The organism is Pseudomonas sp. LG1E9 (genome assembly GCF_003290225.1).
GTDB lineage: Bacteria > Pseudomonadota > Gammaproteobacteria > Pseudomonadales > Pseudomonadaceae > Aquipseudomonas > Aquipseudomonas cyclaminis.
In genome coordinates this window covers 1,768,239-1,825,909 of record NZ_CP029983.1, presented here as the reverse complement: position 1 = coordinate 1,825,909, position 57,671 = coordinate 1,768,239, and the positions used below count along the sequence as shown (strand labels likewise).

At 61.2% G+C, this 57,671-nt stretch carries 48 protein-coding genes and 1 other RNA gene (1 of these 49 only partly in view); 25 read left to right on the top strand and 24 right to left on the bottom strand.

The window, feature by feature from the left end; genetic code table 11:
- The 13 genes from DNK50_RS08560 to DNK50_RS08495 all read left to right on the top strand — a co-directional run.
- Window positions 1-1,231, top strand: partial view of an alginate export family protein gene (locus DNK50_RS08560; RefSeq protein ID WP_099584946.1) — the 3' portion only. 254 nt of this gene lie to the left of the window's left edge; 1,231 of the gene's 1,485 nt are visible here — the last part of the coding sequence; its start codon lies off the left edge, out of view; the stop codon is at window positions 1,229-1,231.
- The gene (gene algG, locus DNK50_RS08555; RefSeq protein WP_099584945.1) at window positions 1,231-2,799 is read left to right on the top strand and encodes a mannuronan 5-epimerase AlgG; all 1,569 of its coding nucleotides are present in this window, start codon (window positions 1,231-1,233) and stop codon (window positions 2,797-2,799) included. The genes DNK50_RS08560 and algG overlap by 1 nt, the downstream gene beginning before the upstream one ends.
- 11 nt (window positions 2,800-2,810) lie before the next feature.
- Window positions 2,811-4,259: an alginate O-acetyltransferase gene (locus DNK50_RS08550; protein ID WP_112196908.1), complete on the top strand. Its 1,449-nt coding sequence runs from the start codon at window positions 2,811-2,813 to the stop codon at window positions 4,257-4,259.
- An 8-nt stretch (window positions 4,260-4,267) separates the two neighbouring features.
- Window positions 4,268-5,377 carry a mannuronate-specific alginate lyase gene (locus DNK50_RS08545; protein WP_112193562.1) on the top strand — a complete coding sequence of 370 codons (1,110 nt, stop codon included), beginning with the start codon at window positions 4,268-4,270 and terminating at the stop codon, window positions 5,375-5,377.
- Between the two features lie 202 nt (window positions 5,378-5,579).
- Window positions 5,580-7,112, top strand: coding sequence for an MBOAT family protein (locus tag DNK50_RS08540; RefSeq protein ID WP_099584943.1), 1,533 nt, complete (start codon window positions 5,580-5,582; stop codon window positions 7,110-7,112).
- An 11-nt stretch (window positions 7,113-7,123) separates the two neighbouring features.
- Complete coding sequence (locus DNK50_RS08535; protein ID WP_112193560.1) at window positions 7,124-8,308, top strand: alginate O-acetyltransferase; 1,185 nt, start codon at window positions 7,124-7,126, stop codon at window positions 8,306-8,308.
- Between the two features lie 16 nt (window positions 8,309-8,324).
- On the top strand, window positions 8,325-8,981 hold the full coding sequence (locus tag DNK50_RS08530; RefSeq protein WP_112193558.1) for an alginate O-acetyltransferase AlgF: 657 nt from the start codon (window positions 8,325-8,327) through the stop codon (window positions 8,979-8,981).
- A 171-nt stretch (window positions 8,982-9,152) separates the two neighbouring features.
- The gene (locus DNK50_RS08525; RefSeq protein WP_099584940.1) at window positions 9,153-10,604 is read left to right on the top strand and encodes a mannose-1-phosphate guanylyltransferase/mannose-6-phosphate isomerase; all 1,452 of its coding nucleotides are present in this window, start codon (window positions 9,153-9,155) and stop codon (window positions 10,602-10,604) included.
- A gap of 699 nt (window positions 10,605-11,303) precedes the next feature.
- On the top strand, window positions 11,304-11,768 hold the full coding sequence (locus DNK50_RS08515; RefSeq protein ID WP_099584938.1) for a multidrug transporter: 465 nt from the start codon (window positions 11,304-11,306) through the stop codon (window positions 11,766-11,768).
- 14 nt (window positions 11,769-11,782) lie between these two features.
- Window positions 11,783-12,595, top strand: coding sequence for an SDR family oxidoreductase (locus tag DNK50_RS08510; RefSeq protein WP_112193556.1), 813 nt, complete (start codon window positions 11,783-11,785; stop codon window positions 12,593-12,595).
- The gene (locus DNK50_RS08505; protein ID WP_112193554.1) at window positions 12,596-12,997 is read left to right on the top strand and encodes a DUF4440 domain-containing protein; all 402 of its coding nucleotides are present in this window, start codon (window positions 12,596-12,598) and stop codon (window positions 12,995-12,997) included.
- Between the two features lie 105 nt (window positions 12,998-13,102).
- Complete coding sequence (locus DNK50_RS08500; protein ID WP_112193552.1) at window positions 13,103-14,029, top strand: NAD synthetase; 927 nt, start codon at window positions 13,103-13,105, stop codon at window positions 14,027-14,029.
- Window positions 14,019-14,462, top strand: a complete 444-nt coding sequence (locus tag DNK50_RS08495) for a hypothetical protein (protein ID WP_256595576.1) — start codon at window positions 14,019-14,021, stop codon at window positions 14,460-14,462. The genes DNK50_RS08500 and DNK50_RS08495 overlap by 11 nt, the downstream gene beginning before the upstream one ends.
- Before the next feature lie 73 nt (window positions 14,463-14,535).
- Here DNK50_RS08495 and DNK50_RS08490 read toward each other — a convergent pair whose 3' ends face one another.
- The 4 genes from DNK50_RS08490 to DNK50_RS08475 are packed head-to-tail and all read right to left on the bottom strand — an operon-like array spanning window position 14,536 to window position 19,296.
- Window positions 14,536-15,396: an HlyD family secretion protein gene (locus tag DNK50_RS08490; protein WP_099584934.1), complete on the bottom strand. Its 861-nt coding sequence runs from the start codon at window positions 15,394-15,396 to the stop codon at window positions 14,536-14,538.
- 10 nt (window positions 15,397-15,406) lie between these two features.
- Complete coding sequence (locus DNK50_RS08485) at window positions 15,407-15,607, bottom strand: DUF1656 domain-containing protein (protein WP_027604741.1); 201 nt, start codon at window positions 15,605-15,607, stop codon at window positions 15,407-15,409.
- A complete protein-coding gene (locus tag DNK50_RS08480; protein WP_112193550.1) occupies window positions 15,597-17,774 on the bottom strand; it encodes an FUSC family protein in 2,178 nt (725 codons plus the stop codon). Before DNK50_RS08480 ends, DNK50_RS08485 begins: the two co-directional genes overlap by 11 nt.
- A 10-nt stretch (window positions 17,775-17,784) precedes the next feature.
- Window positions 17,785-19,296, bottom strand: coding sequence for an efflux transporter outer membrane subunit (locus tag DNK50_RS08475; RefSeq protein WP_112193548.1), 1,512 nt, complete (start codon window positions 19,294-19,296; stop codon window positions 17,785-17,787).
- 228 nt (window positions 19,297-19,524) lie between these two features.
- On the opposite strand from DNK50_RS08475, the gene DNK50_RS08470 reads away from it, so the two are divergent.
- The 6 genes from DNK50_RS08470 to DNK50_RS08445 all read left to right on the top strand — a co-directional run bounded on the left by DNK50_RS08470 (window position 19,525) and on the right by DNK50_RS08445 (window position 26,307).
- The gene (locus DNK50_RS08470; protein ID WP_112193546.1) at window positions 19,525-21,732 is read left to right on the top strand and encodes a hypothetical protein; all 2,208 of its coding nucleotides are present in this window, start codon (window positions 19,525-19,527) and stop codon (window positions 21,730-21,732) included.
- A gap of 97 nt (window positions 21,733-21,829) precedes the next feature.
- Entirely contained in the window at window positions 21,830-22,798 is a 969-nt protein-coding gene (locus DNK50_RS08465; RefSeq protein WP_112193544.1) for a LysR family transcriptional regulator, read from the top strand.
- 111 nt (window positions 22,799-22,909) lie between these two features.
- Window positions 22,910-23,884, top strand: coding sequence for a D-glycerate dehydrogenase (locus DNK50_RS08460; RefSeq protein ID WP_112193542.1), 975 nt, complete (start codon window positions 22,910-22,912; stop codon window positions 23,882-23,884).
- 182 nt (window positions 23,885-24,066) lie between these two features.
- A complete protein-coding gene (locus DNK50_RS08455) occupies window positions 24,067-24,969 on the top strand; it encodes a chemotaxis protein CheV (protein WP_099584928.1) in 903 nt (300 codons plus the stop codon).
- Between the two features lie 3 nt (window positions 24,970-24,972).
- Window positions 24,973-25,455 (top strand): N-acetyltransferase, encoded by a 483-nt coding sequence (locus DNK50_RS08450; RefSeq protein WP_112193540.1) that lies wholly within the window; start codon window positions 24,973-24,975, stop codon window positions 25,453-25,455.
- A gap of 108 nt (window positions 25,456-25,563) precedes the next feature.
- Complete coding sequence (locus DNK50_RS08445; protein ID WP_112193538.1) at window positions 25,564-26,307, top strand: YkgJ family cysteine cluster protein; 744 nt, start codon at window positions 25,564-25,566, stop codon at window positions 26,305-26,307.
- A gap of 13 nt (window positions 26,308-26,320) precedes the next feature.
- Here DNK50_RS08445 and DNK50_RS08440 read toward each other — a convergent pair whose 3' ends face one another.
- Both DNK50_RS08440 and DNK50_RS08435 read right to left on the bottom strand, forming a co-directional pair.
- A complete protein-coding gene (locus tag DNK50_RS08440) occupies window positions 26,321-27,103 on the bottom strand; it encodes a transporter substrate-binding domain-containing protein (protein ID WP_099584925.1) in 783 nt (260 codons plus the stop codon).
- A gap of 165 nt (window positions 27,104-27,268) precedes the next feature.
- Window positions 27,269-27,502 (bottom strand): hypothetical protein, encoded by a 234-nt coding sequence (locus DNK50_RS08435; protein WP_099584924.1) that lies wholly within the window; start codon window positions 27,500-27,502, stop codon window positions 27,269-27,271.
- A gap of 214 nt (window positions 27,503-27,716) precedes the next feature.
- On the opposite strand from DNK50_RS08435, the gene DNK50_RS08430 reads away from it, so the two are divergent.
- The 6 genes from DNK50_RS08430 to DNK50_RS08400 all read left to right on the top strand — a co-directional run bounded on the left by DNK50_RS08430 (window position 27,717) and on the right by DNK50_RS08400 (window position 37,891).
- Window positions 27,717-28,883 carry an efflux RND transporter periplasmic adaptor subunit gene (locus DNK50_RS08430; protein WP_112193536.1) on the top strand — a complete coding sequence of 389 codons (1,167 nt, stop codon included), beginning with the start codon at window positions 27,717-27,719 and terminating at the stop codon, window positions 28,881-28,883.
- Entirely contained in the window at window positions 28,880-31,975 is a 3,096-nt protein-coding gene (locus DNK50_RS08425; RefSeq protein WP_112193534.1) for a multidrug efflux RND transporter permease subunit, read from the top strand. The genes DNK50_RS08430 and DNK50_RS08425 overlap by 4 nt, the downstream gene beginning before the upstream one ends.
- An 8-nt stretch (window positions 31,976-31,983) precedes the next feature.
- Window positions 31,984-32,661 carry a heavy metal response regulator transcription factor gene (locus DNK50_RS08420; RefSeq protein ID WP_099584921.1) on the top strand — a complete coding sequence of 226 codons (678 nt, stop codon included), beginning with the start codon at window positions 31,984-31,986 and terminating at the stop codon, window positions 32,659-32,661.
- On the top strand, window positions 32,651-34,015 hold the full coding sequence (locus DNK50_RS08415; protein WP_112193532.1) for a heavy metal sensor histidine kinase: 1,365 nt from the start codon (window positions 32,651-32,653) through the stop codon (window positions 34,013-34,015). Before DNK50_RS08420 ends, DNK50_RS08415 begins: the two co-directional genes overlap by 11 nt.
- Window positions 34,016-34,982: 967 nt before the next feature.
- The gene (locus DNK50_RS08405; protein ID WP_099584919.1) at window positions 34,983-36,311 is read left to right on the top strand and encodes an OprD family porin; all 1,329 of its coding nucleotides are present in this window, start codon (window positions 34,983-34,985) and stop codon (window positions 36,309-36,311) included.
- Window positions 36,312-36,397: 86 nt separating this feature from the next.
- Window positions 36,398-37,891 carry a sensor domain-containing diguanylate cyclase gene (locus DNK50_RS08400; protein ID WP_112193530.1) on the top strand — a complete coding sequence of 498 codons (1,494 nt, stop codon included), beginning with the start codon at window positions 36,398-36,400 and terminating at the stop codon, window positions 37,889-37,891.
- A 135-nt stretch (window positions 37,892-38,026) separates the two neighbouring features.
- Here the strand turns inward: DNK50_RS08400 and lpxC are convergent, their stop codons facing one another.
- The 18 genes from lpxC to rsmI all read right to left on the bottom strand — a co-directional run bounded on the left by lpxC (window position 38,027) and on the right by rsmI (window position 57,547).
- The gene (lpxC, locus tag DNK50_RS08395; RefSeq protein ID WP_003171886.1) at window positions 38,027-38,938 is read right to left on the bottom strand and encodes a UDP-3-O-acyl-N-acetylglucosamine deacetylase; all 912 of its coding nucleotides are present in this window, start codon (window positions 38,936-38,938) and stop codon (window positions 38,027-38,029) included.
- 112 nt (window positions 38,939-39,050) lie between these two features.
- Window positions 39,051-40,247, bottom strand: coding sequence for a cell division protein FtsZ (gene ftsZ / locus DNK50_RS08390; protein ID WP_099584917.1), 1,197 nt, complete (start codon window positions 40,245-40,247; stop codon window positions 39,051-39,053).
- Window positions 40,248-40,321: 74 nt separating this feature from the next.
- Window positions 40,322-41,584, bottom strand: coding sequence for a cell division protein FtsA (gene ftsA / locus DNK50_RS08385; protein ID WP_017738691.1), 1,263 nt, complete (start codon window positions 41,582-41,584; stop codon window positions 40,322-40,324).
- A 15-nt stretch (window positions 41,585-41,599) separates the two neighbouring features.
- A complete protein-coding gene (locus DNK50_RS08380; RefSeq protein WP_099584916.1) occupies window positions 41,600-42,469 on the bottom strand; it encodes a cell division protein FtsQ/DivIB in 870 nt (289 codons plus the stop codon).
- 4 nt (window positions 42,470-42,473) lie between these two features.
- A complete protein-coding gene (locus tag DNK50_RS08375) occupies window positions 42,474-43,430 on the bottom strand; it encodes a D-alanine--D-alanine ligase (protein WP_112193528.1) in 957 nt (318 codons plus the stop codon).
- Window positions 43,427-44,872, bottom strand: coding sequence for a UDP-N-acetylmuramate--L-alanine ligase (gene murC, locus DNK50_RS08370; protein WP_099584914.1), 1,446 nt, complete (start codon window positions 44,870-44,872; stop codon window positions 43,427-43,429). Before murC ends, DNK50_RS08375 begins: the two co-directional genes overlap by 4 nt.
- The gene (gene murG, locus DNK50_RS08365) at window positions 44,865-45,935 is read right to left on the bottom strand and encodes an undecaprenyldiphospho-muramoylpentapeptide beta-N-acetylglucosaminyltransferase (protein ID WP_112193527.1); all 1,071 of its coding nucleotides are present in this window, start codon (window positions 45,933-45,935) and stop codon (window positions 44,865-44,867) included. The genes murC and murG overlap by 8 nt, the downstream gene beginning before the upstream one ends.
- A complete protein-coding gene (gene ftsW, locus DNK50_RS08360; RefSeq protein WP_065924256.1) occupies window positions 45,925-47,148 on the bottom strand; it encodes a putative lipid II flippase FtsW in 1,224 nt (407 codons plus the stop codon). Before ftsW ends, murG begins: the two co-directional genes overlap by 11 nt.
- Complete coding sequence (gene murD, locus DNK50_RS08355) at window positions 47,145-48,491, bottom strand: UDP-N-acetylmuramoyl-L-alanine--D-glutamate ligase (RefSeq protein ID WP_112193525.1); 1,347 nt, start codon at window positions 48,489-48,491, stop codon at window positions 47,145-47,147. The genes ftsW and murD overlap by 4 nt, the downstream gene beginning before the upstream one ends.
- Before the next feature lie 6 nt (window positions 48,492-48,497).
- The gene (mraY, locus tag DNK50_RS08350) at window positions 48,498-49,580 is read right to left on the bottom strand and encodes a phospho-N-acetylmuramoyl-pentapeptide-transferase (protein WP_078740796.1); all 1,083 of its coding nucleotides are present in this window, start codon (window positions 49,578-49,580) and stop codon (window positions 48,498-48,500) included.
- Entirely contained in the window at window positions 49,580-50,950 is a 1,371-nt protein-coding gene (gene murF, locus DNK50_RS08345) for a UDP-N-acetylmuramoyl-tripeptide--D-alanyl-D-alanine ligase (protein ID WP_112193523.1), read from the bottom strand. Before murF ends, mraY begins: the two co-directional genes overlap by 1 nt.
- A complete protein-coding gene (locus tag DNK50_RS08340; RefSeq protein WP_099584910.1) occupies window positions 50,943-52,406 on the bottom strand; it encodes a UDP-N-acetylmuramoyl-L-alanyl-D-glutamate--2,6-diaminopimelate ligase in 1,464 nt (487 codons plus the stop codon). The genes murF and DNK50_RS08340 overlap by 8 nt, the downstream gene beginning before the upstream one ends.
- The gene (locus DNK50_RS08335) at window positions 52,406-54,148 is read right to left on the bottom strand and encodes a penicillin-binding protein 2 (RefSeq protein WP_164673122.1); all 1,743 of its coding nucleotides are present in this window, start codon (window positions 54,146-54,148) and stop codon (window positions 52,406-52,408) included. Before DNK50_RS08335 ends, DNK50_RS08340 begins: the two co-directional genes overlap by 1 nt.
- Window positions 54,148-54,441 carry a cell division protein FtsL gene (gene ftsL, locus DNK50_RS08330; RefSeq protein ID WP_076951227.1) on the bottom strand — a complete coding sequence of 98 codons (294 nt, stop codon included), beginning with the start codon at window positions 54,439-54,441 and terminating at the stop codon, window positions 54,148-54,150. Before ftsL ends, DNK50_RS08335 begins: the two co-directional genes overlap by 1 nt.
- The gene (rsmH, locus tag DNK50_RS08325; RefSeq protein WP_162633365.1) at window positions 54,438-55,385 is read right to left on the bottom strand and encodes a 16S rRNA (cytosine(1402)-N(4))-methyltransferase RsmH; all 948 of its coding nucleotides are present in this window, start codon (window positions 55,383-55,385) and stop codon (window positions 54,438-54,440) included. Before rsmH ends, ftsL begins: the two co-directional genes overlap by 4 nt.
- Window positions 55,382-55,837 (bottom strand): division/cell wall cluster transcriptional repressor MraZ, encoded by a 456-nt coding sequence (gene mraZ, locus DNK50_RS08320; RefSeq protein WP_003171868.1) that lies wholly within the window; start codon window positions 55,835-55,837, stop codon window positions 55,382-55,384. Before mraZ ends, rsmH begins: the two co-directional genes overlap by 4 nt.
- A 354-nt stretch (window positions 55,838-56,191) precedes the next feature.
- Window positions 56,192-56,545, bottom strand: an RNA gene (gene rnpB / locus DNK50_RS08315) — RNase P RNA component class A.
- Window positions 56,546-56,641: 96 nt separating this feature from the next.
- Complete coding sequence (rsmI, locus tag DNK50_RS08310; protein ID WP_160385005.1) at window positions 56,642-57,547, bottom strand: 16S rRNA (cytidine(1402)-2'-O)-methyltransferase; 906 nt, start codon at window positions 57,545-57,547, stop codon at window positions 56,642-56,644.
- Between the last annotated feature and the right edge of the window lie 124 nt (window positions 57,548-57,671).

The window sequence follows — 57,671 nt, the reverse complement described above, 5'->3', positions numbered from 1 at the left end:
CTCCAGCGACATCATCGAGACCGACACCCTGCAACAGTCGGCCGATGACGAAAACCAGCAAACCACCAACAACGACCGCAAGACCAAGAAAAACTACTTGGCGATGCGCGAGTTCTGGGTCGGCTACAGCGGCTTCACGCCCTACCCCGGCGAGATCCTCAAGCTCGGCCGCCAACGCCTGCGCAATGACGACGGCCAATGGCGCGACACCAACATCGAAGCGCTGAACTGGACCTTCGACACCACCTTGCTCAAAGCCAACGTGGGCGTCGCCGAACGCTTCAGCGAATACCGCACCGACCTCAAGGAACTGGCGCCCGTCGACAAGGACCGCCAGCACCTCTACGCCGACGCCGCCTACCAGTGGACGCCCGGCCAGTGGATCGGCCTGCGCGGTCACCACACCCATGACAACGGCAAGCTCGACTACCCGGAACCCGGCCAGCCGACCGACTCGTTGGACAAACGCGAGAACGGCGACCTGACCTGGCTCGGCATCGAAGCCAACAGCGACGCCTACAACTGGCGCAACACCAACACCGTCAACTACTGGGCAAGCATCACGGGCATGCGCGGTGATCGCGACAAGGTCAACGCGCTCAAGTCTGACGGCACCCGTCCCGACCAGGCCAAGAACAGCGACGACCTGAGTGGTTGGGCCACCGATATCGGCGTGCGTCTGCGCCTCGACCCGCAATGGCAAGTGGGTGCGGCCTACGCCCGCGCCAGCGCCGACTACGAGCAGAACGGCCTGCAAAGCAACCGTTCGAACTGGACTGGCACCCAGTCCCGCGTGCACCGCTTCGGCGAAGCGTTTCGCGGCGAGATGAACAACATGCAGTCCATGAGCCTGTTCGGTTCCTGGCAGCTGCGCGAGGACTACGACGCCAGCCTGGTCTACCACAAGTTCTGGCGCGTGGACGGCAACAAGCCGGTGAGCAGCAACGGCATCGCCGCGCTGGATAACACCACCGACGCCGCCGGTGACATTATCGCCAGCACCTCCCTGCCACTGGCCGACGGCAAGAAAGATCTTGGCCAGGAGATGGACCTGGTCGTCACCAAGTACTTCAAGAAAGGCCTGCTGCCGGCCGCGCTCAGCCAGTCGGTTGACGAACCCTCGGCCCTGGTGCGTTTCCGTGCCGGTGTGTTCAAACCGGGCGACGCCTATGGCAGCAATGTCGACTCCTACATGCACCGCGCCTTTGTCGACGTGGTCTGGAAATTCTGATGGGAGCCTGCGCCATGAATCCTCAAAGCCTGCTCGTCGCGGCCATGCTGCTGGCCAGCGCCTCGGCCCTGGCAGACACGCCGGCCAAGGCGCCGACCATCGCCAAGGAACTGCAACAGGCCAAGACCTACACCATTTCCAGCCCGCCCACCGCGCCGCTGGAAATGGCCAAGCCGGCCCTGCCGGACCTGTCGGGCTACACCGCCGCCGCGATGGAAAAGAAGATCGTGCGCAGCAAGCCCGGCAAAATCAGCATCCGCCGCATGATGCAGGAAGACGCCCTCAAGGACTTTATCGGCGGCGACAACAAGATGGCCGAATGGGTGGTGCGCCAGCACGGCATTCCCCAGGCGATTTTTGTCGACGACGGCTACATGAACCTCAAGGACTTGCTGGGCAAAGTGCCCAAGCAGTACTTCAGCGAAACTTCGCCGGGCGTATTCCTGGCCAAGTTGCCGATCGTGGTCGGGCGCAAGGGCATCCTGGACATCGACAACAAGACCCAGGAGCTGCGCCTGTCCCAGCAGGCCGGTTCGTTCCTGATCAACGACGGCCAGCTGTTTGTGCGTGACACCAAAGTCACCGGCTGGGACGAGAAGGCCAACGGCCCGGCGCTGTTCAAGTCGCCCAAGGAGTTCCGCCCGTTCCTGCTGGCCTGGGGCGGCACCGAGACCTACATCTCCAAGACCAAGATGGCCAGCTTCGGCTACGCCAACAGTAAGTCGTACGGGGTGAGTATTTCCCAGTACACGCCGAACATGGCCAAGGTGCTCAAGCGCGCGGAACCGACCGGCTGGATCATCGATTCCGAGTTCTCGGACATGTGGTACGGCTTCTATTGCTACGAGACCACGGGCTTTGTGATCAAGGGCAATACCTACAAAGACAACATCGTCTACGGCATTGACCCCCACGACCGTTCCCACGGCCTGATCATCGCGGACAACACCGTCTACGGCACCAAGAAGAAGCACGGCATCATCATTTCCCGGGAAGTGAACGACAGCTTCATCTTCAATAACCGCAGCTACGACAACAAGCTCTCGGGCCTGGTACTGGACCGTAACAGCGTCAACAACGTGGTGGCCGACAACGAGTTCTACCGCAACCACACCGACGGCATCACGCTCTATGAGAGCGGCGATAACCTGCTGTGGGGCAACAAGGTGATCAGCAACCGTCGCCACGGCATTCGGGTGCGCAACAGCGTGAACATCAAGCTGTACGAAAACACCTCGATGGCCAACGGCCTGACCGGCGTCTACGGCCACATCAAGGATTTGACCGACACCGACCGCGACATCGCCCTCGACCCGTTCGACGCCAAGGTCTCGCTGATCGTGGTCGGCGGTGAGCTGGCCGGTAACGGCAGCGGGCCGCTGTCCATCGACTCGCCGCTGAGCATCGAGCTGTACCGCGTGTCGATGCTGGCGCCGACCAAATCCAGCGGCATCAGCTTCTCCGGCGTTCTTGGCGAGCGCCAGGAAGAAATTCTCGACCTGCTGGTGCGCCAGCAGAAAGCCGTGCTGATCGACCCTGTCGAACGCCAGACCGAAATGCAGGACTGAGGATGACCCTTATGCACCCACACATGATCAAACTGCTGAGCCTCTCGGGTCTGACGCTCGGCCTGCTCGCGGCCAGCCAGGGCGTACGCGCCGACGAGCTGAAGGCTCCGACCTTCACCGCCGAGCCGTGCTGCAGCCTGTGCCCGGCCGCCCATGACGCAAAGAACTACACCACGCGCTACCAGCAGAACTTCACCACCCTGGTGCAAGCCCAGGGCGACTGGCTGTTCCGCACCCAGGAAGACCTGCGCACCGAATTCGACACCAGCCCCGCCGGCTACAAGCGCATGCAACAGCTGCACGATGCGTTCAAGGCCAAGGGCGTGGAACTGGTGGTGGTCTACCAGCCGACCCGTGGCCTGGTTAACCGCAACAAGCTCAACCCGGAAGAGAAAGCCAAGTTCGACTTCGACAAGGCTCTGGGCAACTACAAAACCATGCTCGGTCGTTTCGCCAAGATGGGCTACGTGGTGCCGGACCTGTCGCCGTTGACCAATGAGCAACTGCCGGATGAACTGCCGGCCCACGATTTCTACTTCCGTGGCGACCAGCACTGGACCCCCTACGGCGCCCAGCGCACCGCGAAGATCGTCGGCGCCAAAGTGCGTGCCATGCCCGAGTTCGCCGATATTCCCAAGCGTGAATTCGAGACCAAGCGCTCCGGGCGCATGGGCAAGACCGGCACCCTGCACAACATGGCCGGGCAACTGTGCGGCACCAGCTACGCGATCCAGTACATGGACCAGTTCACCACCGAGCCCAAGGGCGAAGCCGGTGACGGCGACCTGTTCGGCGATTCCGGCAACCCGCAGATCACCCTGGTGGGCACCAGCCACAGCGGCAAGAACTACAACTTCGCCGGCTTCCTGGAACAGGAAATCGGTGCCGACATCCTCAACGTCGCCTTCCCCGGCGGTGGCCTGGAAGGCTCGATGATCCAGTACCTGGGCAGCGACGAATTCCAGAAAACCCCGCCGAAAATCCTCATCTGGGAGTTCTCGCCGCTGTACCGCCTGGACCAGGAGACCATCTACCGCCAGATGATGTCGCTGCTGGACAACGGCTGCGAAGGCAAGACCGCGCAGATGAGCGCCAGCACGACGTTGAAACCCGGCAAGAACGAATTGATGGTTAACAGTTCGAACAAAGACCTGCGCAACGCCAACCATCAGGTTGATATCCGCTTCGCCGATCCGTCGGTGAAAACCTTGCAAGCCACCCTCTGGTACATGAACGGGCGCCACGAGGACATCAAGATCGAGAAACCCGAAACATCCGATACAGACGGGCGTTTCGCCTTTGAACTGCGCACCGATGAAGACTGGGCCTCGCAGAACTTGCTGGCCGTGGAAGTGCAGGGCCCCGAAGCGGGCGCTGCGGCGCAGAAGGTCGAAGCGAAAATTTGCACACGCAACGTATTCGCCGCCGGTGGTCAACAGACTGCATCAACGGGGCAATGAGGTTACTTATGCAGAAGTTATTGATTCCATCGTTGCTCGGCCTGGCGATCTTTGCCGGCGCAGCCAACGCCGCCGCGCCACTGCGTCCGCCCCAGGGCTATTTCGCACCGATCGAAGCGTTCAAGACCGGCGACTTCAAAAATGATTGCGACAGCATGCCGACGCCGTACACCGGCCCGCTGCAATTTCGCAGCAAGTACGAAGGCTCTGACAAGGCCCGTTCGACGCTGAACGTGCAGTCGGAAAAGGCCTTTCGTGACAGCACCGCCGACATCACCAAGCTGGAAAAAGACACCAGCAAGCGCGTGATGCAGTTCATGCGCGACGGCCGCCCGGAGCAGCTTGAATGCACGCTGAACTGGCTGGTGTCGTGGGCCAAGGCTGACGCGTTGATGTCCAAGGACTTCAACCACACCGGCAAGTCCATGCGCAAATGGGCGCTGGGCAGCATGGCCTCGGCCTATGTGCGCCTGAAGTTCTCCGACTCGCACCCGCTGGCCAACCACCCGCAGGAAGCCCAACTGATCGAAGCCTGGTTCAACAAACTGGCCGATCAGGTGGTGAGCGATTGGGACAACCTGCCCCTGGAAAAAACCAACAACCACTCCTACTGGGCCGCCTGGTCGGTGATGGCGACGTCCATCGCCACCAACCGTCGCGACCTGTTTGATTGGGCGGTGAAGGAATACAAAGTCGGCGTGAACCAGGTCGACGACCAGGGCTTCCTGCCCAACGAATTGAAGCGTCAGCAGCGGGCCTTGTCGTACCACAACTACGCCTTGCCGCCACTGTCGATGATCGCCAGTTTTGCCCTGGTCAACGGTGTCGACCTGCGCCAGGAAAACAACAGCGCGCTCAAGCGCCTGGGCGACAAAGTGCTGGCCGGGGTCAAGGATCCGGAGATCTTCGAGCAGAAGAACGGCAAAGAGCAGGACATGAAGGATTTGAAGCAGGACATGAAATTCGCCTGGCTCGAACCCTTCTGCAACCTCTACACCTGCGCCCCGGATGTGGTGGAGCGCAAGCATGGGATGCAGCCGTTCAAGACGTTCCGCCTGGGGGGTGACCTGACCAAGGTCTACGACCCAGCGCACGAAAAAGGCAACAAAGGTTCCTGACGAAACGCGGTGAATAAAAAATGCGGGAGGGGGCTTGCCCCCGATAGCAATGGCGACTGTTACACCGCCATCGGGGGCAAGCCCCCTCCCACATTTGAAGCCGGTTTCGACAGTGAGATTGCAATACAACCCTCCCCGAAATTCGTGGGGGGTTTGGGGGGGCTGCGGCCCTTGACTGTTGGTTAAACATGGAGAGATCGGGATGGTTTTCTCGTCCAATGTGTTCCTGTTTCTGTTCTTGCCGATCTTTCTCGGCTTGTACTACTTGAGCGGGCAACGCTATCGCAACCTGCTGCTGCTGATTGCCAGCTATGTGTTCTACGCCTGGTGGCGAGTGGACTTCCTGGCGCTGTTCGCCGCCGTCACGCTGTGGAACTACTGGATCGGCCTCAAGGTCGGTGCAGCCGGCGTGCGCACCAAGCCGGCCCAACGCTGGCTGCTGCTCGGCGTGGCCGTCGACCTGTGCATCCTCGGCTACTTCAAGTACGCCAACTTCGGCGTCGACAGCATCAACGTCATGATGAAGTCGGCGGGCCTTGAGCCGTTCATCCTCACCCACGTGCTGTTGCCGATCGGGATCTCGTTCTACATTTTCGAGTCCATCAGCTACATCATCGACGTGTACCGTGGCGACACCCCGGCGACCCGCAACCTGATCGACTTTGCGGCGTTCGTGGCGATTTTCCCGCACTTGATTGCCGGCCCTGTTCTGCGTTTTCGCGACCTGGCCGACCAGTTCAACAACCGCACCCACACCCTGGATAAATTCTCCGAGGGCTGCACGCGGTTCATGCAGGGTTTCATCAAGAAAGTTTTTATCGCCGACACCCTGGCGGTGGTGGCCGACCATTGCTTCGCCCTGCAAAACCCGACCACCGGCGACGCCTGGCTCGGCGCGCTGGCCTACACCGCGCAGCTGTACTTCGACTTTTCCGGCTACAGCGACATGGCCATCGGCCTGGGCTTGATGATGGGTTTCCGCTTCATGGAAAACTTCAAGCAGCCGTACATCAGCCAGTCGATCACCGAGTTCTGGCGCCGCTGGCACATCAGCCTGTCCACCTGGCTGCGTGACTACCTGTACATCACCCTGGGCGGTAACCGTAAAGGCACGCTGACCACCTACCGCAACCTGTTCCTGACCATGCTGCTGGGCGGCCTGTGGCACGGCGCCAACATCACCTACATCGTGTGGGGCGCCTGGCACGGCATGTGGCTGGCGATTGAAAAAGCCATTGGCCTGAACACCGCGCCGCGCAGTTTCAACGTGTTGCGCTGGGCCTTCACCTTCCTGCTGGTGGTGATGGGCTGGGTGATCTTCCGCGCCGAAAACCTGCACGTCGCCGGCCGTATGTACGGTGCGATGTTCAGCTTTGGCGAGTGGTCGCTGTCGGAACTCAACCGCGCCAACCTCACCGGCCTGCAAGTGGCAACCCTGGTGGTGGCGTACGCAACCCTGGCGTTCTTCGGCCTGCGCGATTTCTACACCAACCGCCCTGCGGAAAAAACCAAGCCTGTCGACCCAAGCCTGATCAAGGCCGTACCGGGCGACAACCCCGGCAGCATCCACCAGCCAGGTTTCACCGTTGGCCAGGACGCCGCCGTGCAACCGGCCTACTGGACCGCTGACTGGCCACGCTACGCCATGCGCGCTGCGGTGCTGCTGCTGTTCGTGGCGTCGATTCTCAAACTGTCGGCGCAGAGTTTCTCGCCGTTCCTTTACTTCCAATTCTGAGGGAGCCGACCATGACCCGTTCATTACGCGTCCTCTATATCAGCCTGTTCATGGTGCTGCTGCTGGCACTCGGCGCCTGGTCGCTGCGCAGCTTTCTGGGCTTCAGCACCAACGCCGAGGCCACCGTGCTCAATGGTCGCTGGACCAAGGCCGTCGAGACGCACTACGACGACGAGTTCCCGATCAAGCGCATCGGCACCAACCTCTGGGCGGCGCTGGACTACAAGCTGTTCAATGAAGGCCGCCCCGGCGTGGTGCTGGGCCGCGATCATTGGTTGTACAGCGACGAGGAGTTCAACCCCGCCGTCAACGAGGACCAGAACCTGCAAGGCAACTACGCGCTGGTCGAAGGCGTACGCCAGAAGCTCAAGGCCCAAGGCATCCAACTGGTGATGGCGATCGTGCCGGCCAAGGTGCGTCTCTACCCGGAACACCTGGGTGAAGTGAAACCGGCGAGCATCCACGCCAACCTGTACCGGGACTTCCATGCCCGTGTCGCCGCCGACAACATCCCGGCGCCCGACCTGCTCGGCCCGTTGCAACAGGCCAAGCTGGGCGGCAAGCAAGTGTTCCTGCGCACCGACACCCACTGGACGCCGGATGGTGCCGAAGTCGCGGCCAAGCAGTTGGCCAAGGCGATTGCCGACAAGACCCCGCTGAGCGGCGAGCCGCAGCGCTTTGTCACCGAGGCCGAAAAGACCGAGCCGCACAAAGGCGACCTGCGTCTGTTCCTGCCCCTGGACCCGCTGTTTGAAAACCTGATGCCGCCTAAAGAGCCGCTGGAAAAACGCGTCACGCACCTGGCCGAAACCAAAGGCGACGACGCGCTGTTCAGCGACAGCGAAACCCCGGTGGCACTGGTCGGCACCAGTTACAGCGCCAACCCCAACTGGAACTTCGTCGGTGCCCTCAAGCAAGCCCTGGGCAGCGACGTGGTCAGCTACGCAGAAGACGGCCACGGCCCGATCCTGCCGATGCTCAGCTACCTGAAAAGTGACGACTTCAAGAACAGCCCGCCACAGGTGCTGATCTGGGAGTTTCCTGAACGCTATCTGCCTGTGAACAACGAAATCGGTGATGCCGACCCTGCGTGGGTTGCGCAACTTAAACAAGCCGGTTCACGCCAACAAAACATGGCACTGAACACCCCAGTTAAAAACCAAAAATCCGAGACGCCCGACCGGGCGCAAAACTGAAAGAGAGGTAACTCACATGACTTTCACTACAACTCCTCGTCGTCTCGCTAAAACCCTGGCCATTGCTGCCGGTCTGAGCTTCGTATCGATGTCCGCCTTCGCCGGTGGCGATGCGGCGCTCTACGGCCCTACCGCGCCAAAAGGTTCGAGCTTCGTACGTATCTACAACGCCAGCAACCAGGAAGTCAGCGCCACCGTGGGCAACACCAGCCTCAGCGAGGTTGCGCCACTGGCCAGCAGTGACTTCAGCTTCATGCCGGGCGGTGACTACAGCGCCAAGGTTGGCAGCCAGACCCTGCCGGTCAAACTCGCCGCCGACCACTACTACACCCTGGTCAACAGCGGCAGCGGCCAGCCTCAGCTGATCGAAGAACCGCCGTTCAAGAACAAGCAGAAGTCCCTGGTGCGCGTGCAGAACCTCAGCGACAAGGCCCTGACCCTCAAGACCGCTGACGGCAAGACCGACGTGGTCAAGTCGGTAGCCGCCAAAGGCCGTGGCGAGCGTGAGATCAACCCGGTGAAGGTGAGCCTGGCGCTGTATGACGGTGACAAGAAAGTCGGCGATGTGAAGCCGGTTGCCCTGGAGCGCGGTGAAGCAGCGGTGCTGTATGTCACCGGTTCCGGCAGCAGCCTGTCGCCAGTGTGGGTGAAACGCCCCGTGTCGACCCGCTAACTATTCCCCTGTGGGAGCCGGGCTTGCCCGCGATGGCATCACCTCGGTGTCACTGACAGACCGAGTCGCCTGCATCGCAGGCAAGCCAGCTCCCACAGGGACCGAGACAAAAACAAGAGTGAAACGACAAACCTTCGTAGCTCTGACCCAAATTGATTCAAGGAGAAACACATGATCCCAGTAATCCTTTCCGGTGGTAGCGGCTCACGTCTTTGGCCGCTTTCCCGTAAACAGTTCCCCAAGCAATTCCTGGCCCTGACCGGTGAGCACACGCTGTTCCAGCAAACCCTGGAACGCCTGGTATTCGAAGGCATGGACACCCCGATCGTGGTCTGCAACAAGGATCACCGCTTCATCGTCAACGAGCAGTTGAGCGCGCGCAAGCTCGAATGCCAACGCATCCTGATGGAGCCGTTCGGTCGCAACACCGCGCCGGCCGTGGCCCTGACCGCGATGATGCTGGTCAACGAAGGCCGCGACGAGCTGATGCTGGTGCTGCCCGCCGACCACGTGATCGATGACCAGAAAGCCCTGCAACGCGCCCTGGCCCTGGCCACCGTGGCAGCCGAGCGTGGCGAGATGGTGTTGTTCGGCGTACCGGCGACCCGTCCGGAAACCGGCTATGGCTACATCAAGTCCACCAACGATTCGCTGCTGCCCGAAGGCGTGAGCCGCGTCGAGCAGTTCGTGGAAAAACCCAATGAAAAACGCGCTGTCGAGTTCGTCAAAAGCGGCGGCTATTTCTGGAACAGCGGCATGTTCCTGTTCCGCGCCAGCCGCTTCCTCGAAGAGCTGAAAAAGCACGATCCGGACATCTACGACACCTGCGTGCTGACCCTGGAACGCAGCGAACAGACCGCCGACACCGTGTCCTTCGACGAAGCCACCTTCGCCTGCTGCCCGGACAATTCCATCGACTACGCCGTGATGGAAAAAACCCAACGCGCCTGCGTCGTACCGCTGAGCGCCGGTTGGAGCGACGTGGGTTGCTGGGCCTCGCTGTGGGCGGTCAACGATAAAGACGCCAACGGCAACGTCACCAAGGGCGACGTGGTGATCCAGGACAGCAAGAACTGCATGATCCACGGCAACGGCAAGCTGGTGTCGGTGATCGGCCTGGAAAACATCGTGGTGGTGGAAACCAAGGACGCGATGATGATTGCCCACAAGGACAAGGTCCAGGGCGTCAAGCAGATGGTCAACACCCTCAACGAACAGGGCCGCAGCGAGACCCAGAACCACTGCGAAGTCTACCGTCCGTGGGGCTCCTACGACTCGGTGGACATGGGCGGCCGCTTCCAGGTCAAGCACATCTCGGTCAAGCCGGGCGCGTGCCTGTCATTGCAGATGCACCACCACCGCGCCGAACACTGGATCGTGGTCAGCGGCACGGCTGAAGTGACCTGCGACGAGAACGTGTTCCTGCTCTGCGAGAACCAGTCGACCTACATCCCGATCGCCTCGGTGCACCGCCTGCGCAACCCGGGCAAGATCCCGTTGGAGATCATCGAAGTGCAATCGGGCAGCTACCTGGGCGAAGACGACATCGAGCGTTTTGAAGATATCTACGGTCGCTCGACGCCGGTTGAACGTGGTGTGTCGGTGAAAACTATCGCGCAGTAAAACAGTCGTACAAGAAGCCCTCGCCCAGCCCATTGCGTCCCCTATCCGCAGTGGGTTGGGTGGGGGCTTTTTTATTCAGTCATTGCCAGCACCGCAGAACGTCCGTCAATTGCGTCAAGCGTTACCGAACTTGACAGCACCGTACAACTGGGCCGCCTTACCACCCTCGGTCATGAGCGCGCCTAAGACTCTGGACAACGTACCACTACTGTTGGCCAGGTTTTTCCCAGCCTCTTGCGCAGCCATGCCACCCAAGGCAATACCCGCCCCCTTGGCATGCTTGGCATTCATACCGCTGTTACACAGCTGCGACGAAGGCCCTTGCAGCAGGGTTTGACCCAAACTTGTAAGTTTGTGGTCCCGCATGCGACCAGACGGAGGAGAATTCGCCGCGTGGTCCATTTGCCGGGACGCTCCAGCAGCGTTCTGCGCTGGCGCTTTAGGAGCAGTGATGAGGGAGGTCACCACCGACGACAAGACATTGGAGACAACGGGCACAAGAAGAGCTGAAGCAACCATAGTGGGTCTCACTTATTCTGACTTCGGTTATTACCCTCCTGGGCGGTCTGTATTTCCCTATGTTCGCTCTGTGGAGACAATGCGCCATCGGGTTCCTTCGTAAACGAAAACTGATGCCCACGATAGGCACCAAGGCCAACCCACAGGTAGGATGTTTTATCCGCGTATGAGGTTGTCATCATGTTTTTCGGCGTCCTACTGATCATCACCTGGCTGATCCTGCTGCTGCGCTACCCTGCCAAAGCCTTGCCGGTATCGCTGGCCGCCGCTGTCGGCCTGGGTTTTGTCGCAGTGTGGGTGGTCTGGCTGGACAACCGCGAGGCCTCGCAGCTGGCGCGCCTTGAACTGCGCATCGCCTACGCCCCACAGGACTGCCCCGCCGACCGTCCGCTGAAACTCACCCTGAACAACGGCAACGACGTACCACTGACCGAACTGCGCTGGCGCGTCGCCGCCTATGCGCCCGGTGACACGGTGAATCTCGCCGACAACGTCTATGCTGCCCCGCGCTATCGCGGCCCCGGTGAGTTGCAGGCTGGCGCCACCTGGGACGATTGCCTGCCCACCCCGCCGCTGCGCCCCGGCTACCGCCCGCAAACCCTGGAATTTCGTGCCGAGCACCTGCAAGGCAGCTTCTCGGACTGACAAAGGATTGATCCATGCCCAATGTTCTCATCACCGGTTGCTCCAGCGGCATCGGCCGTGCGTTGGCCGATGCCTTCAAAGCTGCCGGCTACGACGTATTGACCAGCGCCCGCCGCGAAGACGACGTGATCGCCCTCAACGACGCGGGCTTCCACGCTGTGCTGCTGGACGTGAATGACGCTGCCGCCCTGCAGACCCTGGCCGCGAACCTGGACGAATTGGATGTACTGATCAACAACGCCGGCTACGGCGCCATGGGCCCGCTGCTCGACGGCGGCACCGAGGCGATGCAGCGTCAGTTCCAGACCAACGTGTTTTCCATCGTCGGCGTCACCCAAGCGCTGTTCCCGGCGCTGCGCAAGCGCAAAGGCCTGGTGGTGAATATCGGCAGCGTTTCCGGGGTGCTGGTCACGCCGTTTGCCGGTGCCTACTGCGCCTCCAAAGCGGCGGTGCATGCCTTGAGCGATGCACTGCGCATGGAACTGGCGCCGTTTGGCATACGGGTGATGGAAGTACAACCCGGCGCCATCGATACACGCTTTGCCAAAAACGCCGGGGCCCAGGCCGAGTTGCTGATCAACGAGCAATCGCCATGGTGGCCATTGCGCGAAGGCATTCGCGCACGCAGCCAGGCCTCCCAGGACAAGCCGACACCTGCCACGGTGTTTGCGGCGGATGTGCTCAAAGCCGTGCAACAGCCGCAGCCAACACGCCTGTTGCGCTCGGGCAATGGCAGCCGGGCGCTGCCGTTGATGGCGGCGTTGTTGCCCAAGGGGTTATTGGAAACCGTGTTGAAGAAACGCTTTGGCTTGAAGGGGAATTTGTAAATGATCGACTACAGCGACTTTTTCGAAGAAGTCATCCAGACCCACGTCGAGATCGAACAGTGGTTTGCCGGCGTTGCACCTGACGGCACCTTGCAAAACCTGCTTGCGCGCTTCTCGCCGGAATTCAGCATGATCGCTCCCGCCACCGGCACACGCGTCAATGCAGCCGGGGTGAATGCGCTGTTCACGCGCCTGGGCGGCATGCGGCCGGGGCTGAAAATCACCTTGAGTGAAATGGCTGGGATTGACCGGCATGCACGCGGTGCGACAGTGACTTATCGCGAGCATCAGGTGGACGACAGCGGCACCCAAACGGATCGGCGGGCCACCGTGGTGTTTGAGAAGCAGGCGAGTGGCGCGCTGTTGTGGCGCCATTTGCATGAAACCTATGTAGCTCAATGAACTAACTGCCCAGCTGGATCCTACGAAAAACAGCGAATGGGCTGACAGCATTACAAGGAAACTAACCCCAGGCTCTTTCACCTCTGTCTACTCACAGGTGAAAGGATGCCAAGGGATTTTATGCGAAGCGGTGTGCCGGATGCGCACACCACGACTCGCCAGCGGCTGACCAGCCTGCTGGACCTGCCCAAACTTTATCGAACCATTGACGCCGACCCGGCCATCGTCGGGGCAGGTGTGGTGCATATCGGCAGTGATTATCAGGTGACGGTGCTGCGTGAGTTTGTGCCGCTGTGCAGTATCAAGCCCAAGCGGGTGATTCTGCGGGAGGTGGCGGGGCCGATGATGGCTGCCGATGATTATGCGCAATGGGTGGCAAACTCACCGCGCGAGTCGCATTTATGGCGCGAGGCGGCAGGGTTGGCCCTGGCATGCGGTGGAGCCGTGATAGGCATTGTCGTTGCCAAGGTAGGCATAGCGTCAGCGCCGCTCAGTGCAGGTTCCAGCCTTGCAGTTACTTACATTGCTTATACAGCGGCAGCCGCCAGTGCTATGCAATGTGGTAACGGCCTATGGCGGACATACAAAGAACTGACCAACCCGGCTGAAAACGATTATTACGACAGCCTTGCTTGGTATCAGGCAATGACCGTAGCCTTGGATGGCATTTCGCTGGTGGGGGCGGGCAGCACGACGTTTGTCACGGTAAAGACTGTCATGACTATCAAAAATACGTCAGGCCGCAACCTGACCGACATCTTGAGGCACATGAGCCGCCAGGAACGCGCAAAACTGACAAACGAAGTCCTGCGTTTGCAGAACCCTCGTCGTCCTCGCGAAATGATCCGGTTAAAGCAGTTGGCAGGAACACTCCCCAAGCGCTTCAGCAATGCCCAATTACGTCAGGACCTCCTCACTCAGTTAGCCGATCAAGTGGGCGCCGCTCTGGCGGCCACTGGCAGTGGCCTGTCCGGAAACGTCAATTCTCTCGTAATTGGGATTTATGAGGAGTTCGGCAGCCATGAGCAATGACGTTATCAGCGCCCAGGATCCCCGAACTTTACGTTATTACACCCGACGTTTTGCGTTCACGGTGGGTATGGGGGTATCAATGAGCCTCGTCAGTACTTCCGGCAACTTGTCACATAGCCTGTCGTATTACGCCCGAATATATTACCTGCCAAGCGAATATGCGGTTTTGGCGGCTCTTGTATTACTACTGGTCATCTGCATTGGGATGGCGCTGGTGGCGGCGGGGTTCCGTTTTGGCCCTGTCCTACTGGTGGGCGTCGCAGCGTTGAACGCTATGCTTGCGGCCGACTACCTGGGTAACCAACGAGTGACGATGTTTGCAGTGTTTCCTTTATTTCAAGCGCTGTTCTGGTTGTTCCTACTCCACACAAGAAACCACCGCCGCTACGTCAGTATGTTGCGGGTCAGGCGTCGACGAAAAATCAGAGCCTAAGTCCTCATCTGAGACAAAGCCCGATCTGCCTATCAACAAAAAACGAATGTGGGAGCTTGCCAGCTCCCACAATTTAGTTTCGTGTCTGGTCAACGATCACCGTGCACGTAATCCCCGCCGCCAACAACACTCCGTCTGGCACTTCATCAATATGAATCCGCACCGGCACGCGCTGGGCCAGCCTCACCCAGTTGAAGGTCGGGTTCACATCGGCAATCAGCTCGCGGCTTTCGGGGTTGTCGCGGTCGTAGATACCACGCGAGATGCTTTCTACGTGCCCCTTCAACGTCTCGCCGCTCATCAATTGCATATCGGCTTTGTCACCGACTTTCACATGGGGCAGCTTGGTTTCTTCAAAGAAACCGTACACCCAGAACGAGTTCATATCGACCACGGCCATCTTGGCTTCGCCGATGCGCGCGTAGTCGCCGCGATGCACGTTGAGGTTGGTGACGTAGCCATCCACGGCCGCCACTACCTGGGTGCGTTTCAGGTTGAGTTCGGCGGCTTCCAGCTGTGCCAGCGCGTGTTGGTAGTCGGCCAGGGCCGAGTCGGCGATGTTGCTCGCGTCGTCGCGGTTTTCCCTGGAGATCACCAGGGCGTCGAGGTCGGCACGGCGATGCGCGTTGACCTTGCGCATTTCCCAGGTGGCTTTGCGCGAAGCCACCAGCGACTGCGCCTGCTTGACCGCAATGCGGTAGTGCTCGGGGTCGATCTGCATCAGCAGGTCGCCCTTTTTCACCAACTGGTTGTCGCGCACCGGCACGTCGACCACTTCGCCGGTCACGTCGGCGGCTACGTTGATGATGTCGGCGCGAACACGGCCATCGCGGGTCCATGGGGTTTGCATGTAGTGCACCCACAGTGTGCGGCCTATCCAGATCGCCAAGGCCAGTACCAGCAAGGTGGCGAGCAGGCTGAAAAACTTTTTCATCGGGGCATTCTCAACGGTAGACGGTTAGCGCCAGGGCGCCGAACAGGCAAACGAACAGGCTCAGGCGCAGCAACGCCGGGTGCCAGAAAAAGCGGTACAGGTCGAAGCCGGCCAGAAAGCGGTCCAGCGCCCAGGCAAGCGCCGCCGCGATCAGGAACATCAGGGTCATGGTCGGCATATAGATGCCGTGGAATGCGATTTCACGGGGCATTCGGGGTTCCTTTGAGGGCCGCCAGCGGTGACTGCGGGTCGAGCAACGAGGTGCGGATAAAGTGCAGGTAGCTTTTCACCCGGCGCAGGGCCGAAGTGTCGAAGTGCGGGGCGAAGGGCTCGTCGGTGGCCTGTACTCGGCTGATCGCATGGTCGACGGCAATGAGGCCGCGTTCCAGGTTGCTCGCGCTGGGCTGCAGGAACAGCCGTACCAGCGAGCGCCCCATCACGCGGATCGCCTGGCGCCATGGCTGGGATTCGGCATACGCCGGGTGTACCGGCAGGATCGCCTGTTCCTTGCGCAACTCAATGATCGCGTGGCCGACTTCCAGCACCACGAACATCCAGCGCAGCAGATCGCGCTGCACCTGCGGCTGGCCGACGGCGAGGCCGTAGGCCTGGTGCAACAGGTCACGGGTGCGGCTTTCAAAACTCGACGCCAAGCCCTTGAGTTTGCCGCTGATGGCGTACACCACTTGTTCGCGCAGGTCCTGCTCCAGGCGCCGCCACAGCCAGCGGCTGTTGGGCGGCAGGATGATCGCACCGGCGGCGGCGCACACCAGCATGCCGAGGATCATGGCGATGTAGTCGTTGATAAAGGTGTACGGGTTGTAGACCGTGAGGTTGTCCGGCACCGAGCCGGTGCTGAAGAAGATCAACAGGCCCACACCAACACCTGCGTACTGCGGGCGTGACGCCAGGAAAGCACCGAAGATGATCACCGGCGCGAGCATCACGCACAGCAGCGGGAAGCCGTCGATCCAGGGGAACACGAAGAACATTTCGACAAACCCCACCAACGCCCCGATCAACGTGCCGCAGGCCATCTGGAACGCCATGCGTTTCGGGTTGGGCGTGGCGGCGGACAAGCCGACGGTGGCGGCCGCGATCAGGGTCATGGTGGCGCCGCTGGGCCAGGCGGTTGCCACCCAATAACTGCCCAGCACAATCAGGATGAATGACGCGCGAATCCCCGAAGCGGCGCAGGCCAGCCAGTTGGTCTTCGGCGTATAGGCTTCGTCCCAGTCTTCCCGTGCGTGGCTGTGATCGGCGAGGGAGGCGTGGGTTTGCGCATAGTTGTGCAAGTCGTCGACGAAGCGGTAAAGCAGCTCGTAGGCGGTGTGGAAATCCAGTTGTTCGGCTTCAGTCGGGTCGCCTTCCTGAAAGGCCGTGCGCAGGCTGCGCACCTTGGCCGGCAGGCTGTCTTTATAAATGCTCAGTTGGTTGACCAGCCGTGCAGCGTCGGGGCTGGTGAGAGCGCGGCCGGAGAACCCATCGAGTACTTCGGCAAGGTCTTGCAGGCCGGGCTTGATCGCCGCCGCCACATGATCCGCAGCATCCGTGCGCAGCCGTTCCAGCAACTGGTGCAAGGCGTTGAAGCGCGTGGTGATGCTCATGAATTCGCTGTTGAGGCGACTGAGCCGACCGTTGCGTCGGCGCATATGCGGGTCTTCGAACACGGTGACGCTGCGCAGCCCTTCCAGGCCAACGGCTTCGGCGATGAAGCGCACGTTACTGGCCTCGAAGCCGTCACGCTGGCTGCGCCCGCGCAGGCCATCGGTGACGAACAGCGCGAACACGCCAAAGCGCTGATACAACGCATTACGCATGGCAGCGCTGGCGGTCTGCGGCAAAATCGCGGCGCTGACCAGGGTGGAACAGATGATCCCCAGGGAAATTTCCAGCACCCGCCATACCGCCGCCATAAAAGCGCCGTCCGGATGGGCCAGCGCCGGCAAGCCGACCATCGCCGCCGTGTAGCCGGCCAGCACAAAACCATAGGCGCGAAAGTTACGGTTGCGCGTCGCCCCGGCCGTGCAGATGCCGACCCAGATCGCCAGGGCGCCGAGAAACAGTTCGGTGTTTTGCGCAAACAAGGCGATCAGCAACACCATGACCGCCGAGCCCATCAGGGTGCCGAGGAAGCGGTAAAAGCTCTTGGCGAACACCTGGCCGCTCTGCGGCTGCATCACGATAAACACTGTGATCATGGCGGTGCGCGGTTGCGGCAGTTCCAGGCGCATGGCCAGCCACAGGGTGAGAAACGCCGCAATCAACACCTTGAAGATATACACCCAGGTCACGCCGTCGCTGCGTGCCCAGTCGAAAAAGCCACGGCGCCACTCAAGGGAGTGCAGCCAGCGCAGCGGTGCGGGCAAGGGAGTCATCACAACCTACTCAGTGATCGAATACGGCAAGGGCCGTCGGGGTTTTGCTCGGGAGGGTCTTGGCGTTTTGCGGTGCGTCCTGGCCTGCTTCAAGGCCGCCGCCCAAGGCGGTCACCAGTTCCGCATGGGCGCTCAGGCGCGCCGCCTGGACTTGCTGCTCGATCTGTTGCTGGCGCAACAGCAACGTCTGGGCGTTGAGCACAGTGAGGTAATCAGTAAGGCCGCGCTGGTAGGCGATCATCGCGATGTCATAGGTTTTCTGCGCCGAGGCCACCGATTGCGCGGCGAAGCATTGTTGCTTGTCCAGGGATTCGCGGCGGATCAACTGGTCGCTGATGCCCTTGAGCGCAGTGACCAGCGTCTGGTTGTAGCGCGCCACGGCGATGTCGTAACCAGCGCTGGCCTCGCCCAGCTCGGCACGCAAGCGGCCGCCGTCGAAGATCGGCAAGGTGATCGCCGGGCCGACGTTGTAATTGAATTTCTTGCCCGCCAGAAACGCCAGCATGCCGCCGCCGGTGGCCATGTAGCCGAGGCTGCCTACCAGATCGACGTTGGGGTAGAAGCCGGCGTGCGCCACATCAATGCCCCGCGCCTGGGCCGCCACTTGCCAGCGGCTGGCAACTACATCCGGGCGCTGGCCGAGCAATTGCGCGGGCAACGCGGACGGCAGTTTAAGCGGCGCGGCGAGGGACAGGCTTGGGCGTTGCAACTGCGCGCCCTCCCCCGGGCCTTTGCCCGCCAACGCCGCCAACTGGTTACGGCTCAGAGCGATTTCCTCGTCGAGGGCGTCCAGTTGACGATGGGTTTCAGGCAGCGGGGTTTCGGCCTGGCTCACATCGAAATGCGTGCCGATACCGGCGTTCAAGCGTTTGTTGGCCAGGTCAAGAATCTGCTCTTGCTGGGCCAACGTGGCGGCGGCGATATCGCGGTTGGCGTAATGCAACGACAGCTGGATATAGGCGCGCACCACGTTGTTCTGCAGTTCAAGTTGGGCCTGGCGTGCTTCGGCGGCGCTCATGTGGGCCAGGTCGACGGCGCGCTCGGTGGCATTGCTTTCGCGGCCCCACAGGTCGAGGGCGTAGCTCAGGCCCAAGGACGCATTGTTGTCCCAGGTGTTGGCACCGCTCAATTCGCCAGGGCCGTAGAACTGATCCTTGGGCCAGTTGTGACGCTTGAGGCTAGTGTCGCTGTTGATCTGCAACGACTCAGCCGACTCGGCAACCCCGGCCATGGCCCGCGCTTCACGCACCCGCGCGGCGGCCATGGCCATGCTCGGGCTGCTTTGCGTGGCGAGTTCGACCCAGTGATTGAGCTGCGGGTCGCCGTAGGCTTGCCACCATTGTGCGGTGGGCCAGTGGGCGTCCTGGGCGGCGCTCTGGATCGCTTCATCGGTGGCCAGGGCATTGGCGCTCAAGGCGTGGCCTTGGGGAGCGATTCCTCCGGTTCCGATGCAGCCGCTGATTGCTAACGATAAGGCCCAAACACTGAGAGTCTTAAGCTCTCTGCTGATGCGACGCGGCACGGCAAGCGAATTCCTGAGGTGGTAAAGCGCGAAGGTGGCGCAATTCTAGGCGGCGGGAGGAATGGCGATAAGCGGGCATTCCTGTGAATCTTTGTTACCGTTCGGGCGATAATCCACGCGGCTGCGCACACTGTTCGGATATTTAAGCGATGGCCTCAGCACTCGCCCTACATCACGCGGCACCGAGGGGTATCACACTAGGGAGCATCACCGCCTCTGGAGCACACGATGCTGACGGTCCCCGGCATATTGAACCCGCACGGTCGGGTACACACGCCAGCGCAAGAAACTGTCGACGCGTTGCGCAGGCAGTTGCACATAGCGCCCAAACCTCTGCGCCCCGACATGCTGCCTCTGCAACGGGATGTACGCTGGATCGCCGACACGGTGCTGGAGAAGCTCGTACTGCTTGCGGGCTATCATCGCGATCAATCAGCAATAGAAGCGCTGCACTACACGCTGACCCACAGCGCACCGAGATTAGAGGTGTCGACGCAGGAGCTTGCAGGTTTCTACGCGTTTTTCAAAAAAGCCGAGCGCCTGCTTGACCGGCATCGCAGCCATGAAAATCCGCAGATCGAGGCAGACCATACGCTGTGTCGCGCCCTTAAATGGCAATTCCGTGCGGCGGCCGGTGAGGAGCGACACCAGCGCCTGACCCAGCGGTTGCTGCCTTCTCTTGCCTACATTCGCGCCGGGGGCGAACGCATCAACCACCGTCATATTGGCTACAACGTGGCGCTGGATCCGGCGCGACAACTCCAGGCCGGACCGCAACTGGCAGCTGACTCCCGCCTGCAAATCACTGACGATCAGCACCTCAAGAGCACGCGGGTGATTGCCCTGCAGGGCACGCTCAAATCAACGCTGGCTACCATGACTAAAGCTCAGACCCACCAGCAAATCGCCCTTGGGCATGTTTCGTCCCGCACGTACGCGAACCTGGAGCACTACGCCGACGCCCGCAGCCATTCTGTCCGTACCTCCTTGAGCGAAAGCATCGGTCAAACGGCCCGGCACCTGAGCAGCATCGTGAGTGACCATTACAATCTGCCAAGGGACAGGGCTTACTCTGCCCTGAGCCAACCGTATCTCAGGCAAGCGCTGGCCAGTGCCGGCCTGCCAGACGTTGAACTGCCCTGCCTGCAGAACACACCTGCACCGGTCATGACCGAAACAGGCATCGCATTCAGTGCTCGCAGTAAAGTGGCGGCTGATTTTTTCAGGTTCCTGAAGCTGAACAGCGCCCTGTCGCTGACATTACACCGCACCCACCAACACAAAACCTTGGACATTCTCGGCCTGCACGAAACAGCGCCGGCAATGGCCTTGCAACAACTGGCGGCGCTGACGCACCACGGCGATACCCCGGCAAGGCTGCTGGACGACATGAAAAACCACGTTACGTCCAACAGCTACCAATTCACCCAACACGCCAGCACCTGCGCGCTGGCATCCGGGCTGAATGCCAGCCTGCATGCGAGCACCAGACAAGCGCGAGCCTTGATGGAGCGCTATGTGCTGCTTCAGACACACTCGCGCATCGATCCCGATGTGGATAAGCACCTACGCGAAGTCATACATCAGAACCGGGCGCTGCTTCGGCCCGAGGCGTTGAAAGTGTACAAGCTGACAGCCCAGGCCCAGATACTCAGTGGCTACGTATCTGCCACGGCCTCGTCGCAGGCCGAGGGCGGCAAAGGGGTGACGATCGCATACAGTCATCGAAAGCTGGACGACCCCCACCTGAGTGGCGATTACCTGGAGATCGATATCGCTGCGCTCAAGTCCATGAACGTTGTGAAAGGAGTCCTGCGAAACGTCTTGGCGGCCCTGGGAAACCAGGCGTTCGATTGGGAAAACCTTATCCGCTCGATCACCGAATCACTGCTCATGCCCAATAAGTCGCCGTCCACCCATATATTGGTCAAGATCAAACATGGAGAGCCGGTGGTGCTGCTCACCCGCTACACGGTGAACAAATCCCGCGACTTGGCGCTTCCAGAGAGGCTTGAGCACTTAAGCGGTGTTGAAGCGCAGTCCCTGCGCACACGCCAGACCCTAGTCCGGGAACAATTGGGCAGCGAGTCGCTGGATCACCTGCTGCCAATCGCCCGCCGCTACCTGGGCGCCCCTGGGCAACGATCGGGTTGGGATGATTACGTACAGCGGCATGCCAATGACCTGCATGGGTTACTCGACACCATCGCCCGACAGGCACACGGTACGGTGTTGAGCGCAGAACTGGATGCGCTCAAGCGCGTCAGCCCGGCACTGACCCAGGCGGTCGAAACCCTGACGCAACATGCACAGACCGCCTTGCAAGCACCTACCGCTGAAAACCGCAGCCAGGCGCGGGAGGCATTCAATCATCTGGTGGTGGAATACCTGCCGCACTATGAGGCGAACGTCAGTAAGGCCTGGACATTGTCTTGAGCCATGGAGGCTTATGCCCAGGAAGAGCAGTGGCCAGCGGATACACACCTTCGCGCAACTTCATGTCACAATTTGCTATCTCCCCTGAGAACACTCCATGGACACCTTGCAAAACATGCGCGCCTTCAGTTGTGTGGCCGAAGCGGGTAGCTTCACCGCCGCCGCAGCGCAACTGGACACCACCACGGCCAACGTCTCGCGCGCGGTCTCCAATCTGGAGGCCCATCTGCAAACCCGCCTGCTCAACCGCACCACCCGACGCATTGCCCTCACCGAGGCGGGTAAACGCTACCTGCTGCGCTGTGAACAGATCCTCGCCTATGTCGAAGAAGCCGAGGCCGAAGCCAGCGACGCCCACGCACGCCCCGCCGGGCAATTGAAAGTGCACACCATGACCGGGATTGGCCAGCATTTCGTCATCGACGCGATCGCCCGCTACCGCCGCACCCACCCGGACGTAACCTTCGACCTGACCCTGGCCAACCGCGTGCCGGACCTGCTCGACGAAGGCTACGACGTGTCCATCGTACTGGCCAGCGAGCTGCCGGACTCGGGGTTTGTGTCCCAACGCCTGGGCATCACCTACAGCATCGCCTGCGCCTCGCCGGATTACGTCAAGGCCAAGGGCTGTGCCCACCGCCCCCATGATCTGCTAAACCACGCCTGCCTGCGCCTGGTCAGCCCGGTGATTCAGTTGGACAAGTGGACCTTCAACGGCCCGGAAGGCCAGGAAAGCGTGGCGATCAACACCTCGCCATTCCTGGTCAACTCGGCCGACGCGATGAAAACCGCGATCACCAGCGGCATGGGCATCGGCCTGTTGCCGGTGTATGCGGCCATCGAAGGCTTGCGCAATGGCACGCTGGTGCGGGTGATGCCCAACTACCGCTCCCAGGAATTGAACCTGTACGCCATCTACCCATCGCGCCAGTACCTGGATGCGAAGATCAAGACCTGGGTGGAATACCTGCGTGGCTCGTTGCCGGAGATTCTGGCGGCGCATCAGGCGGAGTTGGTGGCGTACGAGTTGAGTGGCAGCCTCAGCGGCGCGCGGTTGGCGAACTGATTTCTACCAGGCGAATTTCACTGCCCGCTTTAGATCTGCGGTGTCCTGACAATTGCGGGCAAGAATGTTAGCTTGCTTGGCATTCTTCCGTAGTCGATGAGCCCGCCTGCCATGAAAAAGACTGTCCTCGCCTTCAGCCGCGTCACCCCGCCAATGATCGAACGCCTGCAACAGGATTTCGAGGTGATCGCGCCCAACCCCAAGCTGGGTGACATCAATGCGCAATTCAACGAAGCCCTGCCCCACGCCCACGGCCTGATTGGCGTGGGTCGCAAGCTGGGCCGTGCGCAGCTCGAAGGCGCGAGCAAGCTGGAGGTGGTGTCCAGCGTGTCGGTGGGCTACGACAACTACGACGTGCCGTACTTCAACGAGCGCGGGATCATGCTGACCAACACCCCCGACGTGCTCACCGAAAGTACCGCCGACCTGGCCTTCGCCCTGCTGATGAGCAGCGCACGCCGGGTAGCCGAACTGGACGCCTGGACCAAGGCCGGCCAGTGGAAAGCCAGCGTTGGCGCCCCCTTGTTTGGCTGCGATGTGCACGGCAAGACCCTGGGCATCGTCGGCATGGGCAATATCGGCGCGGCCGTGGCTCGTCGCGGGCGCCTGGGCTTCAACATGCCGATCCTGTATAGCGGCAACAGCCGCAAGCTTGAACTTGAACAAGCGCTGGGCGCACAGTGGCGCAGCCTGGACCAGTTGCTGGCCGAGGCGGATTTCGTCTGCCTGGTGGTGCCGCTCAGCGACAAGACCCGTCACCTGATCAGCACCCGCGAGCTGGGGCTGATGAAATCCAGCGCGATCCTGATCAACATCTCCCGTGGCCCGGTGGTGGACGAGCCGGCGCTGATCCAGGCCTTGCAGAACCAGACCATTCGGGGCGCCGGGCTGGATGTGTACGAGCAAGAGCCACTGGCGCAATCTCCGTTGTTCCAGTTGAGCAATGCGGTGACCCTGCCGCACATCGGCTCGGCGACCCACGAGACCCGCGAAGCCATGGCCAACCGGGCCCTGGACAACCTGCGCAGCGCGCTGCTGGGCCAGCGCCCACAGGATCTGGTGAACCCACAGGTGTGGAAGGGCTAAGACAGTAGGCACGAACGGTGGCGAGGGAGCTTGCTCCCGCTCGGCTGCGAAGCGGCCCCAAAAGCCTGGGAGCGCTGCGCACTCCAGCGCGAGCAACAACAAGCAAGGCGCCTACAGTTTTCTGTGTTCACGTCGATAACCTTCCATAGAAGATCGTCATCCCTGATCCACAGAAGGTTTTTATGTCCACCACCAAAGCCCGCGCAGACTCCCTCTCGCTTCTGCTCTTTACCTTGCGCAGCGGCAAGCTGATGGCCATCAACCTGCTGAAAGTCAGCGAAATCATTCCTTGCCCGCCGCTGACCAAGCTGCCGGAGTCGCACCCTAACGTCAAAGGCATCGCCACCCTGCGCGGTGCCTCGCTGTCGGTCATCGACCTGAGCCGCGCCTTGGGTGAACGCCCTCTGGAAGATCCAGACGGCGGCTGCCTCATCGTCACCGACGTGAGCCGCTCCAAACAGGGCCTGCATGTGCAGGCCGTGAGCAAGATCGTGCACTGCCTGACGACTGACATCCGCCCACCGCCCTACGGCTCCGGCGGCAACCGTGCATTCATCACTGGGGTGACTCAGGTGGAAGGCGGCCTGGTGCAGGTGCTGGATATCGAAAAAGTCATCCACGGCATCGCGCCGGCACCGATTGAAGCGGCGCCGACCGACCTGACCATGGAAGAAGCCGAAGTGCTCGGCAATGCGCGAATCCTGGTGGTGGATGACAGCCAGGTCGCCCTGCAGCAGTCCGTGCATACCCTGCGCAACCTCGGCCTGACCTGCCACACGGCGCGCAGTGCCAAGGAAGCCATCGATGTACTGCTGGAGCTGCAAGGCACTGCCGCGCAGATCAATGTGGTGGTTTCGGATATCGAGATGTCCGAAATGGACGGTTACGCCCTCACCCGCACGCTGCGTGAAACGCCGGACTTCCAGCACCTCTACATATTGCTGCACACGTCCCTGGACAGCGCGATGAACAGTGAAAAGGCGCGCCTGGCCGGTGCCAATGCGGTACTGACCAAGTTCTCCTCCCCTGAGCTGACCAAATGCCTGGTGGTGGCCGCGCAAACCGTGGCGCAACAGGGCCTGTAATCGATGGCGGCGTATTACCAACTGCTGCGCCGCGACCTCACCGGCGGCCTGCCCGCGCCACAATGGCCGGCAGGGACCGTGCTGGACCACTACCGTGCCGATCTGGCGCCGGCGATTCACGCCGTACTGAGCATGACCCAGGAGCAGGGCGGCGGCCGTGTCGCCAGCCTGGATGAATGGCGACAACAGTTCGTCACTGATGCCGAATTCGACCCCTCGCTGTGCCTGGTCGCCAGCAACGCCGACGGTATTCTCGGCGTGGCCCAGTGCTGGACCAGCGCCTTTATCAAGAATCTCTCCATACATCCGTGCGCCCAAGGCCAGGGGCTGGGCCGCGCGTTGTTGCTGCACACTTTCCAGGTGTTCAAGCAACGCGGCGAACCCTATGTGGACCTCAAGGTGCTGGAGAGCAACCTGCGCGCCCGGCATCTGTATGAAAGCGCAGGCATGGTGTTTGTACTGCGGGATGTCGTCGCAGAGGACTGACAGGCGCTGGCGCATAACTTGCTTCCAGACTGCCATACCGGTGCAAAGAGGTAAAAACCCGTCACCGTGATTGCGTGCCCTCTGACCTAGCCTGGTAACAGATCCGCCATGAACACTCATTTTTCCTGCGTTGGTTGCGGTAAATGCTGCAGCGACCATCACGTCCCCCTGACCCTTGCCGAAGCCCGTATGTGGGCGGCGGACGGCGGTAACGTCATTGTTCTGGTAGAGGGATTCCTCGGTAACGGACTGGGCCTGCCCCCACTGCAACGCGAGCACGCCGAGCGCCGTTCGGTGGTGGTGCCCAGCGGCAGCACCGAAGCGTTTGTGGCCATTACCTTTGCCGCCTATAACGCCGGGCGCTGCCGGAATCTTGACGAAGACAACCTGTGCCGCATCTATGAGCGTCGCCCATTGGTGTGCCGCATCTACCCGATGGAGATCAACCCACATATCCCGCTCAACCCTGCCGCCAAGGATTGCCCGCCGGAATCATGGGAGCAGGGCCCCGAGCTGATCGTCGGCGGCGAACTGGTGGACCCGGAACTCGCGATACTGATCCAGCGTTCGCGCCAGGCCGACCGCGACGATGTGCAGACCAAGGAAGCGGTGTGCGCCTTGCTGGGCATTCGCACCACGGCGCTCAAGGGTGATGGGTTTACCGCGTACTTGCCGGACATGGGCGCATTTGCCCAGGCGATCGAGTTGGCGGTTGAGCAGCCGCCCGTGGCCAATGAATGGGTGTTTCATGTATCCGGGCTGGACATCGCCGAGCAGATACTCGATGCAGGGGCGCAGATTGCCACGCAGGTGCCGGCCAATTATGCGTTTATCTCGTTGCGGGCTGCGTAGGCCTTATTGGCCATCATGACGCAGCGGGAGCAGCGTCCAGTCGGTAGGATTGAATGATCCGCTGGTACTCACCACTCTGCTTCAACTGTTCGAGGGCGCAGTTAAGCTCCTGGCGCAATGCGGTGTCGGGCTTACGCACGGCAATCGCTACACCATCGCCGAGCAGCGGCGCCGAAATGGGTGGGCCGAGGAAGTCAAAATCCCGGCCTTCGTCGGTGTCGAGCAAGGCTTCACGGATTTCTACGGTGCCTTGCAAGGTTGCGTCGATTTCGCCGGCCACCAGACTGCGCACCAGATCGTCATTGAGCCAGAAGCTCTTGATGATGACGCCCCGGCGCGCCCACTTCGTCCGGGCAAAGGCTTCACGGTTGCTCCCCAGCAATACGCCGATCCGCTTGCCCTTGAGCGACCTTACTTGGGGCAGCAGGCCGGATGTGCTGCGGCCCACCAGGCGTGTGGTAAAGGGGTAGAGGTGATCGGTGAAGCTGACCGAACGCCGCCGCTCCAGCGTAGGTGCCATCCCCATGATTGCATCGAATTTTCTGGCTTCGAGGGCGGGAAAGTCTTCGACAAGCACCTGATCGACCCAGACGCAACGTGCATTCAACTGCACGCACAGGGCATTGCCCAGCTCGATGTTCAAGCCCACCAACTGCCCTTGCGGGTTACGGCTCTGGAAGGGTGGGAATTGCGCAGCAACCCCAAAACGGATTTCGCGACGCGGTTGATCAGCGGCCGCGAGCGCATCAGCCGAAAGCAACAGGGCAAACATGACACAGATGTGTATCAGGGCCACGGGAAACGTCCTTTTCCGGAAAGACCAGCGCCGCCCTGTTCCCCCTTGAATCACGGGGACAGAGCAAAGGCGGTGCAAGCTTTCAAGAAAGGGCCGTAGACCTGCAATCAGAAATATCAGCGGAGGCTGTAGGCAACAGTCGACACGACGTGCAACGGGTTAATCTCAGCGTTTACCCATCGAACGACGAGTGCCCGGTGGTGCCATGCCCGGTGACTTGGTGTGGCCATTCTTGGCGCCGTTTTTGTACCAAGGCTGGGCGGCATTCTTGGCCCCGGCCAGCTCACCCGGCTTGAACGGAAACTTGAACGCCGGGATCTCGGCTTTTTCAACGCTTTCGGCGCTGGCCGGATCGACGATGTCGGTCGCTTCAACAGAGGGTTGTGTCGGGGAAGTCATGGAAGCTCCGGAGCGTGCAAAAAATGATGCGGGGCCGGCTTGCGGGCCACAGTGGCGCGCAGTATACCTGCGCGCCTCAGATCTTTAACCACCGCCTGTACGAATGGTCGGAGTTTGCTGACAGCGCTGTCAGTTAGCAGTCACCGTGCTGACCGGGTTGAAGGGCTATAAAGACCGCTCACTCTCCCCATCCTTTGCCCCCGGCGCCTCACCCATGCAGATTCAACGAAAAACCGCCCTGATTGTGGGTGTCCTCGTGGTCGCGGCGATTGCAGCCTGGGCGCTGACCCGGCCGGCCAAGGCCAAGCTGGCAGTACCGAGCGCAATCCCGGTACGGGTGGTGAGCGTGGCGCAACAGGATATCCCGCGATTTGTCAGCGGCATCGGCACGGTGTTATCGCTGCACAGCGTGGTGATTCGCCCGCAAGTCGACGGCATTCTCACCCAATTGCTGGTCAAGGAAGGCCAACGGGTCAAGGCCGGCGACCTGCTGGCGACCATCGATGACCGCTCGATCCGCGCCAGCCTCGACCAGGCCAAGGCGCAACTGGGCGAGAGCCAGGCGCAATTGCAGGTGGCCTTGGTCAACCTCAAGCGCTACAAGGAATTGAGCGTCGACGACGGCGTGTCCAAGCAGACCTATGACCAGCAACAAGCCTTGGTCAACCAACTCAAAGCCACCGTCCAAGGCAACCAGGCCGCCATCGATTCGGCCCAGGTACAGCTTTCCTACACCCAGATCCGCTCTCCCGTCAGTGGCCGCGTGGGTATTCGTAATGTGGACGCAGGTAATTTCCTGCGCACCAGCGATACGCAGGGCTTGTTCTCCGTGACCCAGATCGACCCGATTGCCGTTGAGTTCTCGCTGCCGCAACAGATGCTGCCGACCCTGCAAGGCTTGATCGCTGCAACCACCCCGGCCAGCGTCGACGCCTACCTGGGCGCCGACACCGACGGCCAGACCGGTGACTTGCTCGGTGAAGGCCATTTGAGCCTGATCGACAACCAGATCAGCTCCACCACCGGCACCCTGCGCGTCAAGGCCGAGTTCAACAACGCCTCCCAGCGCCTGTGGCCGGGGCAATTGGTGACCATCAAGATCCAGGTCGCCCTCGACAAAAACGCCCTGGTGGTGCCGCCAACCGTAGTGCAACGCGGCCTGGACTCGCACTTCGTGTACCGGCTCAACGGCGACAAGGTTGAGGTGGTGCCGGTGCAAGTCACCTACCAAAACAGCGATGTGAACATCATCAAGGGTGTGCAGGCCGGTGATGTGCTGGTCAGCGATGGCCAGTCGCGGCTCAAGGCCGGTGCCCAGGTGGACGTGCTCAAGGAGCCGCCGCAGGTGATCCAGACCGTCGATGCCAAGGTGCAGCCATGACCGGTAGCCGTTCGCCGTCAGCCTGGTGCGTCGACCACCCGGTCGCCACGCTGTTGCTGACCTTCGCCCTGGTGCTGCTCGGGATGATTGCCTTCCCGCGCCTGGCCATCGCCCCACTGCCGGAGGCGGAATTTCCGACGATCCAGGTCACCGCGCAATTGCCCGGCGCCAGCCCGGACACCATGGCCTCATCGGTGGCTACGCCGCTGGAAGTGCAATTCAGCGCCATCCCCGGCATGACCCAGATGACCTCCAGCAGTGCCTTGGGCTCAAGCCTGCTGACCCTGCAATTCACCCTCGACAAGAGCATCGACACTGCCGCCCAGGAAGTGCAGGCGGCGATCAACACGGCGTCGGGCAAGCTGCCCAGCGATATGCCGAGCCTGCCGACCTGGAAGAAGGTCAACCCGGCGGACAGCCCGGTGCTGATCCTCAGCGTCAGCTCCGCCAGCATGCCCAGCACCGAGCTGAGCGACTACGTGGAAACCCTGCTGGCGCGGCAGATCAGCCAGATCGACGGCGTCGGCCAGATCAACATCACCGGCCAGCAACGCCCGGCGATCCGCGTGCAGGCCTCGCCCGACAAACTCGCCGCCATCGGCCTGACCTTGGCCGATGTGCGCCTGGCGATCCAGCAATCGAGCCTCAACCTGGCCAAGGGCGCGATCTACGGGGAGAACAGCGTGTCGACTCTGTCGACCAACGACCAGTTGTTCCACCCGGAGGATTACGCCCAACTGATCGTGTCCTACAAGGACGGTGCACCGGTTCAACTGAGCGATATCGCCAAAGTCATCAACGGTTCGGAAAACGCCTACGTGCAAGCGTGGTCCGGGGATACGCCCGGCGTGAACCTGGTGATCTCGCGCCAGCCCGGCGCGAACATCGTCGAGACCGTGGACCGCATCCAGGCCGAACTGCCGCGCCTGCAAGGCATGCTGCCGGCGTCGGTGCAGGTCAGTGTGCTGACCGACCGCACCAAGACCATCCGTGCCTCGCTGCATGAAGTGGAAGTGACGCTGCTGATCGCGATCCTGCTGGTGGTAGCAGTGATGGCGCTGTTCCTGCGCCAACTGTCGGCGACGCTGATCGTGTCCAGCGTGCTGGGTGTGTCGCTGGTCGCCAGTTTTGCGCTGATGTACCTGATGGGGTTCAGCCTGAACAACCTGACCCTGGTGGCGATTGTGATCAGCGTGGGCTTCGTGGTGGACGACGCCATCGTGGTGGTGGAGAACATCCACCGCCATCTGGAAGCAGGCCTCGACAAACGCGCAGCGGCGATCAAGGGCGCGGGCGAGATTGGCTTTACGGTGGTGTCCATCAGCTTCTCGCTGGTGGCGGCGTTTATTCCGCTGCTGTTCATGGGCGGCGTAGTCGGGCGGCTGTTCAAGGAGTTCGCCCTGACGGCGACCTCGACCATCCTGATTTCAGTGGTGGTGTCCTTGACCCTCGCGCCAACCCTGGCCGCGCTGTTCATGCGCGCCCCGACCCACCCTGCCCACGGCAAACCCGGTTTCAGCGAACGCCTGCTCGCCGGCTACGCGCGCAACCTGCGCCGCGCACTGGCCCATCAACGCACCATGGCGGCAATTTTCGTGGTGACCCTGGCCCTGGCGGTTGTCGGTTATGTGTTTATTCCCAAGGGCTTCTTTCCGGTGCAGGACACCGGCTTTGTGCTCGGCACCAGCGAAGCCGCAGCCGATGTGTCGTACCCGGACATGGTCGCCAAGCACAAGGCCCTGGCCGAGATCGTCAAGGATGACCCGGCGGTACTGGCGTTTTCCCATTCGGTGGGCGTGACGGGCAGCAACCAGACCATCGCCAACGGCCGCTTCTGGATTGCGCTGAAGGATCGGGGTGATCGTGATGTCTCCGCCAGCCAGTTCATCGACCGCATCCGCCCGAAACTGGCCAAGGTGCCGGGCATCGTGCTGTACCTGCGCGCCGGCCAGGACATCAACCTCAGCTCCGGCCCCAGCCGTGCCCAGTACCAATACGTGCTCAAGAGCAACGACGGCCCGACGCTCAACACCTGGACCCAGCGCCTCACCGAAAAACTGCGCGCCAACCCGGCGTTTCGCGACCTGTCCAACGACCTGCAACTGGGCGGCAGCATTACCCACATCAGCATCGACCGTCAGGCCGCCGCGCGCTTTGGCCTGACCGCCACCGATGTCGACCAGGCGCTGTATGACGCCTTCGGCCAGCGCCAGATCAACGAGTTCCAGACCGAGATCAACCAGTACCAGGTGGTACTGGAGCTGGACAGCCAACAACGGGGCAAGGCCGAGAGCCTGAACTACTTCTACCTGCGCTCACCGTTGACCAACGAGATGGTGCCGCTGTCGGCGCTGGCCAAGGTTGACCCACCCACGGTGGGGCCGTTGTCCATCAGCCATGACGGCATGTTCCCGGCCGCCAACCTGTCGTTCAACCTGGCGCCCGGCGTGGCATTGGGTGATGCGGTGATCATGCTCAACCAGGCCAAGAATGAAATCGGCATGCCGGCGACCCTCATCGGCAATTTCCAGGGCGCGGCCCAGGCGTTCCAGAGCTCGCTGGCCAGCCAGCCGTGGCTGATCCTTGCGGCGCTGGTGGCGGTCTACATCATTCTGGGGGTGCTGTATGAGAGCTTCGTGCACCCGCTGACGATTATTTCCACCTTGCCTTCGGCCGGTTTGGGCGCGTTGATCATGCTGTGGTTGATGGGCCAGGACTTTTCGATCATGGCCCTGATCGGCCTGGTGCTGCTGATCGGCATTGTGAAGAAAAACGGCATCCTGATGATCGACTTCGCCCTGGAAGCCCAGCGCGTGCGTGGCTTGCCGCCGCAAGAAGCGATCTACGAAGCCTGCGTGACGCGGTTCCGCCCGATCATCATGACCACCCTCGCCGCCCTGCTCGGCGCAATGCCGCTGATGCTCGGCAGCGGCCCCGGCGCAGAAATGCGCCAGCCGCTGGGGATCGCCGTGGTCGGCGGCCTGCTGGTGAGCCAGGCGCTGACGCTGTTCACCACGCCGGTCATATACTTGTACCTTGAGCGATTTTTCCACCGGCCCAAACCAGCTGCCGAGCTGGCGACCACATATTGAGGCGGGTCATGCGCGTACTGATTGTTGAAGATGAAGAAAAAACCGCCGACTACCTGCATCGCGGCCTGACGGAACAGGGCTACACCGTCGACGTGGCCCGCGAAGGTGTCGAGGGACTGCACCTGGCGCTGGAGAACGATTACGCAGTGATCGTGCTCGACGTGATGTTGCCCGGTCTCGACGGCTTTGGTGTGCTGCGCGCCTTGCGTGCACGCAAGCAGACGCCGGTGATCATGCTCACCGCCCGCGAGCGCGTGGAAGACCGCATTCGCGGGCTGCGCGAAGGCGCCGATGATTACCTGGGCAAGCCGTTTTCATTCCTCGAACTGGTGGCGCGCCTGCAAGCCCTGACCCGGCGTAGCGGCGGCCATGAGCCGGTGCAGGTCACCGTCGCCGACCTGTGGATCGACCTGATCAGCCGCAAGGCCAGCCGCAATGGCGTGCGTCTGGATCTGACCGCCAAGGAGTTCTCGCTGCTCAGCGTGCTGGCGCGGCGCCAGGGTGAAATCCTGTCCAAGACGGCGATTGCGGAGATGGTCTGGGACATCAATTTTGACAGCGACGCCAACGTGGTCGAGGTCGCGATCAAGCGCCTGCGCGCCAAGCTGGATGGGCCGTTCGACCACAAACTGCTGCACACCATTCGCGGCATGGGTTACGTGCTGGAGAACCGCAGTGTCGTCTAATTCCATCGCCCTGCGCCTGAGCGGCATGTTCACCCTGGTGGCGCTGCTGATCTTTGTGTTGATCGGCGGAGCGCTGTACCAGCAGGTCGACCGCAGTCTCGGTTTATTGCCGGGCGCAGAGCTGGATGCGCGCTACAGCGTGCTGGAGTCTTCGATCAACCGCTTCGGGACGCCGGATCATTGGCTGAAGATCAGGGCCAAACTCAAACTCTTGAGTGAGGAAGACAAGCGCATCCGCTTCTGGGTGGTCAGCAGTGATCCGAGCTACGAATACGGTGAGCCGGATGCGCAGATCCGCGCCTTCGCCGAGGGCCCCAGCGGCAAGCGCGATTTACACCTGCCTGGCCATTCTCCTCCGTTCAAAGTGCTGGTGAGCCAGTTTCCCGCCAAGGACCAACGCCCGCCGTTGCGCTTCATGATTGCCATCGACACCGAGAATTTCCGCGCCACCCAGCATCACTTGCTGGTGGCACTGATCAGCCTGGCGCTGGTGGGCGTGGTGCTGGCTGCGCTGCTGGGGTTCTGGGTGTCGCGCATTGGTCTCAAGCCCCTGGGCAAACTCTCGGATGAAGCGCGCAAACTTGCGCCGCCCAAACTCTCCGGACGGCTGCAACTGGCGCCATTGCCGCCGGAACTCAAGCAATTCGTCAATTCCTTCAACTCCACCCTCGACCGGGTTGAGCAGGCCTACTCGCGACTGGAGTCCTTCAATGCCGACGTGGCCCATGAACTGCGCTCGCCGCTGACCAACCTGATTGGGCAGACCCAAGTGGCGCTGACCCGAGGGCGCTCGGCCGAGCATTATCTGGAAGTGCTGGAGTCGAACCTGGAGGAGCTGGAACGCTTGCGTTCGATCATCAACGACATGCTCTTCCTCGCCAGCGCCGACCAGGGCAGCAAGGCTACCAAGCTGATCGAAAGCTCCCTGGCCGATGAAGTGGCCACCACCCTCGACTATCTGGATTTCATTCTCGAAGACGCCCAAGTGCGGGTTCAGGTGCACGGTGACGCGCAGGTACAGATCGAAAAAGCCCACCTGCGCCGGGCGCTGATCAACCTGTTGAGCAACGCGGTGCAGCACACGGCGCCGGGGCGGGTCATTGAGGTGAATATCGGCGTGCAGGAGCAGTTTGTGGCGATTGGGGTGACCAACCCGGGTGATGAGATCGCCAGTGAGCATCTGCCGCGGTTGTTTGAGCGGTTTTATCGGGTGGACGCGTCGCGCAGTAACAGCGGGGCGAATCATGGGTTGGGATTGGCGATTGTCAAGGCGATTGCGCTGATGCACGGGGGGGATGTGTTTGTGCGTAGCGAGGGAGGTGGGAATACGTTTGGGATTACGCTGCCCGTTTAGGCTGAGGTTGTGTACATATCCGTTGTTTGGGTAACGGCGCGTATTGGTTCCGCCCTTACGGCGGGTCACTTTGGAAAAGCCCCAAAGTAACCAAAGGGCTCTTGCCCCAACACTCGGCACCTCGCTTAGGCTCGGTGTGCCCTCACTCCGGCTTGAATCCGTGGGCCGCCGCGATGGGCCATCCTTGGCCCAGCGCGGCTAACCCGGCGTCCTGCCGGGTTACCCACGGATTCAAGCCTGCGTTCGGCCAGCGTGTTTTACGGGGCGCCTAAGATCAAGATCACAATCAAAAGCGCAGATCAAAAGAGCGCTGACTTCGTCAGCGAAAAGGATGTAAGGGCCAAATCAAAAGCAGAGCAGTTTCGCTCTTGATCTAACCACTCAGGTCGGCTACCAGGCCGCCGTGCTCTGCTTTTGATTTTGATTTTGATCTGAGATCGCCCCGTCAACCACGATGGCCGGAATCCGATATTGATTTGGGGGGTAAACCGGCAGGGATGCCGGTTTAGCCGCCCTGCGCCATGGATGGCGCGTGGCGGCGGCCCCCCAAATCAATGTCGGATTACGGGCATGCCGAGCCTAGGCGAGGCACCGAGTGGTGGGGCGAGGACCTTTTGGTGGACTTTTGGGTCCCTCCAAAAGTGACCCGCTGTAAGAGCGGAACCCTAAGCCGCCGTTACCGCAGCAACGGATATGTACACCACCAAACTGTTGCGATTTGGGCAACAGTCATTCTCTTGTTACACTCTGTATCACACCGCCCGCCTGCGTTAATTTGACGCATCGACGAGCGCTACGGCAAAGACACCTACCCGCTTACCCGAATTTCCCTCGACTTATTTCCAGGGCTCTACACTGGGAATCTGTCTTAAAGCCGCTGATATCAGCGGCTTTTTTTTGCCGTAAAAAAGGCCAGGCACACCCCCACGACATTGGCCGTTTTCGATTGACCAAAGGAGCTTTACCGGTGAAGAACTCGCTGACGCTGACCCCGTTATTCCTCGCGATTGCAGCAACTATCGTCCCCCTTGCCCACGCGGCAGACACTCCCCCCACTGAAGGTTTCATCGAGGGCTCGCACCTCAACATCAACACCCGCAACTACTACATGAACCGCGACCGGCGCGACACTCATACCGATGACAGCAAGGAGTGGGGCCAGGGCTTCCTCGGTACGTTCGAATCCGGCTACACCCAAGGCACCGTCGGCTTCGGCCTGGATGCCCACGCCATGCTCGGCCTCAAGCTCGACGGCGGTGGCGGCACTGACGGTTCCAGCATTCTTCCCTACGGCAGCACTGACGGCAGCGGCAAAGCGCCCGGATCGTTCTCCACGGCCGGTGGCACGTTGAAGGTGCGCGCCTTTGATACCGAGCTGAAAGCCGGTGACCTGTTCCTCAACAACCCGGTCATCGCGGGCGGCCAGACCCGCATGCTGCCGCAGACGTTCCGAGGCGTGAGCCTGAACAACCACAGCTTCGACGGCTGGATGTTCGAAGGCGGCCAGGCCAGTTTCACCAAGCTCTACAACCAGAGCGGTCACCGTCGCATCGGCACCAGCTACGGCGCTTTGCCGAGCAACACCGACAGCCAGCATATGAACTGGGCCGGTGTGTCGTTCAGCGGTATTCCCGGCCTGACCAGCAACCTGTACGCCTCCGAACTCAAGGACGTGTGGCACCAGTACTACTACGACCTGGACTACACCTACGCACTCAATGACCTGGTCAGCCTCAACCCGGGCCTGCACTACTACCACACCCAGGACACCGGCCGGTCGTTGCTGGGGGATATCGACAACAACACCTACAGCCTGCATTTCACCGTGGGCGTGGGGAACCACAGCGTCACCGCCGCCTACCAGCGTGTAAACGGCAACACGCCATTCGACTACATCGCCCAGGGCGACAGCGTGTACCTGGACAACTCCCAGCAATACTCGGACTTCAACGGCCCCAACGAGCGCTCGTGGAAGCTCAAGTACGCCTATGACTTCGCAGGCTGGGGCCTGCCCGGCCTGACCTCGGCCGTGTCCTACATCAGCGGCAAGACCGACCTGACCCAGGTCGACCCGCAAAGCCGTGGCTACAGCGCCTGGTACAGCGCCGATGGCAAAGACGCCAAGCATTGGGAGCGGGACATCGACGTGAAATACGTGGTGCAGGGCGGCAAGGCCAAGGACCTGGCAATGCGCTTTCAATGGGCGACCAACCGCGGCAGTAACGGCTACTCGGCGGTGGACCGGGATGTGGATGAGTACCGGGTGATTGTCGACTACCCCATCAACGTCTTCTGACCTGCTGATCTTTCTTTCCAACTCAGCATTTATTTTTCATCGGGTAGAACTAAACTGCCAGCATTCACACCGCTGAAGTCTGCCCGATGAGTCAACGTCCTGCTCGTACCTCGCCTGCACATCCGGAGTTGTTTTTGATTCTGGGCAGCGGCCTCACCGTCGCCCTGATTGTAATTATCGTCGCGGCGTTGCTGATCCGTGAACACGCCAGCACCCTGCAGGCGGCCAAGCGCTCGACCACCAACATTGCCCAACTGATCAATGCCGATGTGCTGCGCAACGTCGAGTTGTACGACCTGGCGCTCAAAGGCTTGATCGCAGCCAAGCAACGCGAAGACCTGACGCTGGTGGATGTGAATATCCAGCACCTGGTGCAGTTTGACCTGTCCACGGCGGCGCCTTTCAAGGGCGAGGTCCTGTTGTTGGACGCGGAGGGCGCAGTCACTGCAGACTCATCAACCTTGCACCCCAGCCCGCGTAACTTTGCCGACCGCGACTATTTCCAGGTACATGCACAGGACGCCCAGGCCGGCTTGTTCATCAGTCGACCGTTCAAGATCCATTGCGATTGCGACCAGGTCTGGCGCATGGCATTCAGTCGACGCGTGTCAGGGCCCAACGGAGAGTTCGCCGGCGTTGCGGTGGCGACTATGCGCCTGGCGTATTTCGACCAGTTGTTCAGCACCCTGACCATCGGCAACGGCAGCAGCGTCAACCTGATCAACAAAAAAGGCATTCTGCTGGCCCAGCAGCCGCTGCTCGAACGCGACATGATCGATAAGGACCTGAGCGAACGACCGAATTTCAAACGCATGCTGCTCGAAGGCAGTGGCAGCTTCCAGGCGATCTCTGCCATCAGCGGCAAGGAGCGCCTGTACACCTTTACCAACGTCGGAGAGCTGCCATTGATCGTGGTGGTGGCCCTGTCCAGCCAAGACGTGTTCGCCCCTTGGAAACGCGCGGCGCTACTGACCGGCGGCGCCACCGGCATCCTGTGTATAGGCCTGTTGTGGCTGGCCTGGATGCTGCGTCGTGAACTGCGGCGCCGCTACCGCGCGGAGCGGGTGCTGTCAGAACTGGCAGCCACTGACGCCCTCACCGGGCTGCCCAACCGCCGCATCCTCGATGAGCGCCTGCGCCTGGAGTGGGACCGCGCCCAACGTTCAACAGAGTCGCTGACGCTGCTGATGATCGACGTGGACCACTTCAAGGCGTTCAACGATCGCCATGGCCATCAGGGCGGTGATGAGGCGCTGCGCACGGTGGCCCAAGTGATCGGCAACAACATCCGTCGCCCTGCCGACCTGGCGGCGCGATATGGCGGCGAGGAGTTTGCGGTGGTGCTGCCGCATACCGATGCCAAAGGTGCCTGGGTGATCGCCGAGCACATCCGCAGCAGTGTCGAGCATTTGCCACGGGTGGCGGGGAGCGAACGGCCGATTACCGTGAGCATTGGCATGAGTACTTGGGATAAACGCAGCCGCATGTCCCTGGAGGCGTTACTGCTGAGTGCGGACCAGGCGCTGTATGAGGCCAAGCACAGTGGGCGTAACCGGATTGTGGATGCCACCACCTTCTAATTGTTAATCAAATCCAATGTGGGAGGGGGGCAAGTCCCCTCCCACATTTGGATTTCCAGTGTTCTGAAGGTTTTTCACATAAAAAAAAGGCCACCCGAAGGCAGCCTTTAAAAACTAAAGAAAGAGAGTTGTTACTTACACCGCCGCAACGGGACGCATGTAAGAGATCGGTGCGGTGCTGGCATCTTCGAAGGTCACGACTTCCCAAGCGTCTGTCTGCTCAATCAACTTGCGCAGCAGCTGGTTGTTAAGGGCGTGGCCCGACTTGAAGCCTTTGAACTCGCCTATCAGGCTATTGCCCAGCAGGTAGAGGTCACCGATTGCATCGAGGATCTTGTGCTTCACGAATTCGTCTTCGTAGCGAAGGCCGTCTTCGTTCAGTACACCATCCGCGTCGACCACGATGGCGTTTTCAACGCTGCCGCCGAGTGCGAGGTTGTGCTTGCGCAGGTACTCGATGTCACTCATGAAACCAAAAGTACGGGCGCGGCTGACTTCTTTTACGAACGAAGTGCTGGAAAAATCCACGCTTGCACTTTGGGTGCGGTCACGGAATACCGGGTGATCGAAATCGATCTCAAAGCTCACTTTAAAGCCTTCGAACGGGACGAAGGTGGCGCGCTTGTCGCCGTCTTCTACTGTCACTTCCCGCAGAATGCGTATGAACTTCTTGGCTGCGTCCTGTTCTTCCAGGCCGGCAGATTGAATCAGGAATACGAAGGGTCCAGCGCTGCCATCCATGATAGGGACTTCGGACGCGGAGAGCTCGACGTAGGCGTTATCGATGCCCAGGCCAGCCATGGCCGAGAGCAAGTGCTCCACCGTGTCCACTTTGACGTCACCGTTGACCAGTGTGGTCGACATCGTGGTTTCGCCAACGTTTTCCGCGCGAGCAGGAATCTGCACCACAGGGTCCAGGTCGGCACGAACAAACACGATGCCGGTGTCGACAGGTGCAGGTTTGAGGGTCAGGTATACCTTCTCCCCGGAGTGCAGACCTACACCTGTGGCACGGATAATATTCTTCAGGGTGCGTTGTTTAATCATGGCTTGGACCGCTTGAGCGCAAATTGCGAACTGGTATCAACAAAGGCTGGCGATAATAGCAGACCAGACCTTTGCTGAACACCAATCACCTTCATAGCCCTGATACATTCCATCAATCGGCCTGACGACGCAGGAATGCCGGGATGTCCAGGTAGTCCAGGTCATCTTGCGGATTCGGGCTACGGGACGCCGCAGCACCGGCCTGAGCCTGGTTGCGCATCACGGTCGGACGGTCCAGGTCACGGTAGTTCACCGACGGCATTTCCGGGCGCACAGGCGCTGGAGCTGCAGCCGACTGGCTGGCGTGGCTGGTATGGACGGTGTTGTCGATGACCTTGACAGGTTTCTCGATCTTCGCGCCCAAGCCGGTAGCAACCACAGTCACGTGCAGTTCGTCGCGCATGTCTGGATCGATAACGGTACCGACTTTGACCATCGCGTGCTCGGAAGCGAAGGCTTCGATGATGCTACCCACGTCGGAGTACTCACCCAGGGACAGGTCAGGACCGGCGGTGATGTTCACCAGGATGCCGCGTGCACCTTGCAGGTTCACGTCTTCCAGCAGCGGGTTGCGGATGGCCGCTTCAGTGGCTTCGCGCGCACGGTTCGGACCGCTGGCGCAGCCAGTGCCCATCATCGCCATGCCCATTTCGCTCATGACAGTACGTACGTCGGCAAAGTCGACGTTGATCATGCCTGGGCGCTTGATGATGTCGGAGATACCGCGAACGGCACCGGCCAGCACATCGTCAGCCTTGGCGAACGCGGACAGCAGGCTTGCGTCCTTGCCCAGGATGGTCAGCAGCTTCTCGTTGGGAATGGTGATCAACGAGTCGACGCTTTCAGACAGCAGACGGATGCCTTCGTCGGCGATCTGCATACGCTTGCGACCTTCGAACGGGAACGGACGGGTCACGACTGCGACCGTCAGAATGCCCATTTCCTTGGCCACTTCGGCAATGATCGGCGCTGCACCGGTACCGGTACCGCCGCCCATGCCGGTGGTGATGAACACCATGTTGGTGCCTTGCAGCACTTCGGCAATACGCTCGCGGTCTTCCAGGGCGGCTTGACGGCCGACTTCCGGGTTGGCGCCAGCGCCGAGGCCTTTGGTCACGGCTGTGCCCAATTGCAGGATGGTCCGCGCGCCAATGCTTTTCAGCGCCTGGGCATCAGTGTTGGCGCAGATGAATTCAACGCCTTCAATGTTGCTCTTGACCATATGGTTGACAGCGTTGCCGCCGCCACCGCCGACACCGATCACTTTGATGACCGGGCTGGCGGGGATGTTGTCTACGAGTTCGAACATGTTCCCTCTCCTTTCGTTATCTCTAGTTTTTTCGCCTACTGCTTCTTTCTGTGTTGCGGTGTAGCGGTAAATCTTTAGAAATTGCCTTTTACCCAAGCCTGCAACCGCTCGAACAACGGCGCCTTGGCCTCGTCGTCACTGCGATAGCTGTCACGGATGCTCGGGCCCGACAGGGAAATGCCGTCGGTCTGCTTTTGCAGTCCGTACAACAGCAAGCCCACACCGGTGGAATAAATCGGGTTGCGCACTACGTCGCCCAGGCCTTTGACACCATGGGGCACGCCCAGGCGAACCGGCATGTGGAAGATTTCCTCGGCCAGTTCGACCGCGCCTTCCATCTTCGAGGTGCCACCGGTCAGCACGATGCCGGCCGGGATCAAATCTTCGTAGCCACTGCGGCGCAGTTCAGCCTGAATCAGGGTGAACAGCTCGTCGTAGCGCGGCTCGACCACTTCGGCCAAGGCCTGGCGCGACAGTTCGCGCGGTGGACGGTCGCCCACGCTCGGCACCTTGATGGTCTCGCCGGCACCGGCCAGCTTGGCCAGGGCGCAGGCGTAGCGGATCTTGATTTCTTCGGCGTACTGGGTCGGTGTACGCAACGCCATGGCGATGTCGTTGGTGACCTGGTCGCCCGCAATCGGGATCACGGCGGTGTGACGGATTGCACCCTCGGTGAAGATCGCGATGTCAGTGGTGCCGCCGCCGATGTCCACCAGGCACACGCCCAGTTCCTTTTCGTCGTCGGTCAGTACCGAATACGCGGAAGCAAGCTGCTCCAGAATAATGTCGTCGATTTCCAGACCGCAGCGGCGCACGCATTTTTCAATGTTCTGTGCAGCGTTTACGGCGCAGGTCACCACGTGGACCTTGGCCTCCAGACGCACGCCCGACATGCCCAGGGGCTCGCGAACGCCTTCCTGGTTATCGATCACGTAATCCTGCGGCAAGGTGTGCAGCACGCGCTGGTCAGCCGGGATCGCCACGGCTTGGGCGGCGTCAAGGACGCGCTCAAGGTCGGCGGCGCTGACTTCGCGGTCGCGGATCGCCACGATGCCGTGGGAGTTCAGGCTGCGGATATGGTTGCCGGCCACGCCGACGAACGCCGAGTGAATCCGGCAACCGGCCATCAGCTGCGCTTCTTCGATAGCACGCTGGATCGACTGCACGGTGGACTCGATGTTCACCACCACGCCCTTCTTCAGGCCCCGGGACGGATGCGTGCCAATACCGACGATCTCGATCACGCCGTCTTCCCCGACCTCGCCCACCAGCGCCACCACCTTGGAGGTGCCGATATCGAGACCGACGATCATTTTGCCGCTTTGCACGTTTGCCATGGGTCCTGCCTCTTCTTAATTCTTCGCGACAGCGGGTTGCGCTGCCGTGGGCGCAGCCGGTTCACGCCAGCCGACGGCAAGGCCGTTGGCGTAACGCAGGTCGACGCTCGCAATGTTCGTAATCTGTTCTTTCAAGGTCTTGTCGTAGATGGCAATGAAGCGGCGCATCTTCTCCACCAAGCGGTCGCGTCCCAGCAACAACTGGATGCCCGGGCCGGAACTGCCTGCCCCGGTCGTCAAAAACCAGCTACCCCGTTCACGCAGTTCCAGGCGTGCAATGGAGAAGCCCATCGGCCGCAGCATCTGGCTCAAGGCCTGGTACTGCTGCATGACTTGCTGCTGCGCCCGCTGCGGCCCGAACAACTGCGGCAGGTGCTCGTAGTTGGCCAACTCACGCGGGGTGAACGCCTGCCCCTGGTTGTTCAACAGCGCCTCTTCACCCCAGCGGGCCACGGGCAGTTGTTCTTCCAGGCGGATCGTCACCTGGTCCGGCCAGACACGGCGGACTTCGGCGTGGGCGATCCACGGCATCTGTTCCAGCTCTGCGCGCATACCGGCCAGGTCGATGGTGAAGAAGCTCGCGGCCAGGTACGGGCCGATGCGCTGCTGCACCGCTTGCTGGCTGATGTAGCTCAAATCGCCCTGCACGCTGATCTTGGTGATCGGCCGGTCGGCATACGGCAACAGCCGCTGCGCGCCCTCATACGTGCCGAAGCCCAACACCACCAGCAACACCGGCCAGAACAACGCCTTGAGGAAACCAAAGTTGGCTTTCGGCAGGCGCGCCGACATCGGCTCTTTAGCCACCATTCGGCTGGCACCCCGTGGCACCGGCTTGCGGCTCGGTGCTTGTGGGGGCTGATGACGAAGCGATGCGCCTTTCATGTCCTTAGCCTCTTGGCTCAATGCTGTCGGCCAGGATCGCCAGCACCAACTGCTGGAAGTCCAAACCGGCCGCACGGGCTGCCATAGGTACCAGGCTGTGGTCGGTCATGCCCGGTGCGGTGTTGACTTCCAGGAACCAGAAATTCCCCTGGTCATCCTGCATCACGTCTGCCCGCGCCCAACCGGCGATACCCAGCGCCTCACAGGCTTTCGCCGTGAGGTCCATCAATTCCTGTTCTTTGTTTGCATCAAGGCCACATGGGATCCGGTACTGGGTATCGGAAGCCAGGTACTTGGCGTCATAGTCGTAAAAGGTGTGGGGCGTGCCCAATGCGATAGGCGGCAATACCTGGCCACGCAGGGTGGCGATGGTGTACTCGGGACCCTGGATCCACTGTTCCACCAACACTTGCGAATCGTAGGTACTTGCCGCTTTCCATGCGTCGATCAATTCAGCGGCCGAGTTCACTTTAGCCATGCCGATACTGGAGCCTTCATGGGCAGGTTTGACGATCAAAGGCAGGCCCAGTTCCTTGGCTGCAGAAATACAATCGTCTTCGCTGCACAGAACACTGTGACGCGGGGTTGGAATGCCCAGGCTGTGCCACACCTGCTTGGTCCGCAACTTGTCCATCGCCAGTGCCGACGCGAGAATGCCGCTGCCGGTGTAAGGGATGCCAGCGCATTCCAACAAGCCTTGCATGCTGCCGTCTTCACCGCCACGGCCGTGCAGGATGATGAAGGCACGGTCGATCTTCTCGGCCTGCAAGCGGGCGAGGAAGTCATCGCCCACGTCGATACCGAAGGCGTTTACGCCGGCGCTTTGCAGCGCTTCAAGCACGGCATTGCCGGACTTGAGCGACACTTCGCGCTCGGCGCTCTTGCCGCCGAACAACACGGCCACACGGCCGAAATCGGCAGGCGCGATAGTGGAGAACAGGGAGTCGTAGTTCGTGATCATTTCGACTTCCCCTTCGCGGCGGCAAACAGCGGGCTCGCCAGCAATTTAGGGGCAAGGCCACCAATGTCACCGGCACCCTGGCACAGCAAAATGTCACCGGCCCGCAGCAGCGGCTTGACGATCGGTGCCAGGTCCACACCACGTTCGATGTAGATCGGGTCCAACTGGCCACGCTGACGAATGCTGTTGCACAGCTTGCGGCTGTCGGCGCCCGGAATCGGCTCTTCACCGGCCGGGTACACCTCCATCAGCAACAGCACGTTGGCATCGGCCAATACATTGACGAAGTCGTCGTACAGGTCGCGGGTGCGGCTGTAGCGGTGCGGCTGGTAGACCATCACCAGACGGCGCTCCGGCCAGCCACCGCGGACGGCCTTGATCACCGCCGCCACTTCGGTCGGGTGGTGACCGTAGTCGTCCACCAGCATCACGTCGCCACCTTCTACCGGCAACTGGCCGTAGACCTGGAAACGACGGCCCACACCGGCAAAGCGCGACAGGCCTTCGACGATGGCTTCATCGCTGACACCTTCATCGGAGGCGATGCAGATGGTCGCCAGGGAGTTCAAGACGTTGTGGTTGCCCGGCATGTTCACCGACACATCCAGCGGCTCACGCTCGGGACGCAGCACGGTGAAGAAGGTTTGCATGCCTTCCTGGCGCACATTGATTGCGCGCACGTCGGCGTCTTCGCTGAAGCCGTAGGTCACGGTCGGACGCTTGACCAGCGGCAGGATTTCGCGCACGACCGGATCGTCCAGGCACACCACGGCCAGCCCATAGAACGGCAGGTTGTGCAGGAACTCGACGAAGGTTTTCTTCAACTTGTTGAAGTCGCCGTCGTAGGTCGCCATGTGGTCTTCGTCGATGTTGGTCACGACGGCCACCAGCGGTTGCAAGTGCAGGAAGCTCGCGTCGCTTTCATCGGCTTCGGCGATCAGGTAGCGGCTGGTGCCGAGCTGGGCATTGGTGCCCGCTGCATTCAGGCGGCCACCGATGACGAACGTCGGGTCCAGGCCACCGGCGGCGAACACCGAGGCGATCAGGCTGGTGGTGGTGGTTTTGCCATGGGTACCGGCGACGGCAATGCCGTGGCGGTAGCGCATCAGCTCAGCGAGCATCTCGGCGCGTGGCACCACAGGAATACGGCGCTCCAGGGCGGTGGCTACTTCCGGGTTGGAAGTGTTCACAGCGCTGGATACGACGAGCACGTCGGCCTCGGCGGCGTTCTCGGCGCGGTGGCCGATGAAAATCTGTGCGCCAAACGACTTCAGGCGGTCGGTGACCGGCGACTCTTTCAAGTCTGAACCGGACACCTGGTAGCCCAGGTTCAGCAGCACTTCGGCAATGCCGCACATGCCCACGCCGCCGATGCCGACGAAGTGGATACGACGGATGCGGCGCATCTCGGGTTGCGGCATGGCTTTCTGATTCTCAACCATGGGCCACCTCCAGGCAGATATCGACCACGGTGCGGGTTGCGTCAGGTTTGGCCAGGCGGCTTGCGGTGCTCGCCATGTTGTTGAGTCGTTCCGGTTGCATCAAAACCTCGGTCAGGCGTGCGGCCAAATCGGCGGCGCCAGTCGTTCTTTGCGGCAGCAGGAAGGCAGCGCCCTCCCCGGCCAAATATTCGGCGTTGCGGGTCTGGTGATCGTCGATGGCGTGGGGCAAAGGCACCAGCAAGGACGGCAGACCGGCGGCGGCCAGTTCACTGACGGTCAGCGCACCAGCGCGGCAGACCACCAGGTCGGCCCAGCCATAGGCTTGGGCCATGTCTTTGATGAAGGGCTGTACATTCGCCTCGACACCGGCCTCGCGATAACGTGTGGCGGTGACTTCATCGTGGTTCTTGCCGGCCTGATGGAAGATCTCCGGGCGCAATTCCACAGGGAGTTGCGCCACCGCTTCCGGCAGCAATTTGTTCAACGGCTCCGCGCCCAGGCTTCCACCGAGGATCAGCAGGTGCGCCTTGCGCCCTGCCAGTGCATTGCGGGCGATATCCATAAACAGCTCGGTACGCACCGGGTTGCCGGTGGTACGGCGTTTATCCGACGCGCTGAAGGTGTTGGGAAAAGCTTCACACACCCGCGCCGCCAACGGCACCAGCAGGCGGTTGGCGGTACCGGCGACGGCGTTCTGCTCGTGCACGATCACCGGCACGCCGGCGAGCCTGGCCGCGACGCCGCCAGGGCCCGTCACATAACCGCCAAACCCAAGCACACACACCGGCTGCAATTCACGAATGACCTTGCGCGCCTGCCACACCGCCTTGAGCAACACGAACGGCGCCTTGAGCAGGGACAACTTGCCCTTGCCACGCAAGCCGGTGACGTTGATCAGATGCAACGGCAAGCCGGCACCCGGTACCAGTTCGTTTTCGATGCCACGGGGCGTTCCCAACCAGTGCACGGTGTAGCCACGGTTCTGGAATTCACGCGCACAGGCCAGGGCCGGGAACACATGGCCCCCGGTGCCACCCGCCATGATCAGCACATTAGCGCCCATGGGTCGGCTCCTCGGCGAAGTCGCTTTCGCTGAACTCCATCTCTTCACTGCCCAGGTGGGTTCGACTCTCCCACTCGATACGCAGCAACAAGCCCAGGCAGGCGCAGCAAATCACCAGGGAACTGCCGCCGTAACTGAGGAACGGCAAGGTCAGGCCCTTGGTCGGCAGCAGGCCGACGTTCACACCGATGTTGATCAGGAACTGGCCGATCCACAGGAACGACAAGCCGTACGCCACATAGGCGGCGAAATACTGTTTGGCCTTCTCGGCCCACAAGCCGATGTACATGCCGCGTACACACACGAACACGAACAGCGCGACGGTGCACAGCGAGCCGACCACACCCAGCTCTTCGGCGAGTACCGAGAACACGAAGTCGGTGTGGGCTTCCGGCAGGTAGAACTGCTTCTGCACGCTGTTGCCCAGGCCTACGCCCAGCCACTCACCGCGACCGAAGGCGATCAACGCCTGGGTCAACTGATAACCGGAACCGAACTGGTCGGACCACGGGTCGGTAAAGGTGATCAGACGTGCCATACGGTAGGGTTGCGCCTGCACCAGGATGGTCACGGCGGCCACGGCCAGTACCACCATCAAACTGAAGCGGAACAGGCCCACGCCACCGAGGAATAGCATCGCCGCTGCGGCCCCCATCATTACGACGGTGGCGCCAAAGTCGGGCTCCATCAGCAACAGGCCGGCCATGGGCAGCAGCACGATGAATGGCTTGAAGAAGCCCATCCAGCTTTCGCGCACTTCCTTCTGGCGACGCACCAGGTAACCGGCGAGGTAGATCACCACGAACACCTTGGCGATTTCCGAGGGTTGCACGTTGAACGCACCGAAGCCGATCCAGCGCATCGAGCCGTTCACCTCGCGGCCGATGCCGGGCAGGATCACCATGATCAGCAAGCCGAACGCGCCGATCAGCATCAACCAGCCCAGGCGTTGCCAGGTGGCGATGGGGATCATCATGGTCACGATGCACGCACCCAGACCGATGATCAGGTACACAAGGTGACGGATCATCATGTACAGGGTGTTGCCCGACTGCACGGCAGCCACTTCGGACGACGCCGAGGTGATCATGACCAGGCCCAGGCCCAGCAGCGCAAGGCAACCGGCGAGCATCGGAAAATCGAGGTCGATGCCGCGCCCGGTGATGATCGGCGACGGGTATGGCTTGATGATGTTTCTGAAATCAATGCTCATGCCAAGCCCTCCACGGCGCGGGCGAACAACTGGCCGCGCTCTTCGTAGTTCTTGAACATGTCGAAACTGGCGCACGCCGGTGACAACAGCACGGCATCGCCTGCCTGGGCGAGGGCTTTGCACTGGGCAATGGCGTCGTCCAGGGAAGTGGCGCGCACTTGCGGGACGGCGTCACCGAGAGCGGCGGCGATTTTGTCGGCGTCGCGGCCGATCAGCACCACGGCACGGCAATGGGCGGCGACGGGGGCTTTGAGATCCTTGAACTCGGCACCTTTGCCATCCCCACCGGCGATCAATACCAGCTTGCCCTCGATATCAGCGCCAAGGCCCTCGATGGCAGCCAATGCGGCACCCACGTTGGTGGCCTTGGAGTCGTTGTAATAACTGACGCCGTCCAGGTCGCGCACCCACTGGCAACGATGTTCGAGGCCGCCAAAAGTGCGCAGGCTCGACAGCATGGCGTCGAATGGCAGGCCAACCGCATGGCCGAGGGCCAATGCCGCCAGGGCATTGGATTGGTTATGGGCGCCACGGACTTTCAGCTCGCGCACCGGCATCAGGTTCTGGAATTCGAAGGCCAGGTATTTCTCGCCATTCTCTTCGCGAATACCAAAGGCCTTGAAGTCGGGTTTGCCCAGGCCGAAGGTCCAGCACGGCATGCCCTCGCCCATCAGCGGACGGCTCAGGGCATCCTGGCGGTTGACCACAAATTGCCTGGCGCCGCGGAAGATCCGGTGCTTGGCCAAGTGGTACGCCGGCAGGCCACTGTAGCGATCCATGTGGTCTTCGCTGACGTTGAGCACAGTGGCCACTTCGGCGCCGAGGTCGTGAGTGGTTTCCAGCTGGAAGCTCGACAGCTCCATCACGTACAGCTCGACGTCGTCGCTGAGCAAATCCAGGGCTGGCGTGCCAAGGTTGCCGCCCACGGCCACGCGCTTGCCGGCCGCAATGGCCATCTCGCCGACCAGGGTGGTCACGGTGCTCTTCGCGTTGGAACCGCTGATGGCCACGATCGGCGCCTTCGCGTTACGCGCGAACAGGTCGATATCGCCGGACAGCTTCACGCCACGCGCCGCTGCCGCTTGCAGGGCCGGGGTCGCCAGGGCCAGGCCGGGGCTCACGTAGAGCTCATCGGCGCGGCACAGAAACTCGACATCCAGCTCGCCACAACGCACTTCCACGTGCGGGTAGTCACGGCGCAGCGTGACCAGCTCCGGTGGATTTTCCCGCGTATCGGCCACGGCAAACGACGTGCCCCGGTTCGCCAGGAAGCGAACCAGGGACATGCCGCTCTTGCCGAGGCCGACAACGATGCGGAAGTGGTCTGAAGCGATCAGGGACACTCGTTTCTACCTCAGTTTCAGGGTGGCAAGGCCGACCAGTACCAGAATCACGGTGATGATCCAGAAACGGACAATCACGCGTGGCTCCGGCCAGCCCTTGAGTTCAAAGTGGTGGTGAATCGGCGCCATGCGAAACACCCGGCGCCCGGTCAACTTGAAGGAGGCCACCTGGATGACCACCGACAGGGTTTCCATCACGAACACGCCGCCCATGATGAACAACACGATTTCCTGGCGAACGATCACCGCAATGGTGCCCAAGGCTGCGCCCAGCGCCAGTGCGCCGACGTCGCCCATGAAGACTTGTGCCGGATAGGTGTTGAACCACAGGAAACCCAGGCCGGCACCGATCAAGGCGCCGCAGAACACAATCAATTCACCCGCGCCCGGTACATAAGGGATCAGCAGGTATTCGGCGAATTTCACGTTACCCGACAGGTAGCAGAAGATGCCGAGCGCGCCGCCCACCATCACCGTCGGCATGATCGCCAGGCCGTCGAGGCCATCGGTCAGGTTCACCGCGTTGCTGGAGCCGACGATCACGAAGTAGGTCAGCACCACGAAGCCGATGCCCAGTGGAATGCTGGCGTCCTTGAGCATCGGAATGATCAGGGTGGTTTCCACTGCGCTTGGCGCGGTGGTGTACAGGAAGATCGCCGCGCCCAGGCCGAATACCGACTGCCAGAAATACTTCCAGCGGCTCGGCAGCCCTTTGGAGTTTTTCTCGATCACTTTGCGGTAGTCATCGACCCAGCCGATGGCGCCGAACAGCAAAGTCACCAGCAGCACCGTCCAGACGTAACGGTTGTGCAGGTCTGCCCAGAGCAGGGTGCTGATACCGATCGACGACAGGATCAGCGCGCCGCCCATGGTCGGGGTGCCGGACTTGGACAGGTGCGACTGCGGGCCGTCATTACGTACCGATTGACCAATTTGCAGGTTCTGCAGGGTGCGGATCATCCACGGCCCCAGAAACAGCGACAGAGACAGCGCGGTCAGCACACCCAGGATCCCGCGCAGGGTCAGGTACTGAAAGACCGCGAAGCCTTTGTGGAACTGTTGCAGATACTCAGCCAGCAGCAGCAGCATTAATGTTTCTCCGTACTTGAACCGCACAAGGCCGCGACGACGTTTTCCATCACCGCGCTGCGCGATCCCTTGATCAAAATGGTTGTGTGTTTGTCTTGTTCTGCTGCGTCCAAGGCCTGGATCAGCTCGGCCTGGGTTGCGAAATGCCTCGCACCGGGGCCGAAAGCGTTGACCGCATGGGCCATGTTCGTGCCAACGGCGTAGAGCGCGTCCACTTTGCCAGCGGCATAGGCGCCGACTTCACGATGGCCTTGTTCAGCCCAATCGCCCAACTCGCCGATATCGCCCAGTACCAGGACTTTGCGCCCATCAAAGCCTTTGAGCAGATCCACAGCGGCATTGATGGAGGACGGGTTGGCGTTGTAAGTGTCATCAATCACCCGCATGCCGTTGCTGGCAAGTTGCGCCACGGTGCGGCCCTTGACCGGCTGCACCGCGCCCAGGCCCGTGGCGATACCGAACAGCGACACACCCAGGGCATGGGCGGCAGCGGCGGCGGCCAAGGCGTTGGCGACGTTATGGTTGCCCAGCAGATTCAACTGCACGTGCTCGTTACCTTGCGGGGTGTGCAAGGTGAAGGCTGGGCAGCCACGGGCATCCACCGTGATCTTGGAGGCATGGAAGTCTGCGGCGGCATTCAATACGGCGAACGTCAGCACCTTGCGACCGGCAGCGCGTGCACGCCAGGTCGCGAAAGCCTTGTCGTCGAGGTTCAATACGGCGGTGCCCGAAGCGTCGAGGCCTTCAAGGATTTCGCCCTTGGCTTCGACGATTTTTTCCGGACCGCCGAACTCACCCACATGGGCGGTGCCGGCATTGTTGATGATCGCAACGTGGGGCTTGGTCAGCGCCACGGTATAGGCGATTTCGCCGACGCGCGAAGCCCCCAGTTCTATCACCGCCGCCGTGTGTTCCGGGGCCAGTTCGAGCAGGGTCAGCGGGGCGCCGAAATCATTGTTCAGGTTGCCACGGGTCGCAAGTACCGGGCCGCGTGTGCGCAGTACACCGGCGAGCAGTTCCTTGACCGTGGTCTTGCCGCTGGAGCCAGTGACGGCGGCGACAGGCTTATCGAACGCTGCACGGTTGAGCGCACCCAATTGGCCAAGGGCCAGCCGGGTATCGGCGACCAGCAGTTGCGGCAAGGTGGAGTCTGCGACTTCGCGCTGCACCAAGGCACCCACGGCACCTTTGGCAGCGACGTCGTTCAGGTAATCGTGACCGTCAAAGCGTGGGCCGGCCAAGGCGACGAACAGTTGCCCCGGCTTGATCGCCCGGCTATCGATGCTCACGCCATCGAAGCGGCAATCGCTCGACAGCACGCGGGCCGACAGGGCCTGGGTCAGTTCACCGAATGTCATCACCTTAAGCATGGGCAACCTCCCAAGCGGTCAAGGCATGATCGGCCTCGACCAGATCGGAGAAGGCATGGCGCTCGCCGTTGATTTCCTGGTAGTCCTCGTGACCTTTGCCGGCCAGTACGACCACGTCGTCAGCGCTGGCGCCGGCGATCAATTGCGCGATGGCCGCACCGCGACCAGCAACGAACGTCGCCTTGGAGACGTCTTTGAAGCCTGCGCGGATATCGTCGAAAATCTGGCTCGGGCTTTCGCTGCGCGGGTTGTCATCAGTGACCAGCACGCCGTCGGCCAAGCGCTCGACAATCTCGGCCATCAGCGGACGCTTGCCGCGATCACGATCACCGCCGCAACCGAACAGGCACAGCAACTTGCCTTTGGCGTGAGGGCGCAGGGCTTCGAGGACTTTTTCCAGGGCATCCGGGGTATGGGCGTAATCAACCACCACCAGCGGCTGCGTGCCGCCACCCAGGCGTTGCATGCGACCGGCCGGACCTTCCAGCTTCGGTAGCACCTTGAGGATCTCGTCCAGGGCGTAATCCAGGCCAAGCAACGCGCCGATGGCGGCGAGGACGTTGCTCAGGTTGAAACGCCCGAGCAACGTGCTGCGCAGGTGGTGTTCGCCCTGGGGCGTTACCAGCGTGGCGCGCACGCCTTCGTCATTGAATTGGGCTTCGCGGCAGTACAGGTATGCACTGGCGTCCAGCAGGCTGTAGCTGATCAAACGCGATTCGCTGTCCTGGGCAGCCAATTGGCGACCGAACTCATCGTCAAGGTTCACGACCCGGCACTTCAAGTCACTCCAGGCGAACAACTTGGCCTTGGCGGCGGCGTACGCCTCCATGGTGCCGTGGTAGTCCAGGTGGTCACGGGACAGGTTGGTCATCACTGCCACGTCAAAAGCCAGTGCAGTCACGCGGCCCTGGTCGAGGCCGTGGGACGAGACTTCCATGGCAACCGCCTTGGCACCGGCCTTTTTCAGGTCGGCCAGGGTCGCTTGCACGGCGATAGGATTCGGCGTGGTATGCAGGCCGCTTTGCAGCGCGCCATAAAACCCGGTGCCCAAGGTACCCACGATGCCGCAGTGCTGGCCGAGCAGGTCAAGCGCCTGGGCAACCAGCTGGGTCACGCTGGTTTTGCCGTTGGTGCCAGTCACGCCCACCAGATTGAGGTGACGACTCGGGTCACCATAGAAGCGCCCGGCGATGTCCGACAATTGCTTGGCCAGACCTTTGACCGGGATCAGCGGCACGTCGGTGATCGGCAGCACGGTGGCGCCTTCCACTTCATAAGCCACGGCGGCTGCACCGCGCTGCAAGGCGTCGGCTATATGCGCACGGCCATCGACCTTGCCGCCCGGCACCGCCAGGAACAGGTCACCAGCGCGCACATTACGGCTGTCCAGAGTCAACTCGCGAATCAGCAGATCGCGGCCGGCATGGGCGAAAATCTTGTTCAGGCTAAGAGACATCAGCCGCGCCCTCCATTGGCTTTGACTGCAGCGGCCGGTGGTCCGGCGTTCGCTTGTTGGGTCGGCGGCAGGTTGTCCGGCGTGATGTTCATCAGGCGCAGGGTGCCGGACATCACTTTGCTGAACACAGGCGCCGAAACCAGGCCACCGAAGTAACCGGCTTTGCTCGGCTCGTCGATCACCACAACAATCGCGTAGCGTGGGTCGCTCATCGGGCCGAAGCCGGCGAACAGCGAACGGTAGGAGTTTTCGGCATAGCCCTTGGTCCCCACCGACGTCTTACGTGCGGTACCGGACTTGCCTGCTACGTGATAAGCCGGCACCTGGGCACGGAATACGCCACGTGGCGCTTCGATCACTTGTTGCAGCATGCCTTGCATGGTCTTGGCGACATTTTCCGGGATGACCTGCGTGGCTTTTGGCGCTTCGTCAACGTGGATCAGGCTCAGCGGCACCATGCGGCCATTGTTGGCCAGTACGGAGAAGGCGTGAGCCAGTTGGATAGCGGTTACCGACAGACCGTAACCATAGGAAAGCGTGGCGGTCTCGGCCTTTTTCCAGTCGCGGTAGTTCGGCAGGTTGCCGACGCGCTCACCGGGGAAGTCCAGGCCGGTGGGTTGGCCCAGGCCGATTTTTTGCGCCAGGTGGTAGATGGTTTCGCCGCCGATATCGAAGGCGACCTTACTCATGCCGACGTTACTGGAGTTGATCAGGATGCCTGTCAAATCCAGCACTGGACCTTCGGTGCGCGATACGTCACGAATGGTGTATTTGCCCAACTGCAACGTGCCGGGGTACACCTCGACCTTGTCGCTGGGCTTCCAGCGTCCGGTTTCCAGGGCGGCACTCATGGAGATGGCTTTCATGGTCGAACCCGGCTCGAACACGTCGATCATGGCGCGGTTGCGCATCATCGCCGGTTGCAGGTTGCGACGGTTGTTCGGGTTGTAGGTCGGCTGGTTGACCATGGCCAGGATCTCGCCGGTCTTCACGTCCATGATCACCAGGCTGCCGGCCTTGGCGCCGTTCTCGATGATCGCGTTACGCAGCTCGCGGTTGGCCAGGTATTGCAGACGCAGGTCAATCGACAACGCCAAGGGCTTGCCGGCCTTGGCGTTTTTGGTGACTTGGACATCCTTGATCAGTCTGCCGCGCCGATCCTTGATGACTTGTCGTTTGCCGGGAACCCCGGCCAGCCACTCATCGTAGGCCAGCTCGACGCCTTCGCGACCGTGGTCATCGATGTCGGTAAAGCCGACCATATGGGCAGTGGTTTCACCGGCCGGATAGAAACGACGGAACTCCTCGATGCCGTAGACACCGGGGACTTTAAGGTCGAGCACTTGCTGGCCTTGTTCGGGGGTGAGGCCGCGAACGAGGTAGATGAATTCTTTGTTGGCCTGGGCTTCAAGACGCTCAGCCAGGGCCTTTGGGTCCTGGCCCAAGGCGGCAGCCAGTTGTGGCCACTTGTCCTTGGCCACCTGCAATTCCTTGGCGTTGGCCCACAGGGTAGTCACCGGCGTACTGACGGCCAGAGGCTCGCCGTTACGGTCAGTGATCAGACCGCGGTGCGCAGGAATCGGGATATGACGCAGGCTACGGGCATCGCCCTGGCCGATCAGGAAGTCGCGGTCAACCACCTGCAGGTCAATGATCCGCCAGGCAATCGCACCCACCATCAATGCCAGCAAGCCGAGCATCAGGCGGAAGCGCCATGGGTAGAGTGCGCCTTCGAGCTTCATCATGGCGCCACCATGCGGACGTCGGCCGCGCCCGGGATGTGCATTTTCAGTTGTTCGGTCGCCAGCACTTCGATACGGCTATGGGCCGTCCAGGTGCTTTGCTCCAGGATCAACCGGCCCCACTCCGCCTGCGCTTTGTCGCGCACGCTCAATTCCCCATAGAGGGTATTGAGCAATTGGCGGTTGTAGTGCGCGCTGTAGGACACCGCAATCGCGGACACCAGCACGCCGACGTACAGCAGCATCATGAAGAAGCTGCCGCCCGGCAGGGGCTTGGCGAAAAGCTTGCTCACCGCAGCTTCTCCGCGACGCGCATGACGGCGCTACGGGAGCGTGGGTTGGCCTTGAGTTCCGCTTCGGAAGCGAACTGCGCTTTGCCATGGATTTTGATTTTCGGCACAAAGGCCTCGAAACGCACCGGCAGGTTGCGCGGCAGGTTGTCGGACTCACCCTTGACCAGGCGACGCATGAACAATTTGACGATGCGGTCTTCCAAGGAGTGGAAGCTGATCACCACCAGGCGACCGCCGACTTCCAACGCGTCCAGAGCGGCTTCGAGGCCTGCTTCCAGATCGCCCAATTCGTTATTGACGTGAATACGCAGACCCTGGAACGCACGGGTCGCCGGGTTCTTGCCCTTTTCCCAGGCAGGGTTGGCGACTTTCAGCACTTCGGCCAGGTCGGCAGTGCGCTCGAACGGCTGGATCTCGCGGCGCTCGACCACGGCACGGGCCATGCGACCGGCGAAGCGCTCTTCACCGTATTCCTTGAATACGCGGGTGATTTCTTCATGGGGAGCGGTGGCGATGAACTGTGCCGCGCTGATGCCACGGGTAGGGTCCATGCGCATGTCGAGGGGGCCGTCGTTCATGAAACTGAAGCCGCGCTCCGGGTCGTCGAGCTGTGGCGAAGACACGCCCAGGTCGAGCAAAACCCCGGCCACCTTGCCCGCCATGCCGCGCTCAGTCACTTCGGCACCCAGCTCGGCAAAGCTGCGCTGCACAACGACAAAGCGGCCGTCTTCGGCCGCTAGCGCTTGCCCGGTGGCAATCGCTTGGGGGTCTTTGTCGAACCCGAGGAGCTTACCGTCGGACCCGAGCTGGCTGAGTATCAACCGACTGTGCCCGCCCCTGCCGAAGGTGCCATCCAAATAGCAGCCATCCGCGCGTACGGCGAGAGCCTCAACGGCTTCGTCAAGCAGTACGGTGATGTGGTTAAAGCCGCTATCAATAGTCACAGGATCAAATCACGCAGTTCATCAGGCATAGCGCCCGGTTGTTGAATAGCAGCCAGGTCAGCTGCAGAAACAGCATCCCAGGCATCTTCGTCCCACAATTGGAACTTGTTCAGTTGGCCGACCAGCATTGCGCGCTTGTCCAGCTTGGCGTACTCGCGCAGACGCGGGGGCACCAGGAAACGACCGCTGCCATCGAGTTCAAGGTCGACGGCATTACCGATCAGCAAACGCTGCAGGCGGCGGTTTTCTTCACGCAATGAAGGCAGGGCGCGCAATTTGGTTTCGATCAACTCCCACTCATCGAGGGGGTAAACGCATAAACAAGGGTCAACGGCATCGATCGTGATGATTAACTGCCCGGAACTTCGCGAAATCAGCTCGTCACGATACCGGCTCGGCATAGCGAGACGGCCTTTTGCATCGAGACTGATAGCGTTAGCTCCGCGAAACACAGATGCGTTTCTCCAAATTTTAGCGTTTTACGTTCAAAAAACCCACTTTGTGCCACTTTCCGCCACTTGCGCACACTATAGGAATGCGCCCACCACACCGTCAAGGCGCGGATTCAAGGAAAAGCCTTACAGAACGGAGATTTAGGAGCGTAAAAGCAGGAGAAACCAGAGTTCGACGGTGTTTTTGACCCAGCAAGGTCAAATAGCTCAAAGAGCTACGACTTAAAGTTAAAGTAATTTATTAAGAGTAAGATTTTTTTGGTATTACGAAGATGCATCTGCCAATGATTTGGCAGGGAGGGATTCTTGCGCTACTACCGAGTTTCTGCCTGAGATTCAGGCAGAGGGAAAAAGGTGGAGAGTCGATCTGTAAGCCGGGTTCTGTCTTGAACAGTCATTCGTCTACGATGGCCATCACTGGACACCTTTAGCAACCTACCCGGTCCCAGCGCGGGCCACGCCTTGGGACCCTATTTGGTCTTGCTCCAAGTGGGGTTTACCTAGCCACGAACTGTTGCCAGTCGTGCGGTGCGCTCTTACCGCACCTTTTCACCCTTACCGGCACCGAAGTGCTTAGGCGGTTATTTTCTGTGGCACTTTCCGTAGGCTCACGCCTCCCAGGCATTACCTGGCACTTCGCCCTATGGAGCCCGGACTTTCCTCCCCCCCCTAATTTTCATAGAGGGCAGCGACTGTCCAATCGACTCTCCGCCGCGCAGGTTAACGGCACGGCGGCCTCAGGACAAGTACTAAAAATGCAGCATCGCCATCACGTTCAGACGAGATACAGCTATAACCCCGGAACTATTCAGCTTTTTGTTTATCCAGCGCGACTTGATACAACACGTTCTTACGTAAGCCGGTGATTTCCGCCGCCAAGGCTGCGGCACGCTTGAGGGGCATTTCCTTGAGCAGCAGGTCCAGGATACGCATGGCCTCGCTGCCGACTGCATCTTCGGCTTCCGGCGCCGTCCAGCCCGCCACCAGCACCACACACTCGCCGCGCTGCTGATTGCTGTCACCTTCGACAAACGCGCGCAGTTCCTCCAGCGGCAGCCCCTTGAGGGTTTCGAAGGTTTTGGTCAGTTCACGGGCCAGCAATGCCAGGCGCGCGCCGCCAAACACCAATTCCATATCCTGCAGACATTCAAGGATGCGGTGCGGCGCTTCGTAGAAGATCAGGGTCCGTGGCTCTTCCTTTACCGCCTCAAGGCGCGCACGCCGCCCCACAGCCTTGGCCGGCAGGAAACCCTCGAAGATGAAGCGGTCCGAAGGCAGGCCTGCCGCCGACAATGCAGCAATCAGCGCGCACGCCCCCGGAACAGGCACTACATTGATACCAGCGGCCCGCGCTTGGCGAACCAAGTGGTAACCCGGATCGGAAATCAGCGGCGTGCCCGCGTCGGAGATCAGCGCCACATCGTCACCGGCCAGCAGGCGTACGATAAAGCGGCTGCCTTCTTCGCGTTCGTTATGCTCGTGGCACGCGGCTAATGGCGTGCTGATACCAAAATGCTGCATCAACCGTTGGGAGTGCCGCGTGTCTTCCGCCGCGATCAATTTAACCTCGCGCAACACTTTCAGCGCCCGGGCACTGATGTCGTCCAGGTTGCCAATGGGCGTCGCCACGACAAAAAGCGAGCCTGCAGTGGAATTCAAAGGACCTGGAGCAGTCAAAACGCACACCTCGATGGTTGGCAAAAGCCACATTGTAGCGCGTAGACGCCTTGAAAATATGCCATCACGGCCGACGCCTTTTCAGCCGCCGATTGCCAACGGCAGCCCAATAGCAACATTTGCACGACCTAAATCGACGGTTTCACGCCAGTAACAT

What these genes read in the sequence shown, in the direction of transcription:
- algG (WP_099584945.1), top strand. Translation starts at nt 1,231, where the DNA reads ATGGGAGCCTGCGCCATGAATCCTCAAAGCCTGCTCGTCGCGGCCATG.
- DNK50_RS08550 (WP_112196908.1), top strand. Translation starts at nt 2,811, where the DNA reads ATGCACCCACACATGATCAAACTGCTGAGCCTCTCGGGTCTGACGCTC.
- DNK50_RS08545 (WP_112193562.1), top strand. Translation starts at nt 4,268, where the DNA reads ATGCAGAAGTTATTGATTCCATCGTTGCTCGGCCTGGCGATCTTTGCC.
- DNK50_RS08540 (WP_099584943.1), top strand. Translation starts at nt 5,580, where the DNA reads ATGGTTTTCTCGTCCAATGTGTTCCTGTTTCTGTTCTTGCCGATCTTT.
- DNK50_RS08535 (WP_112193560.1), top strand. Translation starts at nt 7,124, where the DNA reads ATGACCCGTTCATTACGCGTCCTCTATATCAGCCTGTTCATGGTGCTG.
- DNK50_RS08530 (WP_112193558.1), top strand. Translation starts at nt 8,325, where the DNA reads ATGACTTTCACTACAACTCCTCGTCGTCTCGCTAAAACCCTGGCCATT.
- DNK50_RS08525 (WP_099584940.1), top strand. Translation starts at nt 9,153, where the DNA reads ATGATCCCAGTAATCCTTTCCGGTGGTAGCGGCTCACGTCTTTGGCCG.
- DNK50_RS08515 (WP_099584938.1), top strand. Translation starts at nt 11,304, where the DNA reads ATGTTTTTCGGCGTCCTACTGATCATCACCTGGCTGATCCTGCTGCTG.
- DNK50_RS08510 (WP_112193556.1), top strand. Translation starts at nt 11,783, where the DNA reads ATGCCCAATGTTCTCATCACCGGTTGCTCCAGCGGCATCGGCCGTGCG.
- DNK50_RS08505 (WP_112193554.1), top strand. Translation starts at nt 12,596, where the DNA reads ATGATCGACTACAGCGACTTTTTCGAAGAAGTCATCCAGACCCACGTC.
- DNK50_RS08500 (WP_112193552.1), top strand. Translation starts at nt 13,103, where the DNA reads ATGCCAAGGGATTTTATGCGAAGCGGTGTGCCGGATGCGCACACCACG.
- DNK50_RS08495 (WP_256595576.1), top strand. Translation starts at nt 14,019, where the DNA reads ATGAGCAATGACGTTATCAGCGCCCAGGATCCCCGAACTTTACGTTAT.
- DNK50_RS08490 (WP_099584934.1), bottom strand. Translation starts at nt 15,396, where the DNA reads ATGAAAAAGTTTTTCAGCCTGCTCGCCACCTTGCTGGTACTGGCCTTG.
- DNK50_RS08485 (WP_027604741.1), bottom strand. Translation starts at nt 15,607, where the DNA reads ATGCCCCGTGAAATCGCATTCCACGGCATCTATATGCCGACCATGACC.
- DNK50_RS08480 (WP_112193550.1), bottom strand. Translation starts at nt 17,774, where the DNA reads ATGACTCCCTTGCCCGCACCGCTGCGCTGGCTGCACTCCCTTGAGTGG.
- DNK50_RS08470 (WP_112193546.1), top strand. Translation starts at nt 19,525, where the DNA reads ATGCTGACGGTCCCCGGCATATTGAACCCGCACGGTCGGGTACACACG.
- DNK50_RS08465 (WP_112193544.1), top strand. Translation starts at nt 21,830, where the DNA reads ATGGACACCTTGCAAAACATGCGCGCCTTCAGTTGTGTGGCCGAAGCG.
- DNK50_RS08460 (WP_112193542.1), top strand. Translation starts at nt 22,910, where the DNA reads ATGAAAAAGACTGTCCTCGCCTTCAGCCGCGTCACCCCGCCAATGATC.
- DNK50_RS08455 (WP_099584928.1), top strand. Translation starts at nt 24,067, where the DNA reads ATGTCCACCACCAAAGCCCGCGCAGACTCCCTCTCGCTTCTGCTCTTT.
- DNK50_RS08450 (WP_112193540.1), top strand. Translation starts at nt 24,973, where the DNA reads ATGGCGGCGTATTACCAACTGCTGCGCCGCGACCTCACCGGCGGCCTG.
- DNK50_RS08445 (WP_112193538.1), top strand. Translation starts at nt 25,564, where the DNA reads ATGAACACTCATTTTTCCTGCGTTGGTTGCGGTAAATGCTGCAGCGAC.
- DNK50_RS08435 (WP_099584924.1), bottom strand. Translation starts at nt 27,502, where the DNA reads ATGACTTCCCCGACACAACCCTCTGTTGAAGCGACCGACATCGTCGAT.
- DNK50_RS08430 (WP_112193536.1), top strand. Translation starts at nt 27,717, where the DNA reads ATGCAGATTCAACGAAAAACCGCCCTGATTGTGGGTGTCCTCGTGGTC.
- DNK50_RS08425 (WP_112193534.1), top strand. Translation starts at nt 28,880, where the DNA reads ATGACCGGTAGCCGTTCGCCGTCAGCCTGGTGCGTCGACCACCCGGTC.
- DNK50_RS08420 (WP_099584921.1), top strand. Translation starts at nt 31,984, where the DNA reads ATGCGCGTACTGATTGTTGAAGATGAAGAAAAAACCGCCGACTACCTG.
- DNK50_RS08400 (WP_112193530.1), top strand. Translation starts at nt 36,398, where the DNA reads ATGAGTCAACGTCCTGCTCGTACCTCGCCTGCACATCCGGAGTTGTTT.
- lpxC (WP_003171886.1), bottom strand. Translation starts at nt 38,938, where the DNA reads ATGATTAAACAACGCACCCTGAAGAATATTATCCGTGCCACAGGTGTA.
- ftsZ (WP_099584917.1), bottom strand. Translation starts at nt 40,247, where the DNA reads ATGTTCGAACTCGTAGACAACATCCCCGCCAGCCCGGTCATCAAAGTG.
- ftsA (WP_017738691.1), bottom strand. Translation starts at nt 41,584, where the DNA reads ATGGCAAACGTGCAAAGCGGCAAAATGATCGTCGGTCTCGATATCGGC.
- DNK50_RS08380 (WP_099584916.1), bottom strand. Translation starts at nt 42,469, where the DNA reads ATGAAAGGCGCATCGCTTCGTCATCAGCCCCCACAAGCACCGAGCCGC.
- DNK50_RS08375 (WP_112193528.1), bottom strand. Translation starts at nt 43,430, where the DNA reads ATGATCACGAACTACGACTCCCTGTTCTCCACTATCGCGCCTGCCGAT.
- murC (WP_099584914.1), bottom strand. Translation starts at nt 44,872, where the DNA reads ATGGTTGAGAATCAGAAAGCCATGCCGCAACCCGAGATGCGCCGCATC.
- murG (WP_112193527.1), bottom strand. Translation starts at nt 45,935, where the DNA reads ATGGGCGCTAATGTGCTGATCATGGCGGGTGGCACCGGGGGCCATGTG.
- ftsW (WP_065924256.1), bottom strand. Translation starts at nt 47,148, where the DNA reads ATGAGCATTGATTTCAGAAACATCATCAAGCCATACCCGTCGCCGATC.
- mraY (WP_078740796.1), bottom strand. Translation starts at nt 49,580, where the DNA reads ATGCTGCTGCTGCTGGCTGAGTATCTGCAACAGTTCCACAAAGGCTTC.
- murF (WP_112193523.1), bottom strand. Translation starts at nt 50,950, where the DNA reads ATGCTTAAGGTGATGACATTCGGTGAACTGACCCAGGCCCTGTCGGCC.
- DNK50_RS08340 (WP_099584910.1), bottom strand. Translation starts at nt 52,406, where the DNA reads ATGTCTCTTAGCCTGAACAAGATTTTCGCCCATGCCGGCCGCGATCTG.
- DNK50_RS08335 (WP_164673122.1), bottom strand. Translation starts at nt 54,148, where the DNA reads ATGAAGCTCGAAGGCGCACTCTACCCATGGCGCTTCCGCCTGATGCTC.
- rsmI (WP_160385005.1), bottom strand. Translation starts at nt 57,547, where the DNA reads ATGTGGCTTTTGCCAACCATCGAGGTGTGCGTTTTGACTGCTCCAGGT.